At 60.2% G+C, this 53889-nt stretch carries 66 protein-coding genes (1 of these 66 only partly in view); 37 read left to right on the top strand and 29 right to left on the bottom strand.

The annotated features are described in order from the left end of the window. The 3 genes from ACR0AZ_RS18795 to ACR0AZ_RS18785 form a co-directional block, all read left to right on the top strand. Positions 1 to 3238: the 3' portion of a chromosome segregation SMC family protein gene (locus ACR0AZ_RS18795; protein ID WP_480668060.1), read on the top strand. It extends 218 nt beyond the left edge of the window; only the last 3238 of its 3456 coding nucleotides appear in the window; the start codon falls outside the window, past its left edge; it ends in the stop codon at positions 3236 to 3238. A 54-nt stretch (positions 3239 to 3292) separates the two neighbouring features. After that, positions 3293 to 3643 carry a hypothetical protein gene (locus tag ACR0AZ_RS18790; RefSeq protein WP_480470714.1) on the top strand — a complete coding sequence of 117 codons (351 nt, stop codon included), beginning with the start codon at positions 3293 to 3295 and terminating at the stop codon, positions 3641 to 3643. Between the two features lie 310 nt (positions 3644 to 3953). Then, on the top strand, positions 3954 to 4385 hold the full coding sequence (locus ACR0AZ_RS18785) for a hypothetical protein (RefSeq protein WP_480470713.1): 432 nt from the start codon (positions 3954 to 3956) through the stop codon (positions 4383 to 4385). A 74-nt stretch (positions 4386 to 4459) separates the two neighbouring features. Here the strand turns inward: ACR0AZ_RS18785 and ACR0AZ_RS18780 are convergent, their stop codons facing one another. The 3 genes from ACR0AZ_RS18780 to ACR0AZ_RS18770 are packed head-to-tail and all read right to left on the bottom strand — an operon-like array spanning position 4460 to position 7513. After that, complete coding sequence (locus ACR0AZ_RS18780; protein WP_480668059.1) at positions 4460 to 5623, bottom strand: lytic murein transglycosylase; 1164 nt, start codon at positions 5621 to 5623, stop codon at positions 4460 to 4462. A gap of 10 nt (positions 5624 to 5633) precedes the next feature. Next, positions 5634 to 6554: an adenosylcobinamide-phosphate synthase CbiB gene (gene cbiB / locus ACR0AZ_RS18775; RefSeq protein WP_480668058.1), complete on the bottom strand. Its 921-nt coding sequence runs from the start codon at positions 6552 to 6554 to the stop codon at positions 5634 to 5636. Beyond that, complete coding sequence (locus ACR0AZ_RS18770) at positions 6551 to 7513, bottom strand: threonine-phosphate decarboxylase (protein WP_480668057.1); 963 nt, start codon at positions 7511 to 7513, stop codon at positions 6551 to 6553. The genes cbiB and ACR0AZ_RS18770 overlap by 4 nt, the downstream gene beginning before the upstream one ends. Before the next feature lie 181 nt (positions 7514 to 7694). Between ACR0AZ_RS18770 and ACR0AZ_RS18765 the strand changes: the two genes are divergently transcribed. Continuing rightward, entirely contained in the window at positions 7695 to 8057 is a 363-nt protein-coding gene (locus tag ACR0AZ_RS18765) for a response regulator transcription factor (protein ID WP_480470709.1), read from the top strand. On the opposite strand, the gene ACR0AZ_RS18760 is transcribed toward ACR0AZ_RS18765, so the two are convergent. Continuing rightward, positions 8039 to 9028: a glutathione S-transferase family protein gene (locus ACR0AZ_RS18760; RefSeq protein ID WP_480470708.1), complete on the bottom strand. Its 990-nt coding sequence runs from the start codon at positions 9026 to 9028 to the stop codon at positions 8039 to 8041. The genes ACR0AZ_RS18765 and ACR0AZ_RS18760 overlap by 19 nt on opposite strands. A 212-nt stretch (positions 9029 to 9240) precedes the next feature. On the opposite strand from ACR0AZ_RS18760, the gene ACR0AZ_RS18755 reads away from it, so the two are divergent. After that, positions 9241 to 9594 carry a hypothetical protein gene (locus ACR0AZ_RS18755; protein WP_480470707.1) on the top strand — a complete coding sequence of 118 codons (354 nt, stop codon included), beginning with the start codon at positions 9241 to 9243 and terminating at the stop codon, positions 9592 to 9594. Between the two features lie 97 nt (positions 9595 to 9691). Here the strand turns inward: ACR0AZ_RS18755 and ACR0AZ_RS18750 are convergent, their stop codons facing one another. Both ACR0AZ_RS18750 and ACR0AZ_RS18745 read right to left on the bottom strand, forming a co-directional pair. Continuing rightward, on the bottom strand, positions 9692 to 10390 hold the full coding sequence (locus tag ACR0AZ_RS18750) for a fumarylacetoacetate hydrolase family protein (RefSeq protein ID WP_480668056.1): 699 nt from the start codon (positions 10388 to 10390) through the stop codon (positions 9692 to 9694). Positions 10391 to 10420: 30 nt separating this feature from the next. Beyond that, positions 10421 to 11593 (bottom strand): MalY/PatB family protein, encoded by a 1173-nt coding sequence (locus ACR0AZ_RS18745; protein ID WP_480668055.1) that lies wholly within the window; start codon positions 11591 to 11593, stop codon positions 10421 to 10423. A 94-nt stretch (positions 11594 to 11687) separates the two neighbouring features. On the opposite strand from ACR0AZ_RS18745, the gene def (ACR0AZ_RS18740) reads away from it, so the two are divergent. The 5 genes from def (ACR0AZ_RS18740) to ACR0AZ_RS18720 are packed head-to-tail and all read left to right on the top strand — an operon-like array spanning position 11688 to position 14095. After that, the gene (gene def, locus ACR0AZ_RS18740) at positions 11688 to 12206 is read left to right on the top strand and encodes a peptide deformylase (protein WP_170392632.1); all 519 of its coding nucleotides are present in this window, start codon (positions 11688 to 11690) and stop codon (positions 12204 to 12206) included. Then, complete coding sequence (def, locus tag ACR0AZ_RS18735) at positions 12203 to 12697, top strand: peptide deformylase (protein WP_480668054.1); 495 nt, start codon at positions 12203 to 12205, stop codon at positions 12695 to 12697. Before def (ACR0AZ_RS18740) ends, def (ACR0AZ_RS18735) begins: the two co-directional genes overlap by 4 nt. A gap of 2 nt (positions 12698 to 12699) precedes the next feature. Further along, on the top strand, positions 12700 to 13614 hold the full coding sequence (gene fmt, locus ACR0AZ_RS18730; protein ID WP_480668053.1) for a methionyl-tRNA formyltransferase: 915 nt from the start codon (positions 12700 to 12702) through the stop codon (positions 13612 to 13614). 6 nt (positions 13615 to 13620) lie between these two features. Next, complete coding sequence (locus tag ACR0AZ_RS18725) at positions 13621 to 13857, top strand: hypothetical protein (RefSeq protein ID WP_480534255.1); 237 nt, start codon at positions 13621 to 13623, stop codon at positions 13855 to 13857. 1 nt (position 13858) lies between these two features. Beyond that, positions 13859 to 14095 (top strand): GlsB/YeaQ/YmgE family stress response membrane protein, encoded by a 237-nt coding sequence (locus ACR0AZ_RS18720; protein WP_480470702.1) that lies wholly within the window; start codon positions 13859 to 13861, stop codon positions 14093 to 14095. On the opposite strand, the gene ACR0AZ_RS18715 is transcribed toward ACR0AZ_RS18720, so the two are convergent. The 7 genes from ACR0AZ_RS18715 to ACR0AZ_RS18685 form a co-directional block, all read right to left on the bottom strand. Next, a complete protein-coding gene (locus tag ACR0AZ_RS18715) occupies positions 14092 to 14694 on the bottom strand; it encodes a COG3904 family protein (protein WP_480470701.1) in 603 nt (200 codons plus the stop codon). The two genes, ACR0AZ_RS18720 and ACR0AZ_RS18715, sit on opposite strands and share 4 nt — an antisense overlap. Positions 14695 to 14711: 17 nt before the next feature. Further along, complete coding sequence (locus tag ACR0AZ_RS18710) at positions 14712 to 15335, bottom strand: trimeric intracellular cation channel family protein (RefSeq protein ID WP_480660228.1); 624 nt, start codon at positions 15333 to 15335, stop codon at positions 14712 to 14714. Beyond that, positions 15332 to 15799 (bottom strand): ribonuclease HI, encoded by a 468-nt coding sequence (gene rnhA / locus ACR0AZ_RS18705; RefSeq protein ID WP_480660227.1) that lies wholly within the window; start codon positions 15797 to 15799, stop codon positions 15332 to 15334. The genes ACR0AZ_RS18710 and rnhA overlap by 4 nt, the downstream gene beginning before the upstream one ends. Next, positions 15792 to 16379, bottom strand: coding sequence for a class I SAM-dependent methyltransferase (locus tag ACR0AZ_RS18700; protein WP_480668052.1), 588 nt, complete (start codon positions 16377 to 16379; stop codon positions 15792 to 15794). The genes rnhA and ACR0AZ_RS18700 overlap by 8 nt, the downstream gene beginning before the upstream one ends. Beyond that, positions 16376 to 16828 (bottom strand): DUF3429 domain-containing protein, encoded by a 453-nt coding sequence (locus tag ACR0AZ_RS18695; protein WP_480470697.1) that lies wholly within the window; start codon positions 16826 to 16828, stop codon positions 16376 to 16378. Before ACR0AZ_RS18695 ends, ACR0AZ_RS18700 begins: the two co-directional genes overlap by 4 nt. Then, on the bottom strand, positions 16825 to 17775 hold the full coding sequence (ispH, locus tag ACR0AZ_RS18690; RefSeq protein ID WP_480668051.1) for a 4-hydroxy-3-methylbut-2-enyl diphosphate reductase: 951 nt from the start codon (positions 17773 to 17775) through the stop codon (positions 16825 to 16827). The genes ACR0AZ_RS18695 and ispH overlap by 4 nt, the downstream gene beginning before the upstream one ends. Before the next feature lie 206 nt (positions 17776 to 17981). After that, entirely contained in the window at positions 17982 to 18557 is a 576-nt protein-coding gene (locus ACR0AZ_RS18685; protein ID WP_480470695.1) for a LabA-like NYN domain-containing protein, read from the bottom strand. 126 nt (positions 18558 to 18683) lie between these two features. On the opposite strand from ACR0AZ_RS18685, the gene folK reads away from it, so the two are divergent. The 8 genes from folK (at position 18684) to ACR0AZ_RS18645 (ending at position 25537) form a co-directional block, all read left to right on the top strand. Next, positions 18684 to 19265 carry a 2-amino-4-hydroxy-6-hydroxymethyldihydropteridine diphosphokinase gene (folK, locus tag ACR0AZ_RS18680; RefSeq protein ID WP_480470694.1) on the top strand — a complete coding sequence of 194 codons (582 nt, stop codon included), beginning with the start codon at positions 18684 to 18686 and terminating at the stop codon, positions 19263 to 19265. Between the two features lie 94 nt (positions 19266 to 19359). Then, entirely contained in the window at positions 19360 to 19713 is a 354-nt protein-coding gene (gene rpoZ, locus ACR0AZ_RS18675; protein WP_010437681.1) for a DNA-directed RNA polymerase subunit omega, read from the top strand. A 26-nt stretch (positions 19714 to 19739) separates the two neighbouring features. Then, the gene (locus ACR0AZ_RS18670) at positions 19740 to 21872 is read left to right on the top strand and encodes a RelA/SpoT family protein (RefSeq protein ID WP_480668050.1); all 2133 of its coding nucleotides are present in this window, start codon (positions 19740 to 19742) and stop codon (positions 21870 to 21872) included. 16 nt (positions 21873 to 21888) lie between these two features. After that, positions 21889 to 22587, top strand: coding sequence for a DUF2062 domain-containing protein (locus tag ACR0AZ_RS18665; RefSeq protein ID WP_480470692.1), 699 nt, complete (start codon positions 21889 to 21891; stop codon positions 22585 to 22587). Further along, positions 22580 to 23326, top strand: coding sequence for a pyridoxine 5'-phosphate synthase (locus tag ACR0AZ_RS18660; protein ID WP_480668049.1), 747 nt, complete (start codon positions 22580 to 22582; stop codon positions 23324 to 23326). The genes ACR0AZ_RS18665 and ACR0AZ_RS18660 overlap by 8 nt, the downstream gene beginning before the upstream one ends. Further along, entirely contained in the window at positions 23323 to 23943 is a 621-nt protein-coding gene (locus ACR0AZ_RS18655; protein WP_480668048.1) for a LysE family translocator, read from the top strand. Before ACR0AZ_RS18660 ends, ACR0AZ_RS18655 begins: the two co-directional genes overlap by 4 nt. Then, complete coding sequence (locus ACR0AZ_RS18650) at positions 23940 to 24563, top strand: LysE family translocator (protein WP_480668047.1); 624 nt, start codon at positions 23940 to 23942, stop codon at positions 24561 to 24563. The genes ACR0AZ_RS18655 and ACR0AZ_RS18650 overlap by 4 nt, the downstream gene beginning before the upstream one ends. Continuing rightward, positions 24560 to 25537, top strand: a complete 978-nt coding sequence (locus ACR0AZ_RS18645) for an NADPH:quinone reductase (RefSeq protein ID WP_480668046.1) — start codon at positions 24560 to 24562, stop codon at positions 25535 to 25537. Before ACR0AZ_RS18650 ends, ACR0AZ_RS18645 begins: the two co-directional genes overlap by 4 nt. 2 nt (positions 25538 to 25539) lie before the next feature. Here ACR0AZ_RS18645 and ACR0AZ_RS18640 read toward each other — a convergent pair whose 3' ends face one another. After that, a complete protein-coding gene (locus tag ACR0AZ_RS18640) occupies positions 25540 to 26388 on the bottom strand; it encodes an alpha/beta hydrolase family protein (RefSeq protein ID WP_480470687.1) in 849 nt (282 codons plus the stop codon). A gap of 114 nt (positions 26389 to 26502) precedes the next feature. On the opposite strand from ACR0AZ_RS18640, the gene acpS reads away from it, so the two are divergent. Genes acpS through rnc form a run of 3 tightly spaced genes read left to right on the top strand, consistent with a single transcriptional unit; the run spans position 26503 to position 28495 of the window. Then, the gene (gene acpS / locus ACR0AZ_RS18635) at positions 26503 to 26922 is read left to right on the top strand and encodes a holo-ACP synthase (RefSeq protein WP_480470686.1); all 420 of its coding nucleotides are present in this window, start codon (positions 26503 to 26505) and stop codon (positions 26920 to 26922) included. 59 nt (positions 26923 to 26981) lie between these two features. Continuing rightward, positions 26982 to 27818, top strand: a complete 837-nt coding sequence (lepB, locus tag ACR0AZ_RS18630) for a signal peptidase I (RefSeq protein ID WP_480660219.1) — start codon at positions 26982 to 26984, stop codon at positions 27816 to 27818. Then, positions 27815 to 28495, top strand: coding sequence for a ribonuclease III (gene rnc / locus ACR0AZ_RS18625; protein ID WP_480470684.1), 681 nt, complete (start codon positions 27815 to 27817; stop codon positions 28493 to 28495). The genes lepB and rnc overlap by 4 nt, the downstream gene beginning before the upstream one ends. A 111-nt stretch (positions 28496 to 28606) precedes the next feature. Here the strand turns inward: rnc and ACR0AZ_RS18620 are convergent, their stop codons facing one another. Continuing rightward, positions 28607 to 28747, bottom strand: coding sequence for a multicopper oxidase domain-containing protein (locus tag ACR0AZ_RS18620; RefSeq protein ID WP_480470683.1), 141 nt, complete (start codon positions 28745 to 28747; stop codon positions 28607 to 28609). A gap of 214 nt (positions 28748 to 28961) precedes the next feature. Here ACR0AZ_RS18620 and era point away from each other — a divergent pair, with 214 nt between their 5' ends. The 3 genes from era to ACR0AZ_RS18605 all read left to right on the top strand — a co-directional run bounded on the left by era (position 28962) and on the right by ACR0AZ_RS18605 (position 30691). Continuing rightward, positions 28962 to 29870, top strand: coding sequence for a GTPase Era (era, locus tag ACR0AZ_RS18615; protein ID WP_480470682.1), 909 nt, complete (start codon positions 28962 to 28964; stop codon positions 29868 to 29870). Between the two features lie 55 nt (positions 29871 to 29925). After that, positions 29926 to 30255, top strand: coding sequence for a DUF1491 family protein (locus tag ACR0AZ_RS18610; RefSeq protein ID WP_480668045.1), 330 nt, complete (start codon positions 29926 to 29928; stop codon positions 30253 to 30255). Between the two features lie 112 nt (positions 30256 to 30367). Further along, on the top strand, positions 30368 to 30691 hold the full coding sequence (locus ACR0AZ_RS18605; RefSeq protein ID WP_480470681.1) for a SemiSWEET transporter: 324 nt from the start codon (positions 30368 to 30370) through the stop codon (positions 30689 to 30691). A 9-nt stretch (positions 30692 to 30700) separates the two neighbouring features. On the opposite strand, the gene ACR0AZ_RS18600 is transcribed toward ACR0AZ_RS18605, so the two are convergent. After that, positions 30701 to 31090: a VOC family protein gene (locus ACR0AZ_RS18600; protein ID WP_480470680.1), complete on the bottom strand. Its 390-nt coding sequence runs from the start codon at positions 31088 to 31090 to the stop codon at positions 30701 to 30703. A gap of 169 nt (positions 31091 to 31259) precedes the next feature. Between ACR0AZ_RS18600 and recO the strand changes: the two genes are divergently transcribed. Next, positions 31260 to 31985, top strand: coding sequence for a DNA repair protein RecO (gene recO, locus ACR0AZ_RS18595; protein WP_480470679.1), 726 nt, complete (start codon positions 31260 to 31262; stop codon positions 31983 to 31985). On the opposite strand, the gene ACR0AZ_RS18590 is transcribed toward recO, so the two are convergent. The 3 genes from ACR0AZ_RS18590 to ACR0AZ_RS18580 form a co-directional block, all read right to left on the bottom strand. After that, entirely contained in the window at positions 31969 to 32361 is a 393-nt protein-coding gene (locus ACR0AZ_RS18590; protein WP_480668044.1) for an META domain-containing protein, read from the bottom strand. The two genes, recO and ACR0AZ_RS18590, sit on opposite strands and share 17 nt — an antisense overlap. Positions 32362 to 32373: 12 nt before the next feature. Beyond that, the gene (locus tag ACR0AZ_RS18585; RefSeq protein WP_480668043.1) at positions 32374 to 32916 is read right to left on the bottom strand and encodes a hypothetical protein; all 543 of its coding nucleotides are present in this window, start codon (positions 32914 to 32916) and stop codon (positions 32374 to 32376) included. Between the two features lie 215 nt (positions 32917 to 33131). After that, positions 33132 to 34823: an acyl-CoA dehydrogenase family protein gene (locus ACR0AZ_RS18580; RefSeq protein ID WP_480470676.1), complete on the bottom strand. Its 1692-nt coding sequence runs from the start codon at positions 34821 to 34823 to the stop codon at positions 33132 to 33134. A gap of 144 nt (positions 34824 to 34967) precedes the next feature. On the opposite strand from ACR0AZ_RS18580, the gene ACR0AZ_RS18575 reads away from it, so the two are divergent. Continuing rightward, positions 34968 to 35732 carry a sulfite exporter TauE/SafE family protein gene (locus ACR0AZ_RS18575; protein WP_480470675.1) on the top strand — a complete coding sequence of 255 codons (765 nt, stop codon included), beginning with the start codon at positions 34968 to 34970 and terminating at the stop codon, positions 35730 to 35732. Here ACR0AZ_RS18575 and ACR0AZ_RS18570 read toward each other — a convergent pair. From ACR0AZ_RS18570 to ACR0AZ_RS18560, 3 genes are all read right to left on the bottom strand, one after another. Then, entirely contained in the window at positions 35729 to 36193 is a 465-nt protein-coding gene (locus ACR0AZ_RS18570) for a hypothetical protein (protein ID WP_480485043.1), read from the bottom strand. The genes ACR0AZ_RS18575 and ACR0AZ_RS18570 overlap by 4 nt on opposite strands. A 111-nt stretch (positions 36194 to 36304) precedes the next feature. After that, entirely contained in the window at positions 36305 to 36547 is a 243-nt protein-coding gene (locus tag ACR0AZ_RS18565) for a hypothetical protein (protein WP_480470673.1), read from the bottom strand. Positions 36548 to 36873: 326 nt separating this feature from the next. Then, positions 36874 to 38472 carry a phosphoenolpyruvate carboxykinase gene (locus ACR0AZ_RS18560; RefSeq protein WP_480470672.1) on the bottom strand — a complete coding sequence of 533 codons (1599 nt, stop codon included), beginning with the start codon at positions 38470 to 38472 and terminating at the stop codon, positions 36874 to 36876. Positions 38473 to 38820: 348 nt separating this feature from the next. On the opposite strand from ACR0AZ_RS18560, the gene ACR0AZ_RS18555 reads away from it, so the two are divergent. From ACR0AZ_RS18555 to ACR0AZ_RS18525, 7 genes are read left to right on the top strand one after another with little or no spacing between them, the layout of a single operon-like run. Next, positions 38821 to 39525, top strand: coding sequence for a response regulator transcription factor (locus ACR0AZ_RS18555; RefSeq protein WP_480470671.1), 705 nt, complete (start codon positions 38821 to 38823; stop codon positions 39523 to 39525). A gap of 32 nt (positions 39526 to 39557) precedes the next feature. Beyond that, positions 39558 to 41267, top strand: coding sequence for an ATP-binding protein (locus ACR0AZ_RS18550; protein ID WP_480470670.1), 1710 nt, complete (start codon positions 39558 to 39560; stop codon positions 41265 to 41267). A gap of 3 nt (positions 41268 to 41270) precedes the next feature. Continuing rightward, positions 41271 to 41741, top strand: a complete 471-nt coding sequence (locus tag ACR0AZ_RS18545; protein WP_480470669.1) for an HPr kinase/phosphorylase — start codon at positions 41271 to 41273, stop codon at positions 41739 to 41741. After that, on the top strand, positions 41738 to 42619 hold the full coding sequence (rapZ, locus tag ACR0AZ_RS18540) for an RNase adapter RapZ (protein ID WP_480668042.1): 882 nt from the start codon (positions 41738 to 41740) through the stop codon (positions 42617 to 42619). Before ACR0AZ_RS18545 ends, rapZ begins: the two co-directional genes overlap by 4 nt. Then, positions 42616 to 43008: a PTS sugar transporter subunit IIA gene (locus ACR0AZ_RS18535; protein ID WP_480470667.1), complete on the top strand. Its 393-nt coding sequence runs from the start codon at positions 42616 to 42618 to the stop codon at positions 43006 to 43008. Before rapZ ends, ACR0AZ_RS18535 begins: the two co-directional genes overlap by 4 nt. A gap of 16 nt (positions 43009 to 43024) precedes the next feature. After that, positions 43025 to 43294 (top strand): HPr family phosphocarrier protein, encoded by a 270-nt coding sequence (locus tag ACR0AZ_RS18530; protein ID WP_039541855.1) that lies wholly within the window; start codon positions 43025 to 43027, stop codon positions 43292 to 43294. Positions 43295 to 43328: 34 nt separating this feature from the next. Then, positions 43329 to 44219: a lysophospholipid acyltransferase family protein gene (locus ACR0AZ_RS18525; RefSeq protein ID WP_480470666.1), complete on the top strand. Its 891-nt coding sequence runs from the start codon at positions 43329 to 43331 to the stop codon at positions 44217 to 44219. Between the two features lie 78 nt (positions 44220 to 44297). Here ACR0AZ_RS18525 and ACR0AZ_RS18520 read toward each other — a convergent pair whose 3' ends face one another. Continuing rightward, positions 44298 to 45173 (bottom strand): 3-hydroxybutyryl-CoA dehydrogenase, encoded by an 876-nt coding sequence (locus tag ACR0AZ_RS18520; protein ID WP_480470665.1) that lies wholly within the window; start codon positions 45171 to 45173, stop codon positions 44298 to 44300. A 6-nt stretch (positions 45174 to 45179) separates the two neighbouring features. On the opposite strand from ACR0AZ_RS18520, the gene ACR0AZ_RS18515 reads away from it, so the two are divergent. Further along, the gene (locus tag ACR0AZ_RS18515; protein WP_480470664.1) at positions 45180 to 46154 is read left to right on the top strand and encodes a DUF6473 family protein; all 975 of its coding nucleotides are present in this window, start codon (positions 45180 to 45182) and stop codon (positions 46152 to 46154) included. A 62-nt stretch (positions 46155 to 46216) separates the two neighbouring features. On the opposite strand, the gene ACR0AZ_RS18510 is transcribed toward ACR0AZ_RS18515, so the two are convergent. The 6 genes from ACR0AZ_RS18510 to ACR0AZ_RS18485 all read right to left on the bottom strand — a co-directional run bounded on the left by ACR0AZ_RS18510 (position 46217) and on the right by ACR0AZ_RS18485 (position 50445). Further along, positions 46217 to 47146, bottom strand: coding sequence for an electron transfer flavoprotein subunit alpha/FixB family protein (locus ACR0AZ_RS18510; RefSeq protein WP_480668041.1), 930 nt, complete (start codon positions 47144 to 47146; stop codon positions 46217 to 46219). Continuing rightward, entirely contained in the window at positions 47146 to 47904 is a 759-nt protein-coding gene (locus ACR0AZ_RS18505; protein ID WP_170673809.1) for an electron transfer flavoprotein subunit beta/FixA family protein, read from the bottom strand. The genes ACR0AZ_RS18510 and ACR0AZ_RS18505 overlap by 1 nt, the downstream gene beginning before the upstream one ends. A gap of 184 nt (positions 47905 to 48088) precedes the next feature. Then, the gene (locus ACR0AZ_RS18500; RefSeq protein WP_480470662.1) at positions 48089 to 48661 is read right to left on the bottom strand and encodes a cob(I)yrinic acid a,c-diamide adenosyltransferase; all 573 of its coding nucleotides are present in this window, start codon (positions 48659 to 48661) and stop codon (positions 48089 to 48091) included. 3 nt (positions 48662 to 48664) lie between these two features. Continuing rightward, the gene (locus tag ACR0AZ_RS18495; protein WP_480668040.1) at positions 48665 to 48865 is read right to left on the bottom strand and encodes a twin transmembrane helix small protein; all 201 of its coding nucleotides are present in this window, start codon (positions 48863 to 48865) and stop codon (positions 48665 to 48667) included. Positions 48866 to 48942: 77 nt separating this feature from the next. Continuing rightward, positions 48943 to 49770, bottom strand: a complete 828-nt coding sequence (locus ACR0AZ_RS18490) for an SDR family NAD(P)-dependent oxidoreductase (protein ID WP_480668039.1) — start codon at positions 49768 to 49770, stop codon at positions 48943 to 48945. A gap of 69 nt (positions 49771 to 49839) precedes the next feature. Next, on the bottom strand, positions 49840 to 50445 hold the full coding sequence (locus ACR0AZ_RS18485; protein ID WP_480668038.1) for an SH3 domain-containing protein: 606 nt from the start codon (positions 50443 to 50445) through the stop codon (positions 49840 to 49842). Between the two features lie 200 nt (positions 50446 to 50645). Here ACR0AZ_RS18485 and parC point away from each other — a divergent pair, with 200 nt between their 5' ends. The 3 genes from parC to ACR0AZ_RS18470 all read left to right on the top strand — a co-directional run. Beyond that, the gene (parC, locus tag ACR0AZ_RS18480) at positions 50646 to 52994 is read left to right on the top strand and encodes a DNA topoisomerase IV subunit A (RefSeq protein ID WP_480470658.1); all 2349 of its coding nucleotides are present in this window, start codon (positions 50646 to 50648) and stop codon (positions 52992 to 52994) included. A gap of 98 nt (positions 52995 to 53092) precedes the next feature. After that, the gene (locus tag ACR0AZ_RS18475) at positions 53093 to 53686 is read left to right on the top strand and encodes a hypothetical protein (protein ID WP_480470657.1); all 594 of its coding nucleotides are present in this window, start codon (positions 53093 to 53095) and stop codon (positions 53684 to 53686) included. A 112-nt stretch (positions 53687 to 53798) separates the two neighbouring features. Continuing rightward, positions 53799 to 53889: GTP-binding protein (locus tag ACR0AZ_RS18470; RefSeq protein ID WP_215675807.1), on the top strand; the 91-nt coding region annotated here is incomplete at its 3' end.

The raw sequence follows: 53889 nt of genomic DNA, 5'->3' as shown, positions 1-53889 counted from the left end.
CGCGCGCAATTTTGCCGAGGTCGTTCTGACCATGGACAACTCGGAACGTCTGGCGCCTTCGGGTTTCAACGACAGCGACCAACTTGAGATTGTCCGCCGTATCACCCGCGACGTGGGCAGCGCCTACAAGACCAACGGCAAGGATGTCCGCGCCCGCGACGTGCAGATGCTGTTCGCCGATGCCTCGACCGGGGCGCATTCGCCCGCACTGGTGGGGCAGAACCGTATTGCCGAGTTGATCAACGCCAAGCCCCGCGCGCGCCGCCGCATTCTGGAAGAGGCTGCGGGCATCTCAGGCCTCTATCAACGCCGCCACGAGGCTGAACTGAAACTGAAAGGCACCGAGGCCAACCTGACCCGCGTGGATGACGTGCTGGAACAATTGGGCGGGCAGTTGGCACAACTCGCCCGCCAGGCCCGTCAGGCTGCGCGTTATCGTGAGATCGGCGAGCTGTTGCGTCAGGCCGAAGGGATGCTGCTCTATCGCCGTTGGAAAGAGGCCGACATGGCCCGTCAGGCGGCCGAGGAAAAGCTACGCGACCGGATCACCGAAGCCTCGCGCGCCGAGGCCGCCGCACGCGAATCCGCTGCCAAACGGGCCGAGATCGAGGAAACCCTGCCGCCCCTGCGCGAGGAAGAGGCCATTGCCGCCGCAGTCCTGCAGCGCCAGCAGGTGCAGCGCGATCAGCTGTCGGATCAGGAAACCCGCGCGCGCCAGACCATCGAGACTCTGACCAACCGGATCCAGCAATTGGGCAACGACATCGAACGCGAATCCGGCCTGAACCGCGATGCGGGCGAGATGATCGAACGGCTGGAATGGGAGGCGCGCGAGCTGGCCAAAGCCGCTGAGGGTTATGACGAGAAGGTCGCTGAAGCTGCAGAAGTTGCGCGCGAGGCTGCGTCGGTTCTGCAGGATCGCGAAGATCACCTCTCGCAGGAAACCGAAGACATGGCCCGTCTGGTCGCCCGCCACCAATCGGCGCAGCGCCTGGTCGAAGACAGCCGCAAGACCCTGGCCCGGTCCGAGGGCGAAGAGGAAAAGGCCCGCGCCGCTGTGGACGAGGCGCGCAATGCGCTGGCCCGCGCCAGTGAGGCCTTTGAAACCGCGCAAGAGGGCGAGGAAGAAGCCCGCGAAGCCGCTGAGGCCGCCGAAGAAGCGCTGGCTGCTGCGGATGAGCTGCGCAACGACACGCAGGCGCGTGAGGCTGAGGCGCGAGCAAAGCGCTCCGAGGCCGAAGGTGAACTGGGTGCGATCCGGGCCGAGACCACCGCGCTTGCCAAGCTGGTGGAACGCGACACGGCTGAGGGCGGTCAGGTGCTCGACCTGTTGCGCGTGGCAGCGGGCTATGAAAAGGCACTGGGCGCGGCGTTGGCCGATGATCTGCGTGCGCCGCTGGTCGAAGGTGACGGGCCTTCGGGTTGGGTGCAGGTTGCTGGTTATGACAGTGACCAACCCTTGCCAGAAGGGGCCGAGCCGCTGGCCCTGCATGTGTCCGGACCAGATCGCCTCAGCCGCCGGATCGCGCAGATCGGGCTGGTCGACGCGGATCAGGGCGCCCGCCTGCAGGCGTCGCTGAAACCCGGCCAACGGCTGGTGTCGCGCTCGGGTGATCTGTGGCGCTGGGACGGGTTCCGCGCCTGGGCCGAGGATGCGCCAAGCGCCGCCGCCCTGCGGCTGGAACAGCTCAACAAGCTGGAAGCGTTGAAGCAGGAACTCGCCCGTACCGAGGCACAAGCCGATGGCGCCCGCGCCGCGCATGAAACACTCTCGCAGCAACTGGCCGACGTCACCGAAGCCGACCGCCGCGCCCGCGAAGCCCGTCGCGCTGCCGATCAGCGCATGGCTGAAACCGCACGGATGCTCAGTCGGGCCGAGGCCGACCGCAATCTGGCGCAGGGCAAGCTGGAAACTCTGACCCTCGCCGTCGACCGCCACAAGGAAGACGCCATGTCCGCCCGCGCCCAGCTGCGTGAGGCAGAGGGCGCGTTGACCGGACTGGGCGACCTCGACAGCGCCCGCGCGCAGGTCGAAGACATCAAACAGACGGTCGAGGCAGCGCGGATCACCATGCTGACCCACCGCTCGACCCATGACGAGCTGCGCCGTGAAGGCGAGGCTCGGACCCGGCGTTCGCAAGAGGTCACCAAGGACCTCAGCGGTTGGCGGCACCGGTTGGAGACGGCGGAAAAGCGGATCTCCGAACTGGCCGAACGCAAGGAAAGCTCTGAGGATGAGCTCTCGGATGCCATGGCCGCCCCCGGCGAAATCGCCGAGGCGCGCGAGGAACTGAACGAGCTGATCGAAACCGCCGAGGTTCGCCGGGCCGAGGCTGCCGACAAGCTGGCCGAGGCCGAAACAGTGCAGCGTGAGGTCGTGCTGGCGGAACGCGAGGCGGAACGCATCGCCTCGGAAGCCCGCGAAACCCGCGCAGCGGCCGAGGCGCGCTGTGATGCGGCCAAGGAAAGCGTGGTTGCGGCAGCTGAGCGGATTGCCGAGGATCAGCAGCTGACGCCGAACCAGTTGCTGAACCAGCTCGACACCAACCCCGACCAGATGCCCGCCGCCGACGCGCTCGAGGCCGAGGTCAATCGCCACAAGCGCCAGCGCGACGCGATGGGCGCGGTGAACCTGCGGGCAGAAGAGGACAGCAAGGAAGTTCAGGAAGAGTTCGACACGCTGAACGGCGAAAAGGCCGATCTGGAAGAGGCGATCAAGGCGCTGCGCAGCGGCATCGCCAGCCTCAACCGCGAGGGTCGTGAACGCCTGCTGACCGCGTTCGAACAGGTGAACTCGAACTTCGCGATGCTGTTCAAGCACCTCTTTGGCGGTGGCGAGGCCAATCTGGTCATGGTCGAAAGCGACGATCCGCTGGATGCGGGCCTTGAGATCATGTGCCAACCGCCGGGCAAGAAACTCTCGACCCTCAGCTTGCTCTCGGGCGGGGAACAGACCCTGACCGCGACCGCGCTGATCTTTGGCGTCTTCCTTGCCAACCCCGCGCCGATCTGTGTGCTGGATGAGGTCGACGCACCGCTCGATGACGCCAACGTCACCCGCTTCTGCGACCTGCTGGACGAGATGTGCCGCCAGACCGACACCCGCTTCCTGATCATCACCCACCACGCGGTGACCATGGCGCGGATGGATCGTCTGTTCGGTGTGACCATGCAGGAACAGGGCGTCAGCCAACTGGTCTCGGTTGATCTGAAGAAGGCTGAACAGATGGTCGCCTGACTTTTCACCTCAACGTTATGAGCTGTTTTATCCGTCTTGGGTTAAGCTGTCTGCATGACCCGTTACCTCATCCTCGCCCTCATGACTGCTACGCCATTGGCAGCTGCCGAATGGTCCACTAAACCGGGCGACGTGCCCCTTAGCCCGCAAGAGCTGGAGGCGCTGGCCGGTCAGACACTGACCTTCTACGACGACGGTCAGTCCAGATTCTCGGCCGGGGGTGCCTATTCCTACACCTACGCCAGCGGAGAATCCGCCTTTGGAACCTATTCCATCGCCGAAGACGGCAGCGTCTGCATCGCCTATCGCAACGGATTCGGGCGGTGCGATCTTTATGTGCACAGCGGCGAGAGGCTGATCCTGATCGACGAGAAAGGAGATCGCTATCCGGTGCGGCCGGAATGAAGCGGAAATGCACCGTCAACCATTTCCTCCAATGCCCACTATGCCGAGAAAAATCTCGATTCCGATAATGCGTTGATTGACCGGAATGCGACTCGGTGAAAACGATCGATCCATACTCTGACGCAGCTGTCGCCATATTTCTGGTACCGTTCCGTGCTAACGATCAATTATGATAAAACAGTCCGTTATCCGATCATCGAGGCTACGCGTCGCCAGCATACACATTTTGTGGGTCTGCGTCGGGCTGATATGGCCTGTACTATACCTATCCTCTATTCACCCGGCTGATCATATCGGGGGAGTTTTCAAAGTGCTTTTTGCTCTTTGCGCTTTGGTAGGAGGTGCTTTTGCATTGAGCGAGGGGCGAAGAACTTGGCGTGTTTTGAACACACCCGGAGACTGGAAAGCCACAATAGGTGCTGGCAGGCTAAAGTGGGACGCAGCCATACCTTGTGAGAATTTACCTTTGGACATTGCACTTGGGGATATTGCAAAGGCATTAAGGCTGGAAACTCTCTGTACAGGCAAAGACAGCGATGGTGAGTACACCGAAACCAGGGAACGCTTCGAGCTTCATTTGACCGATGACCGAGTCCTGACCTTTGATCGCGAAGCAGCAGGCATCAACCCCCATCGGGTTTTTCTGGAACTTGCAAAGCATGGTATTCGTTATGAATTGTGGTCTCAGGATCGCACCAAGAGTAGCGTCAATACGTCCAAGATTTTTCAAAGCGTGTATTGAGCTACACCAACGTCAAAGCAGTCATTTAAAGCAATCGCCGCATTTGGAACTTTGGGCTCAATGCAGACACCGCGTCACAACCGCTCCAACAACTCCGCCGTCGGCCACGCATCCGCAGGCAGTCCTAGACGCTGTTGTTCGGCCTGCACCGCTGCCCGCGTCCCCGCGCCCAGAATGCCGTCGATCTTACCCACGTCATAGCCGCGCGCCTGCAGCTTGCTCTGCAGCTGTTTCATCTGCGCGCCTGACAGTCCCGGGGCAGGATTGCCTGCGTCATAGATCTGCGCACCCTCCAATCGCGTGCCGAAGTAGGCGGCGGTCAGGACGTAAACGAAGCTCTGGTTCCATTCGAAATAGACGTCGAAATTCGGATAGGCGAGAAAGGCAGGCCCCTTATGCCCCTGCGGCAGAATCAAGGAAGCAGGTAGGTTGGCCAGTGATCCGTTGCGCGCCTTGACGCCCATGGCCTGCCAGTCAGAGATCGACCGCGGTTTGCCCGGACCGGACAGCGACCAGTCTATCTGCGCGGGCACCGTCACCTCCTGCAGCCAGGGTTGACCCGGTTGCCAACCCAGATGCGACAGCATCTTGGCCCCGGACATCAGCGCGTCGGGGGCAGAAGTTTTCAGCGAGACCTGTCCATCCCCATCGCCGTCAACGCCGTTGTCCAGAATGTCCTGCGGCAGCATCTGCACCATGCCGATCTCTCCGGCCCATGCGCCGGTGGTGCGGGCAGGGTCGAAATTGCCCTGGCTGTACAGCTCGATCGCCGCGAAAACCTGCGGGCGGAACAGCTCGGGTCGGCGGCAGTCATGGGCCAGCGTCACCAGCGCGTTGCGGGTGTTGAAATCACCCTGAAACGCGCCGTAATCGGTCTCGAAAGCCCAAAAAGCCAGCAGAACACCGCGTGAGATGCCGTATTCCTGCTCGATCCGGTCGAACACCGCGTCGTATTTGCGCGACATCGCCTTGCCCCGGTCGATCCGGTTTTGCGAGATCAGGCGGCGTGAAAAATCGATGAACGGTTTCTGAAACACCCCCTGCGCCCGGTCGGCTTTCAGCACCGCGCCATCCTGCTGCACGCCCTTGAAGAAGGCGTTGACGGTGGATGTGTCGAACCCCCGCTGCGCCGCTTCGGATTTCAGGCCTTTCACGAAACCATTGAAGCCTCCTCCACATTGCGCGAAAACGGGAGAGGTCAGCAGGGCGGTGGCCACGAGGGCAGAGAGAAAACGCATGCGGCGTCCTTCAAAAGATAAAGTTCAGCCCAACCCACACCGACACGACGCCAAGCGCAAGCCCCCAGACGCGCCACAGCGTGTCACATGCGCGGAAAACCTCCGCCGCGCCGATCTCACGCGGGGCATCGCCGTTGACCCAGGCCAGATCGCGCATCTCGCCGTCATAGCTGCGCGGCCCGGCCAGCGCGACGTTCAGTGCGCGCGCCATCGCGGCCTCGGGCCAGCCCGCGTTGGGCGAGATATGGCGGCGTGCATCCTGCACCATCTCGCCCCACCGCGCCCATTGACCGGACAGCGCCACGATCATCAGGAATGTCAGCCGTGCCGGGATCAGGTTCAGCACATCATCCAGTCGCGCAGCCGCCCAGCCGAAAGCGCGGTATGTCTCACTGCGATAACCGATCATGCTGTCGGCGGTGTTGACGGCCTTGTAGATCAGCAGCCCGGGCAGGCCTGCGACCAGAAACCAAAATGCCGGGGCAATCACCCCATCGCTCAGGTTTTCAGCGGCACTTTCGATGGCAGAGCGGGCAATCTGAGCCTCGGTCATATCCCGTGTGTCACGCGAGACGATCATCCCAACCTGCCTCCGCCCCTCGGCCAGCGAGGCGCGCAGGCCGTCGCCCACAGCGCGCACATGCTCAACCAGAGATTTCTGCGCCAGCAGGATTGCGCAGATCACTATCTCGACGACGGGACCGAGCAGGGCGAGGCCCCGGCCCAGCAGGTAGGCCCCCATCACCAGCAACAGAACAACGGCAACGCCCTTGATCCGCCGGTGCGCGCCATAGTTCAGGCGTTTGTCCAGCCAGCCGATCACGTTACCTATCATCACCGCCGGGTGGCGGATGCGCGACCACAGCCAATCGGGTTCGCCCAATGCGGCGTCCAGGCAGAGCGCGCACACCAATACGAAGGCGGTGCTCACAGCGCCGCCTCCAACCGTGCCCAGCCATCCGCGGGCGGCAGCCCGAGGCGCAGGTAGGTATCGGAGTAGGGGAAGATGCGGCTCCAGATATGCGCGCGGGCCAGCCGATCCTGCCAGGCGGCGTTATCCACATCATAGAGGCGAAACAGGTTGGTTCCTCCGACCAGCCGCGCGCCTTTGGCCATGACAAGCTGGTCCAGCCGCGCCGCTTCGTCAGCCAGACGAACGCGGGTGGCCTCGGCCCACATGGTATCGCGCAACGCCTGCGCGCCGATCCGCAGGGCAGGGCCTGACACCGCCCACGGGCCGGTCAGGTCATTCAGTCGTGCGATCAGGTCCGGCTGGCCAATGGCGAATCCCAGCCGCAGACCGGCCAGGCCCCAGAACTTGCCAAAGCTCTTCAGCACAACCACACCGGGCCGCCCCGCGAGATGGATCAGCGACGCCTCCGGGGCGATATCGCAGAAGCTCTCATCGATAACGGTCAGCGGCGCATCGGCGTCAGCGTCCTGCCAGATACGCCCATCGGGATTGTTGGGGTGGACCATCACGCGCGCGTCGGCCGGCCCACTGTCCTGTACCGTCCAGCCCTGCGCGACAAAGGCCGCCGCGTGTTCGTTGTAGGTTGGCTGGGTAATCTGCACACGACCCGTTTCGGCCAACGCAGGAATGCGCGCAATCACTGCCGAGGCTCCGGGGGCTGGCAAAATCGCCGCCCCGTCCGGCACGCCCCAGAAGGCGCGCGCTGCATCTGTCAGCCGCTCGAACGCACCATGGTCAGGCAGTTCCATCCAGTCCGAGGGCTGCAGACCGGATACCGCGTAGGGGTGCGGGTTGATCCCGGTTGACAGGTCGATCCAGTCGCCCCGCGCGCCACCATAGCGGGCCATGGCCCCGTCCAGCCCGCCGCCATGATCGCGTGCGGCCCGAGGGTTCAATCTGTCATCCTGTTCAGCCATCTGCCCCTGCCGGAATCGCCGTGTTGCGCTGCTTCAAGCGGATTTTTGCCGCTCACACAAGTGAATCCGCCGGATCACAGCCCTGTGCAGGCGTTGTTAACACTTTGTTAAGGAAATCGCGTGATCACGGACCATAGGGGTCGGCACCACTCACCCATATCACGTGCCGAGGTTGTTGCAAATGAAAGTACTGATTGTTGAGAGTAACCCCGACCTTGGTCGGGTTTGGCAACGGCATCTGCAAAGGCAGGGGGCCGAGGTCACTTTGGTCGAAACGCAAGAGGCCGCGATACTCGCGCTCTACGGCACCGACTTTGATATCATCGTGTTGGATCTGGTTCTGGAAACCGGCAGCGCGCTGGCGGTGGCGGACTTTGCCAGCTACCGCCGTCCTGACGCGCGGGTGATCTTTGTCACCAACACCACCTTCTTTTCGGACGGGTCCATCTTTGCCCACAGCGCCAATGCCTGCGCCTATGTCCAAAGCTCGACCCCGCCCGAGGATTTGGCGGCCATGGTGGAACACTACGCCGCCGGGCGCTGATCCCGCCCATGAGGTTCTGAATAATCCAGCACCGGGTTTACCGGAATGATCCGATGCGGATTGATGCTGTCATGGCTGTAGTGATAGTGGCGCACGATGTGGTTCATGTTCACCGTCTCCGCCACGCCGGGCCACTGATAAAGCTCCCGCGTGTAGGCCCAGAGGTTCGGGTAGTCCACCAGCCGCCGCTTGTTGCATTTGAAATGCAGGTGATAAACCGGATCGAACCGGATCAGCGTGGTGAACAGCCGCCAATCGGCCTCGGTCACGCGATCACCCATGAGATAGCGGTTCCGGGACAGACGATCCTCAAGCCAGTCCAGCGTGTCGAACAGCGGGCCGATAGCGGCGTCATATGCCTCTTGCGAGGTGGCGAAACCGCATTTGTAGACACCATTGTTGATGTCGGAATAGATGCGTGCGTTGACCTCTTCGATCTCGTCGCGCATCGCTGTAGGCCAGTAATCATCAGCGTTGCCGGTGATCCCGTCAAAAGCCGAGTTGAACATGCGGATGATTTCCGAGCTTTCGTTCGAAACGATGGTCTTCTCCACCTTATCCCACAGGATCGGCACGGTGACACGGCCAGAATAGTTGGCATCGGCGCGGGTATAGATCTGATGGGCGAAATCATGTCCGAACAGCTTGTCCCCCGTTGCGCCATACGCATCCGTCTCAAAGGTCCAGCCCTTGTCCAGCATGTCAGGATGCACGACCGAGACCGAGATGTGATCGCTCAGCCCCTTCAACTCACGAAAGATCAGCGTGCGATGCGCCCAGGGGCAGGCGTGCGAGACATAGAGGTGATAACGCCCGCTTTCCGCCTCGAACCCGCCGCGCCCCGAGGGGCCGGGCGCGCCATCGGCGGTGATCCAGTTGCGAAACTGTGCGGCTGAGCGTTTGAACGCCCCGCCGGTGGATTTGGTGTCATACCAGGTGTCATGCCATTCGCCGTCAACAAGCAGGCCCATCATCATTCCTCCGCATTGCGATTGGGGCAAAGATAGGCCGTCCCGTGCCGTGTTCCTATTTCACCATGCGCGCATCTGGCCTGCATGCGTGCACAGGCAGAGGCGGGACGACTGCGCAACAGATCGCAAATCCTCGGCCCCAAGTGACGCAGTTCACTGGATTTTTACACAATCTGGTCCAGAATAGAGAGAGTTAAGGGGGGAAGTTTATTATGAGTACCTATGTTTCCAAGGAAATTCGCGCCGAATTGGACGCCGCCCGAATCGCTACGTTGAAGAAATCCAGCCGTTTGCGGGTGGAAGTGGGCGACAATACCTTCAAAATTCTGACATTGTGGAAGGATGGCTTCACGGTCGAGGCCGAAACCACGCCGCGTCTGCGCGGGCTGGTCGATATCTATGACGGGGCCAACCACCTCTACCAATGCTTGATCATCGCGGATGAGGAAGCGGCGGGTGAGATGCGCTATGAATTCAAGCGCAACACCGTGGCCGCCGATAAGGCACCGCTGGATTTCTACCGCGCGCCGGATGCGCCGATCGCATTGCTTGAATCCCGCGACTGAAGCGCAGCTCTTGACCCGTGGCACGAACACCCCGCCGCGCCTTCGGCGGTCCGGAAGCTTTGGTGCCACAGGATTCTCAGGTATCGGGTCGGACGGTTTATTCGGGGGCCGTCAGGGTCAGGTGCACGGGGGCCAGACCATCAATGCCGCCTTCGATTCGGTCTCCGACGACCACGGGCCCGACCCCGGCGGGTGTTCCGGTCAGAATCAGATCGCCGAGACGCAAATGATAGAAACCCGACAGATGGCAGATCAGTTCGTCGATCTTCCAGACCAGCTCTGACAAGGTGGCATCCTGTTTCATCTGCCCATTGACGCTCAGATAGATGCGCTTGTCACCCGATGGGCTCCAGTCATCGGCGCGGGTCAGCGGGGCAAAGACCGCGCCGTTTTCCACATCCTTGCCCAGATCCCAGGGGCGCTGTTTGTTGCGTTCGCGGATCTGCAAGTCGCGGCGCGTCATGTCCAGGGCACACCCATAGCCAAAGATCGCCGCGTGGGCCTGCGCGAATGTGGCCTGGAAGACCGGCTTTCCGATTGCAACGGCCAGTTCCATTTCATGATGATAATTCTCGGTGCCCGCCGGATAAGGCACATGTGCCCCGGTCAAAACCGCGTTGGGCGCTGATTTTGTGAAATAGAATGGAGCTTGCCGATCCACCTCATGCCCCATTTCGGCGGCATGGGCGGCATAATTGCGGCCCACGCAGAAAATTCGCCCTATCGGATAGGTCGCCTGTTCCCCTTGTACCGGGATGTCTGGGATGTCCGGAAGCGTAAAAAGGGGATTGGGCATGATGGGCCTCCGTTCGGTCTCAGACGGGGTTTATTGCAAATCGCCAAAAGCAGCTTTCAACCGCGCGCAGGCTTCTTCCACCCGCGCGCGTTGCGTGGCCAGATTGAAGCGCTCGAAGGTTTCTCCGCCGGTGCCGAAACCGGGACCTGAGGATGTGGCGATCCGCGCGTCTTCGCGCAGCCGCTTTACGAATTCATCGTGATTCATCCCGGTGCCCGAGAAATCGACCCACGCCAGATAGGTCGCCTGCAAGGGCATCGACCACAGGCCGGGTATCTCGGCGATGGTGGTATCGAACAGTTTCCGGTTCGCATCCAGATGCGCGACCTGCGCATCGACCCATTTCGCACCTTCCGGCGAATAAGCGGCGGTGATCATCGCGACGCCCAAGGCGCTTGGGTCGTAATCCAGCGTGGTGATCCGGTGCCGCATCTCGGCCCGTAGCTTGGCAGCCGGGATGATCATGTTGCCCGTACGCTGGCCCGCGATATTGAACGTCTTCGACGCAGCGGTCAGGGTCACGGTCCACGGGCGCGCATCCGGAGCAGCCACATCCATCGGCACGAAGGTATTGCCCGGATAGACCAGATCATGGTGAATCTCGTCCGAGACCAGGATCAGCCCGTTACGCTCGGCAAACGCGGCTACAGCGCGCAGCTCCTCCGGTGTCCAAATTCGGCCCGAGGGGTTCTGCGGCGAGCACCACAACAGCAGTTTTTCCGACCCGTCCAGCCGCGACTGCGCATCGTCCAGATCAAGCGCGTAAGTTTCACCCTCACGCACCAACGGGCATTCGACCACACGGCGGCCGGATTTGTTCACCTTATGCGCAAACTCATGGTAAACGGGCGTGAAGATCACTACGCCATCATCGGGCTTGCTCCAGACATCCAGACACAGGGCAATCGCGTTGCCCAGTCCTTGCGATGTCAGAATCCAATCGGTGTCGATCTCCCAGCCATGGCGGGTCTTCATCCACCACTGGATTGCGTTCAGATAATCCGGGTGCATCCACGAATAGCCAAATGCGCCGTGATCAGCCGCTTTCCGCACCGCCTCGATCACGCAAGGGGCCGTGGCATAGTCGGAATCAGCCGTCCACATGGCCAGCCCATCCTCGGGGGCGACACCGTAAAGCTGCTCCATCTTGTCCCATTTTGAAGAGTTGGTGCCCCGGCGGTCGATCAGGTCGTTGAAAGTCATGTCATCTCCATCTGTCGAGGCGAAAGCTAACCACAAATCCATAAGGTGCAAGGGGGCCGTTGCGGAGGCGGGCGCGATGGCCTAAATCAGCCCCATGAAACGCAATATCCTGATCCATCCCGATCCCCGCCTGAAAAAGGTCTGCGCGCCGGTGGCCGACATCACCGACGACCTGCGCAAACTGGCCGATGACATGCTGGAGACGATGTATGACGCGCCCGGTATCGGCCTTGCTGCGCCTCAAATTGGCGTGCTGGACCGGCTGATCGTGGTGGACTGCGTCAAGGAAGAAGGCGAAGCGCCGCGCCCGCTGGTGATGTTCAACCCCGAGGTCATCGCCTCTTCGGACGAGACCAATGTCTACGAGGAAGGCTGCCTGTCGATCCCTGAGCAATATGCCGAGGTCACGCGCCCCAAGACCGTGGACGTGACGTGGCTGGACCGTGATGGCAATCTGCAGCAGGAAACCTTTGATGATCTCTGGGCGACTTGTGTGCAGCACGAGATCGACCACCTGAACGGCAAGCTGTTCATCGACTATCTCAAACCGCTCAAGCGCCAGATGATCACGCGCAAGATGCAGAAGCTCAAGCGTGAGAAGGCCCGTACATGACGGTACGGACCTGCCTGCCGTGGCCCGACAAACGCCTGCGCACCAAGGCCGAGGACGTCTCTGAGATCACCGACGAGATCCGCGCCATCTGGGATGACATGATCGATACGATGGAGGCGATGCCCGGCGTCGGCCTTGCCGCGCCTCAGATCGGAGTGATGCTGCGGTTGGCCGTCGTGGATGGCTCAACCGAGCGGGGCCGCGCGGTGCGTCTGGCCAACCCGGAAATCCTTCACAGTTCCATCGAGCTGCGCGAACATGAAGAGGCCAGCCCCAACCTGCCCGGCGTCTCGGCCAAGGTGAAACGCCCGCGAGCGGTCACGGTGAAGTTTCTCAACGAGCAGGGCCAGATCGACCGCCGCGATTTCGTCGGCATCGAGGCCACCAGCGTGCAGCATCAGATCGACCATCTGAACGGACGGATGTATTTCGATCGTCTCAGCAAGGTCAAACGCGACATTCTGTTGCGCAAGGCAAAAAAACAGGGGTAGCGATGCGCGTCATCTTCATGGGAACCCCCGATTTCTCGGTCCCGGTGCTGGATGCGCTGGTCGAGGCCGGGCACGAGATCGCCGCTGTCTATTGCCAGCCCCCGCGCCCCGCCGGTCGTGGCAAGAAAGACCGCCCAACCCCGGTGCATGCCCGCGCCGAGGCGCTGGGTCTGGAGGTGCGCCACCCGACCTCGCTGAAATCTTCCGAGGATCAGGCCGCGTTTGCTGCGCTCAACGCCGATATCGCCGTGGTCGTCGCCTATGGCCTGATCCTGCCGCAACCTGTTCTGGATGCGCCGACCCATGGCTGCCTGAACATCCACGCCAGCCTGCTGCCCCGCTGGCGCGGTGCCGCGCCGATCCATCGTGCGATCATGGCGGGCGACGCGCAGACCGGCATTTGCATCATGCAGATGGAGGCCGGGCTGGACACGGGCACCGTTCTGCTGCGCGAGGCCACTGATATCGGACCCGAGGAAACCACCGTGCAACTCCATGACCGCCTGTCGGGCATGGGTGCGGCGCTGATTGTTGAAGCACTGGAAAAGCTGCCTTCCCTGATCCCCGATCCGCAGCCCGAAGAGGGCGTGACCTACGCCGCCAAGATCGACAAATCCGAGGCGCGGATCGACTGGTTCGCCCCCGCCGCCGAAGTTGATAGAAAAATTCGCGGCCTCTCTCCGTTCCCGGGCGCGTGGACCGAAATAGAAGGTGACCGGATCAAGCTCCTCGCTTCGCGGCTGGCCCAAGGACAGGGCACACCGGGCGAGGTGCTGGACGACCAGCTGTGCGTGGCCTGTGGCGAAGGTGCAGTCGAACTGCTGCGCTTGCAACGGGCGGGCAAAGGCGCGCAGGATAGGGAAACGTTTCTGCGGGGCTGGCCCATCCCGGTCGGCACCCGCCTGTCATCGGAGTAAAGCCAGATGTTCATGATCCTGATGGGCACCGTCGTGATCGCCGGGATTGTGGGCTACCTGTCGGAAAAGACCGGCTTCACCCATAACGGCTACCTGCCATCCATCATCATCTGTGTCGGCGGGGCTTTTCTGTTCTATTTCGTCCGCATCATGTTCGGCATCAGCTTTGGCCCGCCCGGACTGGACGCGGTGCTGTCCTCGATCGGCGCGCTGATCATCGTCCCCACCCATTGGAGGAAGTGACATGCCCATCGTCGCCCTGATCATCATCGGAGCCGCCGCAGGCTTTCTCGCCACCCGCCTGATGCGGATCGAAGCCGATATCCCGACCACGATGTTCATCGGCATCATCGGCGCGCTGGTGGGCGGGTTGATCCTGCGCACGCTCATCACAGTGATGGGGTGGCTGTCGGGTTTTGTTGGGGCCGTGCTGGGCGCGCTCCTGGTGATCTGGCTCTGGCAGACCTATCTGCGGCGCTAACGCGCCTCGCAGGTGGCAGTCGACCCCAGACGCGGAGCCTTGCGCGAGGTCATGTCGAACTGGTTTGCCTCGGCAGCGGTCATCCAGTGCATTTCGTCCTCCGAGGCCACATCCAACGTGAACCAGTAGAAACCGGGATCGACGCCGATATCCTTGAAATAGTCCAGATAGCGGTCATGTTCCGGGTGATCCTCGGGCAGATCTGCGGCTACATACCCGCCGCCGCCCCAGCTGTGAACACCCACGCAGGCGCCGGGTTCCAGCACCCGTCGATTGCCCGCCAGAAACAGATCTGTCCCGCCCGAGGCGACCAGCCCGTCCGACGGCACCACCGTATCGAACCCTTCCTCGCGCACGACACGGCTGAAGACCACGTTCGCGTCATCATCGACCGAGCCTTCGATATTCTGCAGCACCAGCGTTTTGATCCCGGGGTTTTCCGCGATCACATCTTCAAATGCGCTGAGCGTTGTGTGGTCGATTGTGCCGCTGGCGACGATCTGCTCCCCCTCGGTTGTGAAGCTGACCGGGTTATACGGGTCCGCGCAGGCTGCAAGTAACGACAATGCGGCGAACAGGTGGAAATATCTGAGAACCATCGCGTGTGTCCTTTACCTCATCGCCGGGGTGGTCGGGCCTTGTAAACCGGCAATTGCCAGCCAAACAACAGTGAACCGGCGCGCAACGCCCAGCAAACCAAAGCGCACAGACCCAGCGCAATCAGGCCCTCCAGCCCAATGCGGGTCGCCAACACTGCGGTCAGGGCCCCGGCAAAAGCGCAGGAGACATAGAGCTGGCCCTGTTTCAGCACCAGCGGCACCTCGTTGCAGACCACGTCGCGCATCAACCCGCCCAGACAGCCGGTGGTGACGCCCATCAGCACGACGATGACACCGGACTGACCCAGCGACAGAGCCGCACCGGTACCGGCGGCCACTGCGATGGACAGGGCGAAACTGTCGAGCCAGACCAGCCAGTTGTACCGGCTTTCCACCAGATGCGCGGTGAAGAACACAAGCACCGCCGCCCCGCAGGCGATCAGGATGTAGTCGGGCTGACCAACCCAGAACACCGGATGCCGATTCAGCAGAAGGTCCCGCATGGTGCCACCGCCAACCGCTGTCAGGCAGGCGATGAAGGCAAACCCGACCAGATCCAGCTGCGCCCGGCTGGCGACCAGCGCTCCGGTCAGCGCAAAGACCAGAACCGAAGCATAGTCCAGCAGGGCAAGCCCGTTCACGCCTGCGCCTTCTTGGGTTTGAAGGGGGCCATGCCCGCGCGGGCCAATTCGTCGGCGCGTTCGTTCTCGGGATGGCCCGCGTGGCCCTTGACCCACTCCCAGGTCACCCGATGGCGCTCTTGCGCCTCATCCAGCCGCTGCCACAGGTCGACATTCTTGACCGGCTTCTTGTTCGAGGTCTTCCAGCCGTTCCGCTTCCATCCGAAAATCCACCCCGTAACACCGTTCTTCACATAGGCGCTGTCGGTGACAATGGTGATCTCCGAGGCGCGCTCCAGCGTCTCCAGAGCGCTGATCGCGGCCAGCAGTTCCATCCGGTTGTTGGTGGTCTCGGCTTCTCCGCCGTTCAGCTCGCGCTCTTTCAGAACGGTCTCACCGTCCATTGCGCGCAGCAGCACGCCCCAGCCGCCGGGGCCGGGATTGCCGGAGCAGGCTCCGTCGGTATAGGCAAACAAATCAGGCATGGGCAAACACCAGAATGAACCCGTCATAAGATCCGGCCAGCCCCTTGCCCACACCCTGCACGGCACGGTCAATGGCAAATCCGGCGGTGGTCAGCGCGTCCTCGATCTGGGCCTCCGTATAATAGGTGTAGTAACGATCCAACTCGTCGCGATGTTCACCCGTGCCCAGTTTCATTCCCAGAAACAACTGGCCGCCGGGTTTCAGCGCACGGTGGATGGCGCTCAGATGACGCGGGAAATCCGCGCGCGGTGCGTGCAGCAGCGAAAAGCTGGCATAAACACCGTCATATTCAGCCACTTCGGCTACATCGTCGAACGTGCCCAGATGCGCGTCCACGCCGTTGCCGCGCGCGTGCTCGACAAAGGCGGGCGTGGCATCCAATGCCCGCACCTTCAGCCCTTGCCGCATCAGGAATGCGCTGTCCGATCCGGGGCCTGATCCCAAATCCAGCACATATCCACCTTCGCCAACGGCATCGGCAAATGCCTGACGCGCCTCAAGCTGCTCGGCGGGCAAGGGCATGCTCAGATAGTCCGACACCCGGTTGGTATAGGCATTGATTGTCCGGTCATCACTCATAGGTAAACTCCCACGGCAAGACAGGCGAGCACGATGGCGGTCAGCAGGATGCGCAGTCGCATCCACCAGACCGGGGTCAGTCGCCAGTAAGAAAACAGTGCGTCCAGCAAAAGCAAGCCCGCAAACCCGTACATCAGGTTGGTGCCCGCACTAACCGGGCCTCCGCCGGTCTTGAGGAAGGCCCAAAGCGCGGGCAGGACCGAGAGCGTGTAGCAGGTCGCCGCCTTGCTGCCCGAGGTCTTGGTGGCGAACCCCCACAGAACGCCGGACATGAAGCTCAGGATCACCGAGCCATAGAATAGCTGAACATACGGCCCCACGAACCGCGACCCCAGCGCCTGTCGGCCCCAATCGTTCAGGTCGCCATTCAGATAGGTCAGCGCCCCCCAGACAAACGGGATCAGCCCGGCCAAACCAAGAAACAGTGGCGCGCGGGGGATACCGCTCATGCTGGCTCCCGCAATACGCGGGGGACCTTGAACTCGACATTCTCGACGGCGGTCTCGACCAGTTCGACGGTGACCTCGTAATGATCGCGGAACGCATCGATCACCTCATTGACCAGCACCTCGGGGGCGGATGCCCCGGCGGTGATGGCAATGCTCGAAATCCCCTCCAGCGCCCGCCAGTCGATCTCGGTCGCGCGCTGCACCAGCTGCGCATACTCGCAGCCCGCGCGCGAGGCGACCTCGACCAGACGGCGCGAGTTTGACGAGTTCGGTGCGCCGACCACCAGTAAAGCATCGGATTTCGGCGCAACCGCCTTCACCGCTTCCTGCCGGTTGGTGGTGGCATAGCAAATGTCTTCCTTATGCGGGCTGACGATGGCCGGGAAGCGCGCCTCAAGCGCAGCGATGATATCTTTGGTGTCGTCGACCGAAAGAGTCGTCTGGGTGACAAAGGCCAGCTTGTTGGGGTCGCGCACATTCACCTGCGCCACATCCTCGACCGTTTCGACCAGCAACACCTCACCCTCGGGCAGTTGCCCCATGGTGCCGACGGTTTCGGGGTGGCCCTTGTGGCCGATCATGATCATTTGCAGCCCGGCATCCGCATGGCGCTGCGCCTCGACATGCACCTTTGAGACCAGCGGGCAGGTGGCGTCGACATAGATCATTTCGCGCTGCTGAGCAGTGGCAGGCACCGACTTCGGCACCCCATGAGCCGAGAAAATCACCGGGCGGTCATCGGGGCACTCATCCAGCTCCTCGACAAACACCGCCCCCTTGGCGCGCAGACCGTCAACGACGAATTTGTTGTGCACGATTTCATGCCGCACATAGACCGGAGCCCCCCATTTCTGCAGGGCCATTTCCACGATCTTGATGGCGCGATCCACACCGGCGCAGAACCCGCGCGGGGCGGCCAGATACAATGTCAGCGGCGGCTTTTTCATTCGGCGTTCTCCTCGACCGAACACCTAGGTCTTTTCATTGCCATGGTCCAGACAGGAGCGCGTCATTTACCTGACATGAATCACTGTTAGCAAAGGGGTGTTTTCAGCACCTATCCCTTTAAAAGTGGTGCGGCCAGGGCTTCTGGCCCTGGCCGCACATAATCCGTCAAACCCCATGGGTGAGTGAGTGGTGGGGTTTGGTGGAGTTACTGACCGCCGGCAGCCGCAATGCTGCGCGGCTCGGTCGGCATTTCACGCGGAGGTCGGCCGATCACGTCGCGCAGGTCCTCCAGCTCGATGAAGTTGTCCGCCTGGCGGCGCAGCTCGTCTGAAATCATCGGCGGTTGGCTGCGAATGGTCGAGACGACCGAAACGCGTACGCCCTGACGTTGCAGGCTGGCAATCAGCGGGCGGAAATCCCCATCGCCCGAGAACAGCACGATATGATCCACGCGCGGTGCCAGTTCCATGGCATCGACCGTCAGTTCGATATCCATATTTCCTTTGACTTTCCGACGCCCCATGCTGTCGGTGTATTCCTTGGCCGGTTTGGTGACCATGGTGAAGCCGTTATAGTGCAGCCAGTCCACCAGGGGCCGGATCGGGGAATACTCGTCGTTTTCCAGTAGCGCTGTGTAGTAGAAAGCTCTAAGCAGTTTGCCTCTGCGCATGAATTCCTGACGCAGCAACTTGTAGTCGATGTCAAAACCCAGTGCCTTTGCGGCTGCATAAAGATTCGAGCCGTCGATGAACAGCGCTAGCCGTTCGTCCTTGTAAAACATAAAAATGGTCCTTCCGGTATAAGCCACCGCACCGTGAGCTCCGTGAGTGTAAATTAATTGGTCAGTGCAATGGTGCGCTTAAAATAGGCCTTTTGGCTTACATCGCAAGTATTCTCTGGTCCGAATGTGGGGTCCGAAGTGGTCAAATCATTGTCAAAAGCAGTCATCGCGCTGGGTGCAAATCTCACTCTGAGTGATAATGAGCCCGAGGTGACACTCAAGCAGTCTTTGCGCGCAATGGTTAACGTAGGGTTAATGATTCGCGCCCAAAGCCGGTTTTTTGCCACCCCCTGCTTTCCGGCGGGGGCAGGGCCGGATTATGTCAACGCTGCGGTTCTGATCGAAACGGACCTCACGCCGCAGGCGGTTCTGGACCTGCTGCACCGTATCGAACATGAGTTTGGCCGCGCCCGCGAACAGCGCTGGGGGATGCGCACGCTGGACCTCGATCTGGTCTGCTGGGGAGATCTGGTGTTGCCCGATCAGGCCGAATATCACCGCTGGCTGACCCTGCCGCCCGAGGATCAGGCCAAATCCGCGCCGGATCAGCTGATCCTGCCGCATCCCCGCCTGCAGGACCGCGCTTTTGTGCTTGTTCCGATGGCGGATGTTGCTCCCGATTGGTGCCATCCCGTGCTGGGCCGGACCGTGACGCAGATGGTTGCCGCCTTGCCGCCCGGGGATGTGGCCGAGGTCAAGCCTCTGTGATCCTCGCATTTGCGGCATTTCCTGCTTGTCAAGGCGGGGATTCGCGCTTAGATAAACCCCTTCCTGCCACGGATTCATTTACGGAGAGCGCCCCATGGCCCGCGTTACGGTCGAAGATTGTGTAGACAAGGTCCCGAACCGGTTCGAACTGGTGATGCTTGCAGCCCACCGGGCGCGCGAGATTTCTGCCGGTGGCCCGATCACCGTTGACCGCGACAACGACAAGAACCCCGTTGTCTCGCTGCGCGAAATCGCCGACGAAACCCAGAGCGCCGATGAACTGCGCGAGCGCCTGATTGAGGCCAACCAGACTCAGATCGAGGTGGATGAGCCGGAAGAAGATCAGATGGCGCTGCTGATGGGTGCGGAATCCGACAAGCCCGCGGATGACGACATGTCCGAAGAAAAGCTCCTGCGCGCTCTGATGGAGGCTCAGGGCCAGGGGTAAATCCCAGCGACAAAGGTGCGGACCGGATGATTTCAGCAGAAGACCTGATTGCGCTGGTCCGCAATTACAATCCCAAGACAAATGCTGAGCGCATCGCTCGGGCCTATGAGTTCGGGATGCAGATGCATGAGGGGCAGTTCCGCCATTCCGGCGAGCCCTATTTCTCGCACCCCGTTGCCGTTGCCGCCATCCTGACCGAACAGCGTCTGGATGATGCGACCATCATCACGGCCCTGCTGCACGACACGATCGAGGACACTAAGGCCAGCTATGGCAAGGTCTCCGAACTGTTCGGCGAAGAGGTCGCCAAGCTGGTCGATGGCGTCACCAAGCTGACCAACCTTCAGCTGTCCAGCCGCGAAACCAAACAGGCCGAGAATTTCCGCAAACTGTTCATGGCGATGTCCAAGGACCTGCGGGTTATTCTGGTCAAGCTCGCCGACCGTCTGCACAACATGCGCACGATCAAGGCGATGCGCCCCGAAAAGCAGGTCCAGAAAGCGCGCGAGACGATGGATATCTACGCGCCGCTCGCAGGCCGCATGGGTATGCAGTGGATGCGAGAGGAGTTGGAAGACCTTGCTTTCCGCGTCCTGAACCCCGAAGGCCGCCAGTCGATCATCCGCCGCTTTATCACTCTGCAACGCGAAACCGGCGACGTGATCCACCGCATCACCGGCGACATGCGCCACGAATTGGAAAAGGCGGGGATCGAGGCCGAGGTCTTTGGCCGCGCCAAGAAACCCTATTCGATCTGGCGCAAGATGCAGGAAAAGGATCAGGGCTTTTCCCGCCTGTCCGACATCTACGGCTTCCGTATCATCACCGGGTCCGAGGAAGACTGCTATCGCACCCTCGGCGCGATCCACCAGCGCTGGCGCGCAGTGCCGGGGCGGTTCAAGGACTATATCAGCCAGCCGAAATCGAACGGCTATCGCTCGATCCACACAACAGTTTCGGGGCGCGACGGCAAACGGGTCGAGGTCCAGATCCGCACCCGTCAGATGCACGATGTGGCCGAAACCGGCGTTGCAGCGCACTGGTCCTATCGCGACGGTGTGCGGTCCGAGAACCCCTTTGCGGTTGACCCGGCAAAGTGGATCGCAAACCTGACCGAGCAATTCGACAGTGAGGATGATCACGAAGACTTCCTCGAAGCCGTCAAGCTTGAGATGTACTCGGACCAGGTCTTCTGCTTCACCCCCAAGGGCGACGTGGTGAAACTGCCGCGCGGGGCAACGCCGATTGACTTCGCCTACGCAATCCACACGCGTATTGGCCATGCCTGCGTCGGCGCCAAGGTCGATACGATCCGCGTGCCGCTGTGGACGCGCCTCAAGAACGGGCAGTCGGTGGATATCATCACCGCCGACGGCCAGATGCCTCAGGTCACATGGCTTGAGATCGCGGTCACCGGCAAGGCCCGCACCGCCATCCGCCGGGCCCTGCGCGAGGTGGACCGCGAACGCTTTATCAAGCTGGGCAAGGAACTCGCCCGCGCCGGGTTCGAAAATCTCGGTCGCAAGGCCACCGACAAGGCGCTGGACACCGCCGCCAAACACCTGCGCCTGAAAGATCGCCATGAATTGCTGGCTCGTCTGGGCAGCGCCGAGCTTACCGCACATGAGGTGGTCGAGGCCGTATACCCCGAGCTTACCAAGGATGACGGAGATGCGATCTCTCCCCGTCGTGCGGTGATCGGGCTTGAACCGGGCCAGAAATTCGACCGCGCGCCTTGTTGCCAGCCGCTGCCGGGTGAGCGGATCGTCGGCATCACCTTTCGCGGTAAGGGCGTTGTAGTACACGCCATCGACTGCGATCGTCTGTCCGAATATGAAAACGAACCTGACCGCTGGGTCGATCTGCACTGGCATTCGGGCACCCACCCGGCGGTCTATGGCGCGACGCTCGATCTGACCATCGGCAACGATGCCGGGGTGCTGGGGCGCATTTGCACATTGATCGGCGAGAAAAAGGCCAATATCTCGAACCTCGAATTCGTCGACCGCAAACCGGATTTTTACCGCCTGATGATCAATGTCGAACTGCGTGACCTTGAACAGCTGCATTCGCTGATGCTGATGCTTGAGGCCGAAAGCGATGTTGCTGCGGTCGAACGGTACCGGGAAAGCGCGAAACCCGCTGTCGCGGCTGGCTGAGAAGGGGTGATCACGAGTGGTTTTCAAGCGCCGAGATCGCCGCTCAGCCGTTCAGATTGCGTCAGAGTTCGTCTATCCGCGCGGTGGATGGACCCGCGCCTTTCACTATGTCAAACACCGGGTCCGCCGCCTGCCTGACAGCCCCGAACGCATCGCGCGCGGCATCGGGGCAGGGGTGTTCGCCTCGTTCACGCCTTTCTACGGCTTGCATTTCCTGGTCGCCGCAGTCCTGGCCCGCCTGCTGAACGGCAATATTCTGGCCGCGCTCAGCGGCACGTTCTTCGGCAATCCCCTGACCTATGTGCCGATTGCGGTCATCAGCCTGCAAACCGGGCATTTCATGCTGGGCACCAAGTTCCGCAAGCATGACACGGACGGGCTGATGGGGAAGTTTGCCGATGCGATGGGCGATCTCAAGGACAATTGCATCGCCATGTTCACGGATCGTGAAGCCGACTGGCACGGGCTCAGCCGGTTCTATGACGATGTGTTCTTTCCCTACATGATCGGCGGCGTCATTCCGGGCATCGTGGCCGGGGTGATCTGCGCCTATCTCAGCCTGCCGCTGATCCGCACCTATCAGCAGCGCCGCCGTGCCAAGATCAAGGCGAAGTTTGAACAAATCAAACGCCTTGCACAGGCAGAGGCTGACGTTCTTCCAACAAAACCACTAGGCTCGACCTCAGGGACAATGAAGGATTCGAAAGATGTCTGACAACCATTTGCGTCTGGGCGTGAATATCGACCACGTGGCCACCATCCGCAACGCCCGTGGCGGGGCATACCCTGATCCGATCCGCGCCGCGAAACTGGCCGAAGAGGCTGGGGCCGACGGTATTACCGCCCACCTGCGCGAAGATCGCCGCCATATCCTGGACGCCGATATCGAAGGGCTGATGGAGGCGCTGACCGTGCCGCTCAACTTCGAGATGGCCGCGACCGACGAGATGCAGAAAATCGCCCTGCGCCACAAACCGCACGCCGTCTGCATCGTCCCCGAAAAACGCGAGGAACGCACCACCGAAGGCGGGCTCGAGGTTGCGCGCGAGGAAAACAAGCTGGCGCATTTCATTGCGCCCCTGCGCGATGTGGGCTGCCGCGTCTCGATCTTTATCGCCGCCGACCAGCGCCAGATCGACGCCGCTCACCGCATCGGGGCCGAGGTGATCGAGCTGCACACCGGCGCCTATTGCGACTTCCACGCCGAGGGCAAACTGTATGATGCCGCGCGCGAACTGGAAGCCCTGCGCGAAATGTCTGCCTATGCCCATTCGCTTGGGTTGGAAGTCCACGCCGGCCATGGTCTGACCTACGACACCGTGCAACCGGTGGCGGCCTTCCCCGAAGTGCGCGAGTTGAACATCGGCCACTTCCTTATCGGCGAAGCCATCTTCCGCGGCCTCACTCCAGCGGTCCACGAAATGCGCCGCCTGATGGACGAGGCGCGGGAATGATCGACCTTACTTCACTGGCGATCACTGCACTTGCTTTTTTCGTCGTCGCAGTCTCACCCGGCCCTGCAAACATTTCCAACGCCGCAGTGGCGATGAGCTTCGGGCGTAAGACCAGCCTTGTTTATGGCCTGGGCCTGTCCTGCGGTCTGGTATTCTGGGGGCTGGTTGCTGCAAGCGGAATGGGCGCGGTTCTACAAAGCTCGCTTTATGTTCTGATGATGCTCAAGGTGCTGGGTGGGTTGTATCTATTGTGGCTTGCATGGCAGTCGGGACGCTCTGCTCTGCAATCTGACGCGGCCAGAGTTTCCATCCCCGCCAAGGGCAAATGGTTCTGGCGCGGGCTTTTCCTCAACCTCTCCAACCCGAAATCGGTTGTCGCATGGATGGCGGCCTTGTCAGTAGGCCTCGGGCCTGAGGACGGGCTGCTCTCGGTCGTCGTCGCGACGCTGATTTGCATGCTTGCAGGTTTTCTCAACAATTTCCTCTATTCGATGTTGTTCTCGATAAGCGGCATGATGGCCGGATATCGCCGCTTCCGTCGTTGGATCGACGGAGTTGTCGCCGGGTTGTTCGCCGTTGCGGGTCTGGGATTGATCAGATCGGCCTTCACGCGATGATCACCACTGGTTTCATAGCAATCTGGATCGCCTGGCTGATGGCTGGAGGGTCACCAGGCCCCGCCACCATGGGCATCGCCGGAACCGCCATGAACGAGGGCCGTACTGCCGGTCTGGCCTTTGCGCTGGGCATCTGCGCGGGCTCTGCTGCGTGGGGCATAGCCGCAGCGTTGGGGCTGTCGGCGATCATGCTGGCCAATGTCTGGGTGTTCGAGGTGATCCGCTATATCGGCGTCGCTTATCTGGGTTGGCTGGCGTTCAAGGCCCTGCGTCGTGCGCTGTCCTCGGATGAGGTCGCGCTTGGCAAGCCGGTTACCGGTTCCTTGCCCACGATCTTTGCCAAAGGCGCAGCCATCCACCTGACCAACCCGAAGGCGATCCTCAGCTGGGGGTCGATCTATGCCATCGTCGCCCCCAACGATGCCAGCCTTGCCATGCTGCTGGGCTATTTCGCCATGCTCTATGCGGGCTCATTGTTGGTCTTCATCGGCTACGCCTTCCTGTTTTCGTCTGCGCGGATGGTCAACGCCTATCACCGCGCCCGCCGCTGGTTCGATTTTGCCTTCGCCGGTTTCTTCGGCGTGGCCAGCTACAAAATTTTCACGGTGAGGTTGTCATGAAGGCAATTACATATCGCGGCTTTGGTCCCGCATCCGACGTTCTCGAACTAACCGACATGCCCACGCCCGACCCCGCTCCGGGCGAGGTGTTGGTGCGCGTCCATGCCAGCGGTATCAACCCCTCTGACGTCAAGCTGCGCGGCGGTGCGCGTCCGGGCGCGGTGATGCAATTCCCGGTGATCACCCCCCACTCGGACGGGGCAGGGGTGATCGAGGCGGTTGGCGAAGGTGTCGATCCGGCCCGCGTGGGTGAGCGTGTGTGGATCTGGAACGGCCAATGGCAACGCGCATTTGGCACCGGGGCCGAATATATCGCGCTCCCCTCCGATCAGGCGGTGCATCTGCCCGACACCACCAGCTTTGCCGAAGGTGCCTGTTTCGGCATCCCCGCCATGACAGCATGGTATGCGCTTTTTGCTGATGGCCCGATCACCGATCAGACCGTGCTTGTCACCGGAGGTGCTGGCACCGTCGGGCGCTACGCCTGCCAGATGGCCGCGCTGGGCGGGGCACGGGTGATCACCACCGTCAGTTCTGACGAAAAAGCCGCCCATTCCGGCGCTTCCGAATGGATCAACTACCGCACCCAAGACGTGACCGAGGCGGTGATGGACCTGACGGATGGTGCCGGCGTCGACCGCATCGTCGAGGTTGATTTCGCCGCCAACCAGACGGCCTCGCTTGCGATGATCCGCCCTTGTGGCACGATCGCCAGCTATGCCTCGGCCTCACAAATGAAGCCCGAGTTGGATTTCTACGGCTTCATGTTCAAGAACATCCGTCTGCATATGCTGATCGTCTATCAGTTGGACGCCATTGCCCGCCGCCGCGGCGAGGCACAATTGGGCGCATGGTTGGAGCAGGGCGCATTAACCCACGCCGTCGTCCTGGGCGGAGGATTGGCGGATGCGGCCAAAGCCCACGCAATGGTCGAGGCCGGGCAAAAGCTCGGCACCGTGGTGCTGGAGGTCTGATACTATTGACCAATTGGCAGGGCCAGGAACCAGTCGGCGACCCGATCTGGCCAATCGCTCTGCCGCCCGTGACCATGTGGGCCAAGCGACAGAACGACTGATCCGGCTGTGCAGTTGGACCAGTGCTTGTCCCAGTTTGGCCCTTCGGTTTTTACCTTGTTTGCCATCTGCCCGCAGCCGTTTGTGCGGTTCAGAATGCCGACGGATTTCATGACGCTGCCTTGCTCGAAATGCAGGCCGCCAAAGACTGCCTCGCGCCCTTCGAAGGGGACGGTGCGATCCGCAAAGCCATGGCTGTGATGCATATGCACGGGGCCGCTGCAGCGCCGCCACATCGGTTCCCAGAACGCGCCAGAGGCCGAGGCGTAGGCGGCCGCAAACTCGTGATCGGTGCAAGCCTTGTCCCATACCATAGACCCGCCGCGCGAATAACCTGCCAACAGGATTCTGCCCGGATCGAGATTAAACCGTGCCAGAGCATCTTCTTTGATCTTTTGCAGAGCAATCAAATCATCCCTAGGCCAGCGGTGCCCATCGTGCACACCCCAATCCAGGATTTTTGGATTGCCGACATCAACCTGTCCGTCGGGGGCGATGAATGCGATGCCACGGCTGGTAAAGGCATCGACCAGTGCGGCGCGATTGACGGCTGCGTTTGCCGTCGCTGCATAGCCGTGCAAGAAGATGACACTCGGCGCGTTCTCGGGATTTTCAGGTAAAACCACCCGATAGCTCAGCGCGTCGACGCGGCAGGGATCTGCCTCGGAGCCACAAGGCTGAGGCTCGGCCAGCACAGGGACAACTGGGCCAATGGTGAGTGCAAGGATTGAAATGAACGCCTTTCTCAACATGGCCAGCTCCACCAGACTACACAAAACAGGTCGACTGTAGCACATGACCCGCGATCTGCTTGCCATTGGGTCTCATTTAAAGTTGATTGGCACCACCTTAGACTTGAGAAACGCATGATCCTGGGCATCGGCACCGACCTCGCCAATATTGACCGCATTCAAGGCACGCTCGACCGCTTCGGCGACCGGTTTCGCAACCGCGTCTTTACCGAAACCGAACAGCGAAAGGCCGAACGCCGCCACGACACCGCAGGCACCTACGCCAAGCGCTGGGCCGCGAAAGAGGCGTGTTCCAAGGCGCTGGGCACCGGCTTGCGCATGGGCATCGCGTGGAAGGATATGGCGGTGACCAATCTGCGCACCGGCCAACCCGTCATGCATGTCACCGGCTGGGCCGCCGAACGCCTGAACGAGATGACCCCCGAAGGTCATGAGGCAATCATCCACGTCACCCTGACCGACGATCACCCCTGGGCGCAGGCCTTTGTGGTGATCGAGGCCCGCCCGCTTCACGAAGCGCCCGCGCAGCCTTGACTTGCCCCCAACCGACCCGCATGTAGCACCCCAACCACGCACAGACTGGAGAGAGCAGTATGGCCGAGGAAGCCAAATCCGGAAACGCCGTCTGGGAGACGATCAAAACCATCGTCTACGCCCTGCTGATCGCGGGCGTTTTCCGCACCCTGTTCTTTCAGCCGTTCTGGATTCCGTCCGGCTCGATGAAGCAGACCCTGCTGATCGGGGATTTCCTGTTCGTCAACAAGATGGCCTATGGCTATTCCTACGCGTCCTGCCCCAGCCTGATCATCCCCAGCGTCGGACTGAACATCGACGCAGAAGATATCTGCGGCTGGATGAAAGGCGACAACACCCGCATTCTGGGCGGCGAGCCTGAACGCGGCGACGTCATCGTTTTCCGCCACCCGGTCACGGGCCGCGACTATATCAAGCGCCTGATCGGCATGCCGGGTGACCGGGTTCAGGTGCGTCAGGGCCAGATCATCCTGAATGGCACCCCTGTGCCGCAACAACCCGATGGCGTCTTTAGTGAATTGGCCGAACCACAAGGCCCGCAAGGCCTGCGCCCGCGCTGCGAAAACGGCCCCGTAGGCTTTGGTGGAGAATGCGAAAAGACCCGCCTGATCGAAACCCTGCCCAATGACGTGTCATACGATGTACTGAACATCGGCAATCAGGGGTCCGACAATACCGGCATCTACACCGTGCCCGAAGGTCACTATTTCTTCATGGGCGACAACCGCGACAACTCGGCCGACAGCCGCCTGCCGCAATCTGCTGGCGGGGTCGGTTACGTCCCATACGAAAACCTGATCGGTCGCGCCGACCGCATCATGTTCTCCTCTGCAGGCCGGTCGATGCTGTTCTTCTGGACATGGCGCGGTGATCGCTTCTTCAAGGCGGTCAATTGAAGTTATCGGCCGATATAAAGGCATTCCAGCAGCGATTGGGGTACGAATTCTCCGACCCCGAACTGCTGGTGCGCGCGCTGACCCACGGGTCGGTGTCTTCGCCCACGCGCCCTGACAATCAGCGGCTCGAATTTCTGGGTGATCGCGTACTGGGCCTTGTCATGGCCACGGCCCTGCTCGAAGCCGACAAGAAGGCCTCCGAAGGCCAACTTGCCCCCCGTTTCAACGCGCTGGTCCGCAAAGAGGCCTGCGCCGATGTCGCCCGCCAGATCGACCTCGGAGCAGTTCTGAAACTGGGCCGGTCCGAGATGCTGTCTGGAGGCCGCCGCAAACAGGCTCTGCTGGGCGACGCGATGGAAGCGGTCATCGCCGCCATCTACCGCGACGCAGGCTTCGAGGCGGCCCGAGACGTCATCCTCGCCCTCTGGGGCGACCGCATCCACAAGGTCGAGGCCGACGCGCGCGACGCCAAAACCGCTCTACAGGAATGGGCGCAAGCACGCGGCCAGAAACCGCCTGCTTATGTTGAGGTCAAACGCACCGGCCCCGACCACGCCCCCATCTTCACCATCGCCGCCCGCCTGCAGGACGGCACCGAAGCGCAAGCCACCGCAGGCTCTAAACGTCAGGCTGAACAGGCGGCGGCCAAAGCACTTCTGGATTCGCTGACGCAATAGCAACACCATCCACCCCGGCACCGGATCCCTCCTTCATTTGGCCAAGAATATCTCAGGGGGTTTGGGGGGCTGGCCCCCCAATCGATCGGGTTGGCGCAGCCAGTTCGATCTTCAAGCAACCCGAAGAAATCCGGTCAGACCCGTTTTCTGGCGTTCAATCACATGACAATGAAACGCCCAGCCACCGGGATTGTCCGCGACCAGGCCGATCTCGACCGTCTTACCCTTCGACGGCAACATCGTATCCGTCATCAGGTCAAGCACTCCCGCAGCAGTTTCGCTGCCCGGGAGAAACCCGTGACGTCTCACGTCTTGCCTCACTGAAAGGATGATCGCTTGGCTGGCTTTGGCGCGGCGCACCACCTTGACCCAATCCACAGGCCGGGTCGCAATGCGACAAATCCCTCTGGCCCGCCCGGGCATTCTGCTATAGGGGTGCGCACTTGCAAACAGGATCGCAGAACACATGACCACACGCGCCGGATTTATCGCCCTGATCGGAGAGCCCAACGCAGGCAAATCCACCCTTCTGAACCGCATGGTCGGGGCCAAGGTTTCGATCGTGACCCACAAGGTGCAAACCACCCGTGCCCGCATCCGGGGCGTGGCGATGGAAGGTGACGCGCAACTAGTCTTTGTCGACACCCCGGGCCTCTTCAAACCCCGCCGCCGTCTGGACCGTGCGATGGTCGCCGCCGCTTGGGGCGGGGCGGCTGATGCGGATGTGGTCGTGCTGATGGTCGAGGCCCATCGCGGCATCACCGAAGGGGTCGAACGCATCCTCGAAGGGCTCGAAGAGATCGGGCAGGGCCGCACCATCGCGCTGGCGATCAACAAGATCGACAAGGTTCCGTCTGAGAAGCTGCTGGCCCTCACCAGCGACCTGAACGCACGCTATCCCTTTGCCGAAACCTTTATGATCTCGGCCGAAAAAGGCCACGGCGTCGACGACCTGCGTAAATGGCTCGCCTCGGAACTACCCGAAGGTCCGTGGCTCTACCCCGAAGACCAGATCGCTGATCTGCCAATGCGCATGATCGCCGCCGAGATGACGCGCGAGAAGCTCACGCTGCGCCTGCATCAGGAACTGCCCTATCAGCTGACGGTCGAGACCGAGAACTGGGAAGAGCGCAAAGACGGTTCGGCCAAGATTGATCAGGTCATCTATGTCATGCGTGACGGCCACAAAGGCATCGTGTTGGGCAAACGGGGCGAGACCATCAAGGCGGTCAGTCAGGCGGCGCGGGCCGAACTCGAAGAGTTCCTCGACCGTAAGATCCACCTGTTCCTGCAGGTGAAAGTCCGGCCCAACTGGCTGGAGGAATCCGAGCGTTACTCGGAAATGGGTCTGGATTTCAAAGACGGCAACGCATGACTGAGGCCAAGAATTTTCGCCGAAAATTCTTATACCTGGTGGCGAGGTCCGTGCGATGACCCGGCTGACGGCGGAATTCTGGGTGCATGCCTATCTCGCACGGCTGCGGTTTCAGGAAATCCCGGCCTTCGTCGTGGCCCATGGCGATGACACTGCGGGCGCGGTGCTGGTCAAACTCAATACGCTCGATGGTCGGGCAATAGCATTCCAACGCAGTTTCGACCTGATGAGCGGCGAACGAAAATGGGTGGAACTCTCCAGCGGCCCCGAGGCTGATGTGGATGCCGCCGTTACCAGACAACGCAGCTTTGACCCCGATCTCTGGGTGATTGAGGTCGAAGACCGTCAGGGGCGGCACCTGCTGGGTGAAGAAGGGCTTGAATAAGCCCCGCTGGATGGGCCTTTTACGCGCGGATCAAAGCGGCTATTTTGATGCAGAACCCGGGCGGTCAGAACAGGCCTGACCTTAGTATGGCGCAAGACGATGAGGTATTTGCGTGGCTGAAACGATTGCTGAGAAACTGGAAAAATCGGAACTTGGCCACTGGATGCAGCGGTTCGAGGGTTTCATGGTCTTTGTCGGCGTCGTTGGCCCCTTCGCCACGCTTCCGCAGCTGATCAAGCTCTATTTTACCCACTCGCAACACGCTACGGGCCAGTCGCTGCTCTCGTGGTCGCTCTATGCCGCACTGTCGTTTCTGTGGTTCGCCTACGGATTGGTGGTGGGAAAGTTGCCCATCTATGTGGGCAACGGGATCTCGATGGTGCTGAACCTGTTGATGGTCATCGGAATTCTGATCCACGCAGGTATGACGTTCTGACGGACAGCTTCACCCTTCGTCGCCGAGATAGACAAAACTCATCTTGTTGCCATCCGGGTCGCGCGCATAGGCCCCAAAGAAGTTCGGGCCATATTGGGGGCGATCGCCCGGATCACCTTCATTCGTTCCGCCATTGGCGAGCGCCGCCGCATGCGCTTCTCGCACTTCCGCTTCGCTTTGGCACAACAGGCCAACCATATTGCCGTTCCCGACGGTGGCCGCTTCTTTGTCAAACGGCGTTGCAACCCACATCGATCCGCCGTCGCGCAGCCCATAACAGACAGCGTGCGGCATGTATTCGGCGATAACTTTCCCACCAATCCGGGGCACAACCGCGTCATAGTAAGTGCGTGCTTTGGCGACGTCGTTTGAACCGATCATGACATAGTTGAGTGACATTTCTGAAATCCCATTGATAAGAACATAAAGTGAACATTAACAGCTGAAGCACAGAACCGCAACGTGTTTAAAAGATCTTCCACAAAGCTGACCTGACCCGTTTGTACCTTGCACCTGTAACGGCCATAAGATTTCCTGCGGACATATCTGGGACTGAACGAGGCCAAGCTTGGACTGGCGTGATCACGGCATACTTCTGACCTCTCGCCGCCATGGTGAGACGGCGGCGATTATCGAGGTCTTCACCGAAGCCCACGGTCGTCACGCGGGTGTCGTGCGCGGGGGAACCAGCCGCAAGATTGCACCGATTCTGCAACCCGGCGCGCAGCTGGACGTGCTCTGGCGCGCGCGGCTTGAGGAACATCTGGGCACCTTTCAGGTCGAACCCCTGCGCTCGCGCGCGGCGGCCGCGTTTTCGGGGCGGCTGGCGCTGGCGGGTCTGAACGCGGTGGTGGCGCTTCTGTCTTTCTGCCTGCCCGAACGCGAACCGCACCCTGCGATCTACAAGCAAACCGAACAGCTGATGGATTTGCTGGGGCAGGATGAGGTCTGGCCACTGGCCTATCTGCGCTGGGAACTGGCCCTGCTGGAAGAGCTGGGCTTTGGCCTCGACCTCTCAAGCTGCGCAGTGACGGGCGCGACCGAGGGGCTGGTCTATGTCTCTCCGAAAACAGGCCGCGCTGTCAGTGCGGCGGGGGCAGGGGAGTGGGCCGACAAGCTGCTGCCGTTGCCACCCTGTTTGCGCGGCGAAGGCGCTGCACCGGATGACGAGATTGCCGATGCGCTGCGCACGACTGGGTATTTTCTGGAAAACCATCTGGCCCCGTCGCTGGGCCACACTCCGCTGCCAGAGGCGCGCGCGCGCTTTGTGGCGCAGTTTACTCGACGGCTTTGAACACCATCTCGTGCCCGTCCTCGTTGCGCAGGATCAGCACATCGCCGGACACTTCGGATTGCGTCATCGCCATCAGCGCGGCGAAATAGAACCCTTCGGCCTCAAGCCCGGCACAAGCCGCACGGGTGGCGGCCAGATCAGCGATCTCGAACCACGGATACGGCGCGTTCAGCTTGCCCGAATAGGTGTTGCAGGGGGCGTTGCCCTCGATCCGCCCTTCCTCGGGAAAGCGCAGCAGGGCGCTGGCCTCAAAAGGCTGTCCGTCGATCTCCTGCAGCGCCCATGTCTGATCCGCCGCGCCATAGGCGGCAACCGTCTCATCCTCTTTACATTGGAACAAGGTCAGCAAGGGCAGGAGCAAGGTCAGACGTAACATCGCAGTATCCTGTCAGTAGGGGTTCGCGCCGCTGATCAGCTCTTCGCGCACCTCAAGGCGGGGTCGCCAATTGTATTTGGTATCCTCGCGCACCTGATCCCAATACAACACACCGCTGTTGCGCCACGGGTCGAGGATGATGCCCTCATACATCGAATCTCCCTTGGCACTGATTAGGGCCGAATGGTGGATGATCCGGAACGCGGTTGGGGGAGAGGTAGCCCAATGCAGGTCCAGCGTCTGAAAGTTCTCTTGCTTCAGGCGTGTGGTCATGGCCTGCGCCCAGTCGTTACACAGGCCTTTTTCACGAAACCCGTTGATGATCTTCGCGTTGTGAATGATGGCCGAATCGGTGACGTTCCATTCCTGTTTCAGCTGGCTGGAATAGGCATAGGATATCTCGGCCGCACGCCGCGCCTCAGCCGGATCAACCTTGGCGTCAAGCTGCTGGATTGCCTGTGCCAGCTGGTCCACGTCATCGGACCCGGTGCTCGGTGCCATGGCGCATCCGGCAAGGGTCAGGCAGGTGGCCAAAACTGCGATGATGATCTTCACGCTCGATTCTCCTCTGGCCAGCTTGGGCGCTGGGTTGGTTGACGCCCTTTACCCGATTTCTGCACCCGATCCGAGGGGGAAGTTCTGCTCATGTGACCGCAAAACCAAGTTGTACAACTCGGAAGATTGCCGCTTGGGGGCCTGTACAACACGGAAGAAAAAGAAAACCCGGCGCGAGGCCGGGTTCAGTTGGGGAAACCGCGTCGGATAGGGCGTCAGCCCAGCAATCGACGCGCGATGACTTGCGCCTGAATTTCTGCGGCGCCTTCAAAGATGTTCAGGATACGTGCGTCACATAGCACGCGGCTGATCTTGTACTCCAGCGCAAAGCCGTTGCCGCCATGGATCTGCAACCCGTTATCTGCAGCCGCCCAGGCAACCCGAGCGCCCAGCAACTTGGCCATCCCGGCCTCAAGATCACAGCGCTGGCCGTGGTCTTTTTCCCATGCAGAATAATAGGTTAACTGTCGGGCGATCATGATCTCGACCGCCATCATCGCCAGCTTGCCCGAGACCCGGGGGAAGTTGATCAGCGATTTGCCGAACTGCTTGCGGTCTTGCGCGTATTGCATGGCAATGTCCAAAGCGCTCTGCGCCACGCCGATGGCGCGGGCAGCCGTTTGGATGCGGGCAGACTCGAAGGTTTCCATTAACTGCTTGAAACCTTTGCCTTCTTCGCCGCCCAGCAGGTTTTCACCCTTCACTTCGAAGCCGTCAAATCCCAGCTCGTATTCCTTCATGCCACGATAACCCAACACCTCAATCTCACCACCAGTCATGCCGGGCGTGGGGAAGGGGTTCTCGTCGGTTCCAGGTGTCTTTTCAGCCAGGAACATGGACAGCCCACGGTGATCGGTACTGTCGGGATTAGTCCGCGCCAACAAGGTCATCACATGGGTGCGCGCCGCGTGCGTGATCCATGTTTTATTGCCTGTTATCTTATAGTTACCGTCTTCGTCCTTGACGGCCCGCGTGCGCAGGCTGCCCAGATCCGAGCCTGTGTTGGGCTCAGTGAAAACGGCAGTCGGTAGAATTTCGGCGCTGGCCAGCTTGGGCAGCCAGTTGGCCTTTTGCTCATCCGTGCCACCCGCGATAATCAACTCTGCAGCAATCTCAGAGCGGGTGCCCAGAGAGCCCACACCGATATAGCCGCGCGACAGTTCCTCGGACACCACGCACATTGAGGCTTTGGACAGGCCAAACCCACCGAATTCCTCGGGGATGGTCAGGCCGAACACGCCCATTTCGGCAAGTTCTTCGATGATCTCGATCGGGATCAGCTCGTCCTTCAGATGCCAGTCATGAGCATTTGGCTCAACTTTTTCAACGGCATAGCGGCGGAACTGGTCGCGGATCATTTCTAGTTCTTCGTCCAGACCCGAAGCGCCAAACATGGTGGCGCCGGACTGGTCCTGCATCAGCTCAACCAGACGGATGCGGGCGGCCTGAGAATTGGCCTGCGCCATCAGGGTCTGCACTTCGCTGCACTGGAAGCCCGACAATGCGTCCCAGCCGAGGCCAAGGTCTTGCAAACGCACAACTTCCCCTTGGTTCATCGGGATACCACCGGCGATCTGGTGCAGATATTCGCCGAATGCGATCTGGTGCAGCAATTGCTCCATCTCGCCGAATTTGCCTTCGGCCTGAAGCGCTTCGGCCCAGCGTTGCATCTGCTGCAGCGACTGGTGATAGGTCGCCAGCCATGCCAGCCCATGCGCAGCCGTCTGGTGTGCTTCGATCAACGCGCCCGAGATGCGGCCTTCGCTGGTCACCATCGCGCGCACGGAAACGAGCGCTTTGTCGAACACCGTTTCAACAGCGGGTAATGCAGCCGCGCTGAGTGTCAGAAGGTCGGGCAAAACCGCTGGCTGCGTCATGTTCGTCATATCCTGTCCGTCATGGGCCATGAATCACGTCCTCTGCTGGGTCGTCTGGTCATATCATGCTGCACGTGCAGCGCAACAAAAATACGCAAATAGCCGGTGAAAAGTTCAAATATTTCTCAGTTAATTTTGCAATGCAGAAAAATCTTGGGCTGATATGAAGGGCCGATGGAACTGTTTTCGCTGATGTCCCCGCAGGAATTTTACCTTGCTTTGGTCGTGGCTTTCGTCGCTGGCTGGGTCAAAGGCATGGTTGGCTTTGCCATGCCGATGGTGCTGGTGTCGGGGCTCAGCATGATGCTGCCGCCCGAACTGGCGCTGGCGGGTCTGATCCTGCCCACGTTGGTGACCAACGGGGTGCAAGCCCTGCGCGAAGGTGTACCTGCCGCTGTGGCATCGGTCCGAAAATTCAGGGTGTTTCTCGGCGTCGGGCTGGTGTGCCTTCTGGCCAGTGCTCAGCTGATCAACCTACTGTCTCCCAAGGCTTTTCTGCTGATCCTCGGCGCGCCGGTCTCGTTCTTCGCCCTAGTGCAACTGCTTGGTCTGAAGCTGACGCTGCAGGGACCTTCCCTGCGGGTTGAAGCCATGGTCGGCGCAGTGGCTGGCGCCGTCGGTGGCATCTCAGGCGTGTGGGGGCCGCCAACCGTGGCCTATCTGACGGCGCTGAATACGCCGAAAAAGGATCAGATGCGGGTTCAGGGTGTGATCTATGGTTTGGGAGCCGTGGCGCTTGTCGTGGCGCATCTGGGTTCAGGAATTCTGCGGACCGAGACGGCGGTGTTTTCTGCGTTGCTGATTGTACCGGCACTGGCCGGAATGCGCGGCGGCCAGTTTCTGCAGGACCGCATTGATCAGGCGCAATTCCGACGGCTCACATTGCTGGTTCTGCTGATTGCCGGGATGAACCTGCTGAGGCGCGGCATTATGGGTTAGCTGCGTCTCTCGGCAAAACGGAAAGCGAAGTGTAGGCCCAGCATCAGGAAGAACAAGCCCGAGATATCTCCGATCAGATAAGCGATGTATTCGGCGGTGGCGCTGCCGAACGCCATGTTGGTTAGGCCCGAGACCAGAAATGAAGTCACGACACCGATGCCCATGATGCACGACCAGCACGGGCTCCGGTCTGCGCGGGGGAACAGATCCCATCCCAGCGCTTTGCAGGCATAGAATGCTGCCGGAACCGTGGTGACCGCTATGGCGATTGCCAGCAGTCTGCTGGGCATGAAGACATCCCAGCCGCCGATCATGGCAAAGACGATGAAGACGCCGGGCAGCAGTGCGAAGATCGCGCGCCAGCCCAATAACCATGCTGCCAATACACGAACGCCATGTGGCAGGAACAGCAGGCTGGCGTGGCTGGGATATTCTGGAAAGAACACGTTTTGCAGGGGCATCAGAACCTCGAATGTGAGAAACGATGCCGCCACATAGGCCAAAGAGGCAAAAAATGTGTCAGAGGCCCATCTGCGCACGGGGTTCAGCCGTTGTCGACAGGTGGGCGAAAATCACCTGGGCGCATGAACCAGATACCGCCCGCGGTTGGCGCTGCCGCTTTGGGACAGATAGCCTTTCTGCACCAGCGATTTCAGTGCGCGGAAGAAAGTCGGGCGCGAGACGCTCTGGACCAGGGTATGCTCGATCAGACCAAACGTACGCACCTCTTTGTCGTCTTTTGACAGCTCTTCCGCAGCATAATAAATGTCACGCTCGACCGGAGATAGCTCTTCGAGCCCAAGGGTGCGTTCCATACTCTGCATCAATTTGCGTAATTCGGTGAGCTTTGAAATTTCGGTCATGGTCTACCTGTCATGTTCTGCATCGGACTGAGTATTGTGAAAGGGTCGAGCCCTTTTGTTATTGTCGGTCCGACACCATCCCCAAGTGGATTTAATCGTTACTTTGTCGGGTCGCCCAAGCGCTGGTGTGAGTGAGGACGCTCGGATCAACCGGTTTTCTGATGATAGGCTGGGATAGCTCAAGTTGAGCTTACAGGCAATGCACTTGTCCGTGTGCATGCGGTTTCCGCAACGTAAGCATGCAGTGAATTGGGGGCCGGAACAGCCCCCAATTTCAATCAGCCGATGGCCACGGCTTTGATGTCTTCGTCGATGAAAGGCAGATACTGTTCAAAGTTTTCTGCAAACATCTGCACCAGCTTGTCGGCCTGCTTGTCGAAGGCCGCCTGATCGTCCCAGGTGCGGCGCGGATCCAGCAGAACCTCGGGCACGCCAGGCACCGAGACGGGCACGTCGAAGCCGAAATTGGCATCCTTGCGGTATTCCGCATCAGCCAGCGATCCCTCGAGCGCGGCGGTCAGCAGCGCACGGGTGGCCTTGATCGGCATCCGGCTGCCTACGCCATAGGCACCGCCGGTCCAGCCGGTATTGACCAGCCAGCAGGTGGCGCCGTGCTGGGCGATTTTGTCGCGCAGCAGGTTGCCGTAAGCCTCGGGGCGGCGGGGCATGAAAGGTGCTCCGAAACAGGTCGAGAAGGTGGGCTGTGGCTCAGTGACACCACGCTCGGTTCCCGCAACCTTCGAGGTGAAGCCCGACAGGAAGTGGTACATCGCTTGCGCCGGTGTCAGTCGCGCGATCGGAGGCAGAACGCCGAACGCGTCACAGGTTAGCATGATGATGTTCTTCGGATGCCCACCCAGTGCGCTTTTGGACGCGTTCGAGATGTATTCCAACGGATAGGCGCAGCGCATATTTGCGGTCAGCGAATCGTCGTCGAAATCCAGTTCCTTGGTTTCGGGATCGAAGACCATGTTCTCGATCACGGTGCCGAATTTGCTGGTTGTCGCATAGATTTCCGGCTCGGCCTCGGCATTCAGGTTGATGGTCTTGGCATAGCAGCCGCCCTCAAAATTGAAGGTGCCGCGATCCGACCAGCCATGTTCGTCATCGCCGATCAGCACGCGGGCCGGGTCGGCGGAAAGGGTGGTTTTACCTGTGCCCGACAGGCCGAAGAAGACGGCAGTGTCGACCGGGTTGCCGACCGCGTGGTTGGCCGAACAGTGCATCGGCATCACGCCTTTCTCGGGCAGCATGTAGTTCAGCAGGGTGAAGACGGATTTCTTGTTCTCACCCGCATACTCGGTGCCGCCGATCAGGATCAGTTTGCGGTCGAAGTTCAGCGCGATCACTGTTTCGCTGCGGCAGTTATGCTTGGCCGGGTCGGCCTGGAAGCTGGGGCAGTTGATGATGGTGAAATCTGCGGTGAAATCGTCCAAGTCCTCACGATCCGGACGACGCAGCAGGTGACGGATGAACAGGTTGTGCCAGGCCAGCTCAGTCACCATGCGCACATTGATCGAATAGCTTGGGTCGGCCCCGCCGACGAGGTCCTGCACGAAATAGTCGCGGCCTTTCATATGGGCCAGCATGTCTTCGTAGAGCGCGTCAAAGCCTTCGGGGCTCATGGCGGCGTTGTTTTCCCACCAGATGCTGTCGGCCACGCTGTCGGTCTTGACGACATGCTTGTCCTTGGGCGAACGGCCGGTGAATTTGCCGGTGGTCACCAGAAAGGCGCCGCCGTTGCCAAGGGTGCCTTCGCCGCGCTTCAGCGCTTCTTCGATCAGCGCCGGTTCCATGAAGTTGTAATAGACATTGCCCAGACCCTCGATGCCCTGATCCTCGAGGCGGAATTGCGGGTTAACCCGTCCAGATGTCATGTGTGTCTTCTCCTGTGGCGGCGCGGAGGCATTCGGGCCAATTGCGCCATTGGGGCAGATGCCGATCTAAGACCGGCGGTCAGGCGGGTCTTATCATGGTCGTTCAAGGCATGAACAGGTGGGTTTGACGCAGTTAGCGCAACCAAGTAAAAGTTTAGCGCAACCAAGTATTTCGTGATGAATATGCGGGCCGTTTTCTGGGAAACGATACGGCTTTTTTGTCGCAACTGTGTGGCAACTATCTCACGATTCGCAGATACAGTTTGATTCGCGGCCTTAAAAAAGACAAAAATACCCTACTAATAAGCGGAATACCGCGTATGTGAGCAGGAATGAGGGGCCAACCCGATGTCAAAGATTGCACTGGTGGATGATGACAGAAACATTCTGACGTCCGTATCCATGACACTCGAAGCTGAAGGCTTCGAAGTCGAAACTTATAATGATGGTCAGGCTGCGCTGGACGCATTCAACAAGAAATTGCCGGATATGGCTGTGCTGGACATCAAGATGCCGCGCATGGATGGCATGGATCTGTTGCAGCGCTTGCGGCAGAAGACCCAGATGCCGGTCATTTTCCTGACTTCAAAGGATGATGAGATTGACGAGGTTCTGGGCCTGCGCATGGGCGCCGACGACTACGTCAAGAAACCGTTTTCGCAGCGCCTGTTGGTTGAACGGATCCGCGCGCTGCTGCGCCGTCAGGAAGCGATCGAAGGCGACGCTGGCAGTGTGGCCACAGGTGATACCAAAGTGATGGAGCGGGGCGATCTGCGGATGGACCCTCTACGCCACGCAGTCAGCTGGAAAGGCAATGACGTCTCGTTGACCGTGACCGAGTTCCTGTTGCTGCAAGCCTTGGCGCAGCGTCCGGGTTTTGTCAAAAGCCGCGATCAGCTGATGGATGTGGCCTATGACGATCAGGTTTATGTAGATGACCGGACGATCGACAGCCACATCAAACGCCTGCGTAAAAAGATGCGGGCCGCAGACTCTGAATTCTCGGCCATCGAAACGCTCTATGGTATCGGATATCGGTACAACGAAGAATAGGCGCGGCCGTTTTTAAGGGGTAAAAGGGTCTCGTGCGCGATACTGAACACGCCAATCAAGTGCGCGACGCGGACGTCGTTCTTGGGGATGATTGGGTCATCCCCCTGGACCCCGAGTCTGCCGAGCTGCGGGCCAAACGCTCGCGCCGCAACCTGTTCAGCCTGCGCCATTCAGCACTGGCGCGCCGGATCATTACATTCAACCTAGTGGCTTTGGTCATTTTGGTTGCCGGGCTTCTCTATCTCGACGACTCGCGCAAGCAGCGTGTGCAGCAAACGGCGCGCAATCTGGTTGGCGATGCACAGCTTGTCAGCAACGTGTTTGAAACCCAGCTGCGTCAGCCCGCCCCCGCAGGCGCAGCTGCGCTGGATGTGCGGGACACGCTGGCCGGCCTCAGCCTACCGGAAGGTGGCGAGGTCTTTGTCTATGACGGCACCGGCACGCTGATCGGATGGACGCGGGGCGCCTCAGCTTCTACCGAATTGCCCAGCCTGTTGCGCCAGAATGCAGACAACGCGACCGGAGGCACACTGATCAGCGATGCGTTGAATGCGGTCTGGAACGGCATCTCAGCGGTTTTCAGCAGTTCTGCTGACGTCGATCTGCCCACTTTGGCACAGCGTGTACAAGAGATGATTCCGCAGGCGCTTGATGGCGGGATGCAGGTTCAGGCTGTTAAGGATGGCGTCGGCCAGACCGTGATCGTCGCGGTCGCCCCGATTCTGCTGGATGATGCGCCTGTGGGTGCGGTTGCCATGGCAGGCCCTGCAGGTGAAATTGATGCTTTGGCCCGCAAGGAGCAAGAGCGCATCCTGCAGATGTTCGTCGTGGCCCTGCTGGTGTCCATTGGTCTCAGCCTCGTTCTTGCTTCGACGATCGCCAACCCGCTTGCCGATCTGGCGGCAGCAGCCGAGATGGGCAAGGATCGCGGCACCGGCGTCAATCCGGGACGGATTCGCATACCCGATCTCAGCGCACGTCCGGATGAGATCGGCCGCCTCAGCCAGGCGCTGCGCGGTATGGTCACCGCGCTATATAATCGCATCGATGCGAACGAGCAGTTCGCCGCAGATGTGGCGCATGAGATCAAGAACCCTCTGGCCAGTTTGCAATCCGCTGTCGGCACCATGCGCATGGTCAAGCGCGATGATCAGCGCGAAAAGCTGCTGGGCGTGATCGAGCATGACGTGCGGCGGCTGGATCGTCTGGTAAGTGACATCTCGAACGCATCACGGCTGGATGCAGAGCTGGTAAAGGAAGAGGAACAGCCCTTCGATCTGCTGAAACTGCTGAACAATATCGGCCAGTATCTTGGGGAAGAGGCGCGCACCAAAGGTATCGACTATATCACGGATCTGCCGTCCGATCCGATCGTGGTCAACGGGCTTGAAGCGCGTTTGGCTCAGGTCTTCGTCAACCTGATCACCAACGCCATTTCCTTCTGCGAGGACCAGGACGCGATCCGCGTTTGGGTGCGCCGCCGTGATAACCGCGTGCTTGTTGTGGTCGAAGACACCGGCCCGGGTATTCCGGATCAGGCCCTTACCAAGATTTTCAAACGTTTCTATTCGCAACGCCCGGAAGAGCATTTCGGCAACAACTCGGGCCTTGGTCTGGCTATCTCGAAGCAGATCGTCGAGGCTCATGGCGGTGTGATCTGGGCCGAGAACATTCGCCCGACCGAGGCGGACGCCACCTCCGAACCGCTGGGCGCGCGGTTTGTGGTCGGGCTGCCCGTCTAGGTCATGGGCGGCGGGCTATTTACCGACATCGCAGAGCAAGAAAGCGCATGCATCCATGCCTCTTGCGTGGCCGTAGGGGATGCGGGCTTGCTGATCGTGGGCGCGTCAGGTGCGGGGAAATCGGCACTGGCCTTGCAGATGATGGCCTTGGGCGCGCAGCTTGTGGCCGATGATCGCACTGAACTGACCATGCAAGGTGCACAGGTCATGGCCACCGCCGTCCCGCATCTAAGCGGACTGATCGAAGCGCGTGGAGTGGGCCTGCTACAGGCCGAAGCTGTCAGGTCTGTCCCGCTGTCATATGTGATTGATCTGGATCGGGCTGAGCCGGCGCGCCTGCCTGAACCGACCAACGTGAGAATACTAAAGCAAACTGTTCCCTTGCTTCGCGCCGCCACCGTGCCCAATTTACCGGCAGCATTACTGCAGCTTCTGAAAATGGGACGCGTGAGCCCCGAATGGCCGAACACATGACCGCTCAACGCCGCACCGTATTGGTAACAGGACCTTCTGGCGCGGGCCGTTCGACCGCTATTCACGTCCTTGAAGACCTCGGTTTCGAGGCGATCGACAATCTGCCGATGGGTCTACTGTCGCGGCTCATGGACGGCTCAGACCCGGGCAGCCCGATGGCGCTGGGTATCGATGCGCGCAACCGCGATTTCTCGACAATCGGTTTCATCGAACTGGCTGCGAAACTGGGGCGAATGGAGCAGGTGGACCTGACCATTCTCTATCTGGATTGCAGTGACGAAGTGTTGTTGAGACGCTTCTCGGAGACCCGTCGTCGCCACCCGGTCGCCAGTGATGCAAGCCCGGAAACCGGCGTGCGCCAGGAAAAGGAATTGCTGGCGCCGATCCGAGAGATTGCTGATACCCTGATCGACACCACCGCCCTGAACGTCCACCAGCTGCGCGAAGAAGTTGAGCGTTGGTTCGCCCCCGAAGGCGGGCGTCATCTGGCGGTTTCAATCGAATCCTTTTCTTACAAGCGTGGCCTGCCGCGCGGTCTGGACATGGTGTTTGATTGCCGGTTTCTGGCCAATCCCTATTGGCAACCGGAATTGCGTTCCGCAGATGGTCGAAACCCGGATGTCGCGACCTATGTTCAGTCGGATATGAACTATAGCGCTTTCTTTGACCGGGTTGTCGACCTGCTGATCGAATTGCTCCCTGCGTTCCGGGCCGAGGGCAAAACGCATTTGTCGGTGGCCTTCGGTTGTACGGGCGGCCAGCATCGGTCGGTCGCGGTTGCGGAAGCTGTTGCAAAGGCCCTTGCAGAAGCGGGCCAGCAGGTGTCAATTAGGCACCGCGAAATGGAGCGTCGTTCTTTGAATGTGAGGCCGGGTTGATCGGGATCGTAATTGTTGCACATGGGGGGTTGGCGCAGGAATATCTGTCCGCCACGCAGCATGTGGTTGGTAAACAGCCCGGATTGATCGCCATTCCGATTGAGGCTGACCATGACCGCGAAGAAAAACAGGCTGAAATCTGTCGTGCCGCCGATACTGTCGATCAGGGCGATGGCGTGGTCGTCGTAACCGATCTGTTTGGTGGCAGCCCGTCGAATCTCAGCCTACGAGCCTGTGCGCCGCAGGATCGGCGAATCCTGTACGGCGCCAACCTGCCCATGCTGATCAAACTGGCCAAAAGCCGCCACCTACCGCTGGCCGAAGCGGTGCGTTTGGCGTTGGAAGCTGGACGAAAATACATCAATGCGCAAAATGTGACGCTGGATTGATACCGGATACATTCATATGACGAACAAGAGTTTGAAAATCATAAATGAAAAGGGCCTGCATGCCCGCGCCTCTGCCAAGCTGGTCGAGGTGGTTGAAGGCTTTGATGCACGTGCCGAGGTGTCTCGCGACGGGCTTTCTGCCTCGGGCGACAGTATCATGGGCCTTTTGATGTTGGCAGCGTCGCGCGGAACCACTATTGACGTCGAGACGTCCGGCCCGGATGCTGAGGCGTTGGCAGAAGCTTTGGAAACTCTGGTGAACGATAAGTTCGGCGAAGGGTTCTGACGGCTACGACACCAAGGACGGAAAGACCAGGCAATTGGCGGAAACCACGCACGATACCAAGACAGGTCCTGTAGTAGATCACGACACTGATCAAGGTGAGATTTACGACCGCAGAACCCTGACCTACGCCAACTCGTTTGACGATGCCTGGACGTCTACGGCCATTCGCGCCATTGAATGGTGCACGGGCAAACTGACCATCCTGCGCATGGTCAACAAGTTCGAAAAGCAAAATGAGCATTATCGCGGCCAGAAATTCTGGGGCGGCGCGCTCAAGACCATGGGTATCGATCTGACGACTCCGGCCGAGCAGATCGCCCGCATCCCGAAAGATGGTCCAGTGGTGGTTGTTGCCAACCATCCGCACGGCATGGTCGACGGTATGATCTTCGCCGAACTCATCGGTCGGGTCCGTAGTGACTATCGCATCCTGACCCGCTCGGTCCTGACCGGCCTGGATGAGGCCGCGACCTCGTTCATGATCCCGGTGCCGTTCCCGCACGATCCCGAGGCTCAGGCCAAAATGCTCGAGATGCGCAGCAAGGCGATGAAACATCTGGCCGACGGCGGCGTTGTGGCGCTGTTCCCGTCGGGCGTGGTGATGTCGTCCGATGATTGGTTCGGCCCGGCAATCGAGCGGGAATGGAACGTCTTCACAGCAAAAATGATCCGCCGCTCGGGCGCCAAGGTGGTCCCGATCTTCTTCCCCGGCAGTAACTCGCGCTGGTATCAAGTCGCCAATCAGATTTCGCCGATCCTGCGCCAAGGTCTGCTGCTGCATGAAATCGTCCGTTCCTGCAACAAACCCCAGTCCCCGGTGATCGGCGACCCGATTTCAGACGAAGACATGGCGCTGCTGGAACGTGACCCGCGTGGCTTCATGGCGTGGCTCCGCGATCACACACTCGCCCTCGGCAAGCGCTGATCCTCTCTTCATCTGGCCAAAAGTATCCCGGGAGTGAATTGAGCCACAGGCTCAAGAGAGGGCTGGCCCTCTCAATCTCTATCGTGTCGGTACCGGAACCTCACCGCGATAATCATAAAACCCGCGCTCGGTTTTGCGCCCCAGCCATCCGGCCTCGACATATTTCGTCAGCAACGGGCAAGGGCGGTACTTGGTGTCCGCCAACCCGTCATGCAGCACGTTCATAATCGCCAGGCAGGTGTCCAGCCCAATGAAATCCGCCAGTTCCAGCGGCCCCATCGGATGGTTGGCCCCCAACTTCATGGACTGATCGATAGACTGCACATTCCCAACGCCTTCATAGAGCGTGTAAACCGCCTCATTAATCATCGGCATCAGGATACGGTTGACGATAAAGGCAGGGAAATCCTCTGCACTGGCCGAGGTTTTGCCCAGCCGGTCTACGACTGCCTTACAGGCCTTGAACGTCTCTTCATCCGTGGCAATGCCCCGGATCAGTTCGACCAACTGCATGACTGGGACAGGATTCATGAAATGGAACCCCATGAATCGCTCCGGCCGGTCTGTGCGGCTGGCCAGACGCGTGATCGAGATGGACGAGGTGTTTGAAGTCAGTATCGTATGCGGCTGCAGATGCGGCAGCAGATCTTCGAAAATGGCTTGTTTGACCGTTTCCCGTTCGGTCGCGGCCTCGATCACCAGATCGGTCTGTCCGATATCGGGCAGGTTCAGTGTTGTCGTAATCCGGCCCATTGCAGCCTGAAGCGCCTCATCGGAGATCTTCCCGCGCGAGGCTTGCCGCGCCAGATTGGCCTCGATCGTCGCCAGTGCGCTGTCCAGAGCGTCCTGGCTGATGTCATTAAGCAGAACATCATACTCCGCCAGGGCCATCACATGAGCGATACCGTTGCCCATTTGACCGGCGCCGATCACTCCGACTGATTTTACATCCATGTTCTGGTGCCTTTGCTCGCAGGTTATGGCGACATTATCGGCAGTTCCGGGTGGGCGGCAAGGGGATCGGACAGGTCAAATTCGCTTCAAATGCGCGCATTAGGGCTTTCTCAACACCTGCGGCGGCAAGATGGTAACCGGGTGAAAATTTGGGTGAGTGAGATGAGCTATCAACCGATCGGCGTGAGGGATCCCGCTGAACTTACGTGCAGTTATACGGCGTCGAAACTGCGGTTCCGAGGCCCCAAACGGGCTTTGGACCGGCCTTATGTCGCTTGTATCGGGGGAAAAGAGACTTTCGGTCGATTCGTGGATCGCCCCTATCCGACGATTCTGCAGCAGCGCCTTGGTCGCCGCTGCATCAATTTCGGCAGCCTTTATTGCGGGGCCGAAACCTTATTGCGGGACAGGAGCCTGATAAGCCTCGCCAACGCGTCAGAGCTGTGTGTGTTGCAAGCGCCCGATTTGACGGGCCACACCAATCGCTTCTATCGCGTGCATCCACGCCGCAATGACCGTTTTGTTGCCCCGACGCCAGAGCTGGTGCGGCTTTATCCCGAAGAAGATTTTACGGATATCCACTTTGTGGGTCATTTGCTCGCGCGACTTCAAGCGCATCCTGATTCGCGCTTCGACATCGTCGCGGATGGATTGCGTCAGAGCTGGCTCAGTCATCTGCAAACGGTCTTGAAGGGGTTCGCTTCACCTGTGGTGCTGTTGGCGCTTGAGGTAGATGAAGGCGACAGTGGTCACAACTGTCATGAACGCCTCAAAATCGAGGCAATGATGCTTGGCGCATTGAGTTCATTCTGCGCGGAAGTGGTGCAAATACATGCTCAGGTTTCGGGGGTTTCCGATGATCTTGAGGATGCGTTGTTCGGCACGCTACAGCAGCCTATGGCCGAGCACATGATCGGCCCGGCGACACACCGGCGAATTGCCGAGGTGTTGTCCTCCTCCATTCAGAATGCCGACCTATAACAAAAAAAGGCCCGCCATTGGCGGGCCTCGTAAGATTTTCGACGAAAAATCTTCTCCTAAACTCAGCCGAGTTTCTCGGTCAGTTCCGGCACTGCCTGGAACAGGTCAGCAACCAGACCGAAATCGGCAACCTGAAAGATCGGCGCTTCTTCGTCTTTGTTGATCGCGACGATGATTTTCGAGTCTTTCATACCCGCAAGGTGCTGGATCGCACCCGAGATGCCGACAGCGACATACAGATCCGGTGCAACAACCTTACCGGTCTGACCCACCTGCCAGTCGTTCGGGGCATAACCCGAGTCGACTGCGGCACGCGATGCGCCTACGGCGGCACCCAGCTTGTCGGCCAGGGTCTCTATCAGTTTGAAGTCCTCTTCCGAACCGACACCACGACCGCCCGAGACAACAACGCCAGCCGAAGTCAGTTCCGGACGGTCGCTTTCGGCAACTTTGTCCTCAACCCACTCGGACAGCCCGGGGTTCTCACCGACCGAGATGGTCTCGACAGCAGCCGAACCACCTTCGCCCGCAGCATCGAAGCTGGCAGTACGGATGGTGACGACTTTCTTTGCGTCGTTCGATTTCACCGTTTGGATCGCGTTGCCCGCGTAGATCGGACGTTCGAAGGTCGAACCGTCAACCACGCCCGAGGCATCCGAGATCACCATCACGTCCAGCAGCGCGGCTACGCGCGGCATAACGTTCTTGGCGTCGGTGGTCGCAGGGGCAACGATGTGCTCGTACCCATCGGCCAGACCTACGATCAGGGCTGCGGTCGATTCCGCCAGGCGATGACCCAGCGAGGCATCTTCGGCAACCAGCACTTTGGACACACCGTCAATCTTCGCAGCAGCTTCACCTGCAGCAGCGGCAGAACCGCCGGCGGCCAGAACGGTGATGTCACCCAGCGATTTGGCGGCAGCAACGGTTTTGGCGGTGGCGTCGAAGCTCAGTTCGCCATTGTTGACTTCGGCAAGCAGAAGTACAGCCATTACACAGCCCCCGCTTCTTTGAGTTTCTCGACCAGCTCGTCGACCGAGCCTACGACAATGCCCGCAGCACGCGCCGGCGGCTCGTCGGTTTTGACGATTTCCAAGCGCGGGGTGACGTCGACGCCATAGTCGGCGGCGGTTTTCTCGTCCAGCGGCTTTTTCTTCGCTTTCATGATGTTGGGCAGCGACGCATAGCGCGGCTCGTTCAGGCGTAGGTCGACGGTCACGATGGTCGGCATTTTGACGCTGATGGTCTGCAGGCCGCCATCCACCTCACGGGTGATCTTGGCGGTGTCGCCTTCGATGTCCAGCTCGGACGCGAAGGTGCCCTGGCTCCAGCCCAGCAGGGCCGACAGCATCTGGCCGGTGGCGTTCATGTCGTTGTCGATCGCCTGCTTGCCCGCCAGAACGATGCCCGGCTGCTCTTCCTCGACCACTTTGGCCAGGATCTTGGCGACGGCCAGAGGCTCGATATCGGTGTGAACATCATCGGCTGCGACAACCAGAATCGCACGGTCAGCACCCATGGCGAGCGCAGTACGCAGGGTTTCCTGCGCCTGCTTTACACCGATCGAAACAGCAACGACCTCGTCGGCCTTGCCCGCTTCTTTCAGGCGGATCGCCTCTTCTACTGCAATCTCGTCGAACGGGTTCATCGACATTTTGACATTGGCGAGATCAACACCGCTGCCGTCCGCTTTGACGCGAACTTTCACGTTGTAGTCGATCACGCGCTTGACAGGCACAAGTACCTTCATTTTTGCGTATGCTCCTTACAAAAACGGCAAGCCGCGCAGCGACTCCACCAATGCTCTCGCGGCCTAGATAGCGGGTCGCGATGTCCGGCAACAGAGCAAAATCGTCACGTCATGGGTTCGAGACGTCGCGTTTTGTCATTTTTTCGACAAGAAACGAAATTTAATTTCCCCGCGACGGGTGCGCTCAGCGGTTCGCGCCCGGAATCCAGAGCACATCGTCACGCCCGCCATCGTTGGCGCAGCGTGCGGCGACAAAGAACCAGTCGCTGAGGCGGTTGAGGTATTTGACCGCAACCTCGTTCACCGGTTCCATATTGGTCAGTTCAACCGCCAGCCGCTCGGCCCGGCGCGAGACCGTGCGGCACACGTGCAAATGCGCGGCCAGACGCGAGCCGCCGGGCAGGATGAAACTGCGCAAGGGCTCAAGCGTTTCGTTCATCGCATCGATCTCGGCCTCAAGCCGATCGATCTGGGCGGCGATGATGCGAAGGGGCGGGTAGTCGGCCTCGGCATCCTTGTCCATGTCGGGGCGGCAGAAATCGGCGCCCAGATCGAACAGATCATTCTGAATGCGGGACAGGGCGGCCTCGACCTCACCCTCGGCTTCGGTGCGTGCCACGCCGACGAAGGAATTCAGCTCGTCCACGGTGCCATAAGCCGCAACGCGCCCGGAATACTTGGCAACCCGTTCCCCGTTTCCGAGTGCGGTTTTGCCGTCATCACCGGTGCGGGTGTAAATCTTGTTGAGTACGACCATCTCTTAGCCTCCTTGTCCGCGCAGGTAGACGTAGAGCATGATCAATACCACGGCAATGAACTGAAACAGGATACGCAGCCGCATCATTTTGTTGCTTTTCATCGCAGCATCTTTGCCGGGTTTTCCAAAATTGGCGATGCCCATAACCAGCACGGCGACCACCGCCGCCATGGCCAGAAGCAGTACGACCATTAACAGGTCCATAAGATCACCGTCCGTGTTTTGTTTCGCTGCGCCTGATCTAGCCTCATCGCCCGCAAAAGCGAACGGGTAATTTCGCCTCAGATGTCCGACAGGATGCGGTCGATGGTGCGCGTCGGCAGGATGCGGCGCAGATAGCCAGCGATATAGGTAGGTGTGGTGACATAGTACCGGGTGCTCGGGCGTTTGGCCTCGACCGCATGGGCCAGCTTGTTGGTCACGGCCGAGGCGGGCAGTTCGAACTTGTCGCGTCCCGAGGATTCGTAAAGCCGTTTGAGCAGCGAATCCTCGTATCGTTTGCGCAAAGCCGAGTTTTCCCAATCGATAAAACGTTCGAAGACCGGAATGGCGTTTTGGCGGATTTTCGAAGTGATCGGGCCGGGTTCGATCAGGATGACCTTGATGTCAGTATCGCGCAATTCTAGCCGAAGCGTATCCGAAAGCCCTTCAATAGCGTATTTGGTGGCGACATAAGCCCCACGCCATGGAAACGCGACGAGTCCCAGAACGGATGAATTCTGAACGATTCTGCCATGACCTTGCGCGCGCATGACCGGAATCACCTGGCGGGTCAGCTCATGCCATCCGAAGACATTGGTTTCGAAAATCTGTCTCAGACCGTCGGTCGGTACATCTTCAACCGCGCCGGGCAAACCATGTGCACCGTTGTTGAACAGCGCATCCAGGGTGCCGCCTGTCTCCTCTAGCACCTGACGCAGGCCCGAGGTGATGGTTTCGGCATTCGTATAATCGATCAAGGGGCTGTCGAAACCCTGCGCACGCAGCCTGTCACAGTCGCGCTGCTGTCGGCATGAGGCAAAGACACGCCAGCCCCGTGCACGCATCCCATGCGCCGCGTCCAGTCCTATTCCGGATGAGCAGCCTGTGATCAGAATCGATTTCTGCATATCGTCCCCGCCTGTGTACCTCGCCCATAGCTACGGCGTGGTTCTGGTCAGGACAATGACACAGTTGCGTCAGTTTGTTGGCTTTCGAACCAGCGATGAGGCGATCCACCCGACCCGTTGTTCGGGCAGCAGGCGCAGGCGTAACCAGCCGGTGCCCGATTCGCCCAGAACCTCGACCCGTTGACCGATTACCCCTTTGGCGATGATCGGATAGATCGTGCCGGGGCCGTCGCGCATGTTCACACGGGTACCCGCGATCTCGCGGATGTCTTTTTCGGGTTCAATGATTTGCGAATCAGGGGTGACGTCGTCCTGCACCTCGGTCGAGGTTTGCTGCAGCCCGGCGAGCCCATCTTCCAGCGAGGCCAGAGTGAAGCTTGCGCCTTGATCGTCAAACGCGGTGGGTTGTTCCAGCAGATCGGCCGTGACTTGCGTCAGAACGACGATAGGATCGCCTTCGGTCTGGGGTTCGGGCTGAACCCGCGCCTGAACCGCGCGGGCGGCGACGTTGGTGACCAGCTCCTCGGCTTGGGCCGTTTGCGATGGTGTGGGTGTTGACGCGATACGAACGGGCTGTTCGGCGCGGGTACCGCGCGGCTCGAATTCCGGTCCACCACTCATCACGTAGAAGCTCCAACCGAGAGCAGCGAAAGTGATAATAATAACGCGCGTCATGGCGCACCCCCTGGCAATCGTAACAACAATAAAAGGCAGCAGTCTTAATGTTTGAGAGGTTACCATAAATCGGGCGTTGAGTCGAAAAATGGGGGAAATCCGATACTTGCCTCCCCCTGTTGCAAAAAGCCCGACTTGCCCCCAGTAAAATATCTGCCGATTGCTTTACCCGCGCGCGCTTGCGTCGTATCACATCATGTATGAACGACACGATCGACGACCCCAATATGGAGGCCCCCGAAGGTGGGGGCGAGATAGCCGAACCGCTGCGCCGCGCGATTGGCGAACGCTATCTGACCTATGCATTGTCCACCATCATGCACCGGGCTCTGCCCGATGCACGGGACGGGTTGAAGCCGGTTCACCGGCGAATCCTCTACGCGATGCGCGAGCTACGACTCAGTGCAACCGGCGGGTTTAGGAAGTCGGCGAAAATTTCCGGCGACGTGATGGGCAACTACCACCCTCATGGCGACGCTGCGATCTATGACGCGATGGCGCGTCTGGCGCAGGACTTCAACGTCCGGTATCCGCTGGTCGACGGGCAAGGGAACTTCGGCAACATCGACGGCGATAACCCGGCGGCCTCGCGTTACACCGAGGCGCGGATGACCATCGTGGCCGAAGCGCTGCTTGAGGGTCTGAACGAGGATGCCGTCGATTTCCGCGACAACTATGATGGCACGCTGACCGAACCGGTCGTGCTGCCCGCGCAGTTCCCTAACCTGCTGGCCAACGGTGCAAGCGGTATCGCGGTGGGCATGGCGACGAATATCCCGCCGCATAATATTTCCGAGCTTTGCGACGCCTGTCTGCATCTGATCAAAACGCCGGATGCGCGCGATGATACGCTATTGAATTACGTTCCCGGTCCGGACTTCCCGACCGGCGGCGTGATCGTTGAGCCGCCCGAGAACATCGCACAAGCCTATCGCACCGGGCGCGGGTCCTTCCGCCTGCGCTGCAAGTTCGAGGTCGAGGACCTGGGCCGTGGCCAATGGCAGATCGTGGTTACCGAGATTCCATACCAGGTTCAGAAATCGAAGCTGATCGAAAAGATCGCGGAACTGATCCAGACCAAGAAAATCCCGATCCTCGCCGATGTCCGCGACGAATCCGCTGATGATATCCGCCTGATCCTTGAGCCGCGCTCCAAGAACGTGGACCCTGAGGTGCTGATGGGCATGCTCTATCGCAACTCGGACCTTGAGGTGCGGTTCAGCCTGAACATGAACGTGCTGATCGATGGCGTGACACCCAAGGTCTGCTCAATGAAGGAAGTGCTGCGCGCTTTCCTCGATCATCGGCAAGAGGTGCTGATCCGCCGCTCACGCCATCGTTTGGGCAAGATCGACCATCGTTTGGAGGTCTTGGAGGGCTTTATCGTCGCCTTCCTCAACCTCGACCGTGTGATCGACATCATCCGCTACGACGACGACCCCAAAGCCGCGCTGATGCGCGAAGATTGGGGCATCGATCACGTCCGCGCCACGGACGAGTCCGACTATGTCTCGCCCAAACCGGGCGAGGGCGAACTGTCCGAGGTTCAGGTCGACGCTATCCTCAACATGCGCCTGCGCAGTCTGCGCCGTCTGGAAGAGATGGAACTGGTGCGCGAGCGCGACGAGCTGATGCTGGAACGCGCCAATCTCGAAGACCTGCTGGCCGATCCCGCGCTGCAATGGGCCAAGATCGCCGAGCAGTTGAAAGAGACCAAGAAGACCTTCGGCAAAGACTACGAAGGCGGCGCGCGTCGCACGCAATTTGCTGAAGCTGGACAGGTCGAGGAAGTGCCGCTTGAGGCGATGATCGACAAGGAGCCAATCACGGTCGTCTGCTCACAGATGGGATGGATTCGCGCCATGACCGGCCATATCGACCTGAAACGTGAGTTGAAGTTCAAGGACGGCGACGGTCCGCGGTTCATCTTCCATGCGGAGACGACCGACCGCCTGCTGGTCTTTGCCTCCAACGGACGCATCTATACGGTCAGCGCCGCCAACCTGCCTGGTGGGCGGGGCATGGGTGAACCGCTGCGCTTGATGGTTGATCTGCCGAACGAGGCACAGATCATCGACATCCTGATCCACAAGCCGGGGCGCAAGCTGCTGGTGGCCTCGGATGCGGGCAACGGCTTCATGGTGCCCGAGGATGACGTGCTGGCCCAAACCCGAAACGGCAAGCAGGTACTGAACGTCAAAGGCGACGAGACGGCAATGATCTGTAAGCCGGTCGAGGGCGACCATGTGGCCGTGGTGTCCCAGAACGGCAAATTCCTGGTCTTCCCGACCGAGGAACTGCCCGAGATGACCCGAGGTAAAGGCGTCCGCTTGCAGAAATACAATATGGCGCGGGGGCGGCAGGGCACGCTGGAACTGGATGGCGGCCTGTCCGATATCACCACTTTCAACTGGGAAGAGGGCCTGAAATGGTCCATGGGCGGCGACAAGACCCGGCACGAGGCCGATATGTCCCAATGGCTGGCCAAGCGTGCAGGCGTCGGTAAAAAACCGCCCTACGGCTTCCCGCGGAATTATAAGTTCTCGTGATCTGCGCGCCCGTTTGGTGAAATTATGCCGATACGGCTTGGCACAACCCGTGTCGGTGCGCTACATCCAAAGAAAACAGGCCTATCGAGACGAGAAACATGCTGCGCATTCTGACACTGATCACCGGGCTGGCCCTGATGGGCGCATGCACCCAGACACAGGTTTACGAAGAACCCGAGTCGCTGGGCGAATTCAAACTTCGCGTAAATTACGCATTTGCCGAGAAGGCCAAGCAGGGGCCGATTTCCCGGGATGCGACGCCCAAGGAATGGGAAGATGCCATCCAAAATGCGGTTGATATCCGGCTTGGCCGCTATGAGGGAACCCAGGAATACGATATCGGTATCAGCCTCGAAGGCTACATGCTGGCACCTCCGGGCGTGCCCGTCATCTACAATCCCAAAAGCACAGCGATCGTTCTGGTCAACGTCTATGACGTCGAGAAGAAAGAGTTCCTTGCCAAAGGTAAGCAGTTCCAGGTGCTTGAAGATACCACTGGTGAAAGTGCCTTGGCCGGGTCGGGAAATGCACGAACCCGAGAAGAGCAGATGAACGGCCTGGCCCTGAAAGTTGCCGACCGGGTTGAGGAATGGCTGGCCGAAGAACACAAGGGCGATGGTTGGTTCGACAAGCGGCCCGGCTTGATCCAGCCACTCGAATCCGAGCAGGTCACGCAAAATCCGGCGTCCTGATCCGCTTTTCCCTCAGGATGTGCTTGATTTTCGTCCCTGAACCAAATATCTCGCGCGCGCAGATGTAACCACGGGACCGAGGGTCCCCAAAACGCAAAAGGGCGCCTGAGGAATGGCAAAGGAAAAGTTTGAGCGTACAAAACCGCACGTCAACATCGGCACGATTGGCCACGTTGACCACGGCAAGACGACGCTGACCGCAG

This window comes from Ruegeria sp. BE3 (assembly GCF_056538865.1).
The sequence above is the reverse complement of the archived record's forward strand: the minus strand, read 5'-3'. Positions and strand labels throughout refer to the sequence as shown.

Bases quoted from the DNA above. Each gene is read 5' to 3' on its own strand.
- ACR0AZ_RS18565 (WP_480470673.1), bottom strand. From the start codon at position 36,547: ATGGAACGCACCCTTGGGCTCGAAGAGCTATCTCCGGTCGAGCGTGAC.
- def (WP_170392632.1), top strand. From the start codon at position 11,688: ATGAAACGCAATATCCTGATCCATCCCGATCCCCGCCTGAAAAAGGTC.
- ACR0AZ_RS18660 (WP_480668049.1), top strand. From the start codon at position 22,580: ATGTCTGACAACCATTTGCGTCTGGGCGTGAATATCGACCACGTGGCC.
- ACR0AZ_RS18645 (WP_480668046.1), top strand. From the start codon at position 24,560: ATGAAGGCAATTACATATCGCGGCTTTGGTCCCGCATCCGACGTTCTC.
- ACR0AZ_RS18725 (WP_480534255.1), top strand. From the start codon at position 13,621: ATGTTCATGATCCTGATGGGCACCGTCGTGATCGCCGGGATTGTGGGC.
- ACR0AZ_RS18590 (WP_480668044.1), bottom strand. From the start codon at position 32,361: ATGTTACGTCTGACCTTGCTCCTGCCCTTGCTGACCTTGTTCCAATGT.
- ACR0AZ_RS18555 (WP_480470671.1), top strand. From the start codon at position 38,821: ATGTCAAAGATTGCACTGGTGGATGATGACAGAAACATTCTGACGTCC.
- acpS (WP_480470686.1), top strand. From the start codon at position 26,503: ATGATCCTGGGCATCGGCACCGACCTCGCCAATATTGACCGCATTCAA.
- ACR0AZ_RS18575 (WP_480470675.1), top strand. From the start codon at position 34,968: ATGGAACTGTTTTCGCTGATGTCCCCGCAGGAATTTTACCTTGCTTTG.
- ACR0AZ_RS18790 (WP_480470714.1), top strand. From the start codon at position 3,293: ATGACCCGTTACCTCATCCTCGCCCTCATGACTGCTACGCCATTGGCA.
- ACR0AZ_RS18640 (WP_480470687.1), bottom strand. From the start codon at position 26,388: ATGTTGAGAAAGGCGTTCATTTCAATCCTTGCACTCACCATTGGCCCA.
- ACR0AZ_RS18485 (WP_480668038.1), bottom strand. From the start codon at position 50,445: ATGACGCGCGTTATTATTATCACTTTCGCTGCTCTCGGTTGGAGCTTC.
- ACR0AZ_RS18685 (WP_480470695.1), bottom strand. From the start codon at position 18,557: ATGTTTTACAAGGACGAACGGCTAGCGCTGTTCATCGACGGCTCGAAT.
- ACR0AZ_RS18770 (WP_480668057.1), bottom strand. From the start codon at position 7,513: ATGGCTGAACAGGATGACAGATTGAACCCTCGGGCCGCACGCGATCAT.
- ACR0AZ_RS18600 (WP_480470680.1), bottom strand. From the start codon at position 31,090: ATGTCACTCAACTATGTCATGATCGGTTCAAACGACGTCGCCAAAGCA.
- fmt (WP_480668053.1), top strand. From the start codon at position 12,700: ATGCGCGTCATCTTCATGGGAACCCCCGATTTCTCGGTCCCGGTGCTG.
- rpoZ (WP_010437681.1), top strand. From the start codon at position 19,360: ATGGCCCGCGTTACGGTCGAAGATTGTGTAGACAAGGTCCCGAACCGG.
- ACR0AZ_RS18510 (WP_480668041.1), bottom strand. From the start codon at position 47,146: ATGGCTGTACTTCTGCTTGCCGAAGTCAACAATGGCGAACTGAGCTTC.
- ACR0AZ_RS18765 (WP_480470709.1), top strand. From the start codon at position 7,695: ATGAAAGTACTGATTGTTGAGAGTAACCCCGACCTTGGTCGGGTTTGG.
- ACR0AZ_RS18520 (WP_480470665.1), bottom strand. From the start codon at position 45,173: ATGGATGTAAAATCAGTCGGAGTGATCGGCGCCGGTCAAATGGGCAAC.
- ACR0AZ_RS18780 (WP_480668059.1), bottom strand. From the start codon at position 5,623: ATGCGTTTTCTCTCTGCCCTCGTGGCCACCGCCCTGCTGACCTCTCCC.
- ACR0AZ_RS18670 (WP_480668050.1), top strand. From the start codon at position 19,740: ATGATTTCAGCAGAAGACCTGATTGCGCTGGTCCGCAATTACAATCCC.
- ACR0AZ_RS18715 (WP_480470701.1), bottom strand. From the start codon at position 14,694: ATGGTTCTCAGATATTTCCACCTGTTCGCCGCATTGTCGTTACTTGCA.
- ACR0AZ_RS18620 (WP_480470683.1), bottom strand. From the start codon at position 28,747: ATGACGGATACGATGTTGCCGTCGAAGGGTAAGACGGTCGAGATCGGC.
- ACR0AZ_RS18500 (WP_480470662.1), bottom strand. From the start codon at position 48,661: ATGGTCGTACTCAACAAGATTTACACCCGCACCGGTGATGACGGCAAA.
- ACR0AZ_RS18495 (WP_480668040.1), bottom strand. From the start codon at position 48,865: ATGGACCTGTTAATGGTCGTACTGCTTCTGGCCATGGCGGCGGTGGTC.
- ACR0AZ_RS18700 (WP_480668052.1), bottom strand. From the start codon at position 16,379: ATGAGTGATGACCGGACAATCAATGCCTATACCAACCGGGTGTCGGAC.
- ACR0AZ_RS18745 (WP_480668055.1), bottom strand. From the start codon at position 11,593: ATGACTTTCAACGACCTGATCGACCGCCGGGGCACCAACTCTTCAAAA.
- ispH (WP_480668051.1), bottom strand. From the start codon at position 17,775: ATGAAAAAGCCGCCGCTGACATTGTATCTGGCCGCCCCGCGCGGGTTC.
- ACR0AZ_RS18650 (WP_480668047.1), top strand. From the start codon at position 23,940: ATGATCACCACTGGTTTCATAGCAATCTGGATCGCCTGGCTGATGGCT.
- ACR0AZ_RS18570 (WP_480485043.1), bottom strand. From the start codon at position 36,193: ATGCCCCTGCAAAACGTGTTCTTTCCAGAATATCCCAGCCACGCCAGC.
- ACR0AZ_RS18695 (WP_480470697.1), bottom strand. From the start codon at position 16,828: ATGAGCGGTATCCCCCGCGCGCCACTGTTTCTTGGTTTGGCCGGGCTG.
- ACR0AZ_RS18750 (WP_480668056.1), bottom strand. From the start codon at position 10,390: ATGCCCAATCCCCTTTTTACGCTTCCGGACATCCCAGACATCCCGGTA.
- ACR0AZ_RS18720 (WP_480470702.1), top strand. From the start codon at position 13,859: ATGCCCATCGTCGCCCTGATCATCATCGGAGCCGCCGCAGGCTTTCTC.
- rnhA (WP_480660227.1), bottom strand. From the start codon at position 15,799: ATGCCTGATTTGTTTGCCTATACCGACGGAGCCTGCTCCGGCAATCCC.
- ACR0AZ_RS18655 (WP_480668048.1), top strand. From the start codon at position 23,323: ATGATCGACCTTACTTCACTGGCGATCACTGCACTTGCTTTTTTCGTC.
- ACR0AZ_RS18580 (WP_480470676.1), bottom strand. From the start codon at position 34,823: ATGGCCCATGACGGACAGGATATGACGAACATGACGCAGCCAGCGGTT.
- parC (WP_480470658.1), top strand. From the start codon at position 50,646: ATGAACGACACGATCGACGACCCCAATATGGAGGCCCCCGAAGGTGGG.
- era (WP_480470682.1), top strand. From the start codon at position 28,962: ATGACCACACGCGCCGGATTTATCGCCCTGATCGGAGAGCCCAACGCA.
- ACR0AZ_RS18475 (WP_480470657.1), top strand. From the start codon at position 53,093: ATGCTGCGCATTCTGACACTGATCACCGGGCTGGCCCTGATGGGCGCA.
- ACR0AZ_RS18490 (WP_480668039.1), bottom strand. From the start codon at position 49,770: ATGCAGAAATCGATTCTGATCACAGGCTGCTCATCCGGAATAGGACTG.
- ACR0AZ_RS18760 (WP_480470708.1), bottom strand. From the start codon at position 9,028: ATGGGCCTGCTTGTTGACGGCGAATGGCATGACACCTGGTATGACACC.
- ACR0AZ_RS18755 (WP_480470707.1), top strand. From the start codon at position 9,241: ATGAGTACCTATGTTTCCAAGGAAATTCGCGCCGAATTGGACGCCGCC.
- ACR0AZ_RS18505 (WP_170673809.1), bottom strand. From the start codon at position 47,904: ATGAAGGTACTTGTGCCTGTCAAGCGCGTGATCGACTACAACGTGAAA.
- ACR0AZ_RS18610 (WP_480668045.1), top strand. From the start codon at position 29,926: ATGACCCGGCTGACGGCGGAATTCTGGGTGCATGCCTATCTCGCACGG.
- rapZ (WP_480668042.1), top strand. From the start codon at position 41,738: ATGACCGCTCAACGCCGCACCGTATTGGTAACAGGACCTTCTGGCGCG.
- lepB (WP_480660219.1), top strand. From the start codon at position 26,982: ATGGCCGAGGAAGCCAAATCCGGAAACGCCGTCTGGGAGACGATCAAA.
- ACR0AZ_RS18545 (WP_480470669.1), top strand. From the start codon at position 41,271: ATGGGCGGCGGGCTATTTACCGACATCGCAGAGCAAGAAAGCGCATGC.
- ACR0AZ_RS18530 (WP_039541855.1), top strand. From the start codon at position 43,025: ATGACGAACAAGAGTTTGAAAATCATAAATGAAAAGGGCCTGCATGCC.
- def (WP_480668054.1), top strand. From the start codon at position 12,203: ATGACGGTACGGACCTGCCTGCCGTGGCCCGACAAACGCCTGCGCACC.
- ACR0AZ_RS18560 (WP_480470672.1), bottom strand. From the start codon at position 38,472: ATGACATCTGGACGGGTTAACCCGCAATTCCGCCTCGAGGATCAGGGC.